Raw genomic sequence first — 41,984 nt, 5'->3', positions numbered from 1 at the left:
ACGGGAATTAAAGTTACAGACCAAGAGCTTGATACTATTGCAATCGAACGAAATTCTTTTCATGGCGAGTGGAACTATATTATAAAACCCAAAGTCGCCACTTAATTGTTCAAGTTATTTTTACATAACTCCTTAGTCTAAACTTCAGTACTTAACTTAGATGGAACGCAGATATGCTATAAAAAAATTGGGCGTTGCATAATTGAAGTATGAATTTAAGCGTTCAGGAGATAAAGTCGCTTTTTTAGTTAACATAATTTTTGTTTGATTAAAATTTCTGATAGAAATTGTTTTAAATTGTTAATACTGCTGCACTACTACCACGCTGTACTAGAAAAGGAGATAAAACGCGGTTTTCCACAGTTTTTTCTTCTAATAAATCGAGTAACATTTGCATGGCTATGCCACCAATTTCTAACATTGGCTGGCTAACTGTAGTTAATGCCGGCGTAACGTAACAACCCAGAGCAATACCATCAAATCCAACAAGGCTTAGATTTCGCGGTACTAAAATACCTAATTCTTGACAGGCTAATAAAGCGCCGATTGCTACCATATCGTTGTAACAAAAGATGCCTGTAACTTCCGCAGCCAGTAGTTTAGATAGCATATTTTGTCCGGTGCTAACATCGCTAGTTCTGGTATTATATTCTTCACTAATTGAAACCCAATCAGTATTTGGTGGAATCCCAGCCTCGGCAAGGGCGATTTGATATCCTTCTAGGCGCTGCTGGTTCGATCTGCTGCGATCGCCCACACCCAGATAACCAATAGCTGTGTGTCCCAAGCTGATTAGATGCTCTGTGGCTAATTTAGCGCCTAAGCGATCGTCTATTGCTACTGAGTGAAATATTTCGGATTGATTTTCAGTCTGGCTATTAATCAGAACTGTTGGTACAGCAATTTGTGTGAGTTGTTTAGTATGCTGTTTACTAATTCGCGAGTCGGCTATTAAGATCCCGTCCACTCTCCGGCGATGAAAGGTATCAATAGCTGCCATTTCTTGCTCAAAATCTCGGTGTGAAGCACTCAACAAAACACTCAAACCTGCTGGTTTAGCTATCTTCTCGATTCCCTCTACCACCTCGGCAAAAAAGGGATCAGAAATTGAAGTTACTACTACACCAATGGTATTAGTACGTTTATTTTGCAAGCTTTGAGCAATAGCATTCGGCACATAACTCATCTCCTGCGCTAGTCGCTTAATTTCTTCTCGCACTTTCGGGCTAATAAGAGTATTATCTCGCAAAGCACGTGAAACTGTAGAATGAGAAACACCTGCTTTGCGGGCAATATCTTCAATTGAAATTCTTCGTTTATTCATTATTTTATCTTAGCGTTAAAATATTGCACACGTGTGCAATCGTATGTATTATAGAAAATAATCCTTATTTATCAAGAGATAATACAACTCACATTTTGCATGGAAAATAGTTTGTCTATGAGATTACAACTACAAGTTACCAATTACAAATTCCCAATTAGTTGAACTTTTATTAAGAAAAAATGATTATCCTTGTAATGGGTGTCTCTGGTTCTGGGAAAACCACCATCGGAAAATTGCTAGCAGACTCTTTAGAATGGGAATTTAGCGACGCTGATACTTTCCACTCGCCAGAGAATATTGAGAAAATGCGGCGTGGTATCCCTCTGAGTGAAGATGATCGGATACCTTGGTTACAAGATTTGCAAACAGCCATAAAACATTGGCTACAAGAAAATAAAAATGTGGTACTGGCGTGTTCGGCTCTAAAAGATAGCTATCGGCAATTTTTGGTATTAGATAAAGAACGCATTAAACTAGTTTACCTCAAAGGGTCTTATGAGTTGATTAAAATGCGCTTGCAAGAACGTAGCAATCATTACATGAGCGAAAAACTACTCGATAGCCAGTTTTATACACTTGAAGAACCAGTAGATACTCTATGTATGGATATTGCACAGCCATCTCAGATAATCGTCCAAAACATTAGAACAGCTTTGGAAATTTAGCTTATTGCTGACAACCGTAATATTAAGATTAATCACGTATCTATAAAAACACGAACTTTTGGCAACTAAATCACATCAGATGTAAGTCTGAAGAAATATCAAAGCAAGCAGATAACTGTAATGGTAGGAGAAAACTAGTGTTTATAAGATTAGCGCAACAACATCAGCAATTCGTCCAAGACTTGGTAATGAACCTGCAAGCCTTGACAATTATACTTGAGCGGCGTGGTTATACTGCGTCTTGTTATACATGCGGCGACCAAATGAAAAGTGCTTCATTTATGGTTAGCCTGAAAGAAAAGCACCTGATTCGGTTTTTAGTATCTGATTATGGGATTACTTGGATGGAATTGTGGGACGATCGCGAATTAATGAAGTTGGAAGGTGCAGAAGCGATAAATCAGCTACAAGAGTTGGCTAATCTTGTTAAGTATTCCACAACTGTACAAGTAAAGAATTGATACTAAATTAGTTGAGTTAGACAGAAAAATTAATAATTATAGCTTTTGTATACTTGTGTTACCTAAAAGATTATCTTACATTTAGGCAATTAATGCACGGATGTGCAAAAAACATCTGAATCAAACAGATTGAATAAGACATTTAAGAAAGTGAATTGTATATAGATATGCAAAGACGCAATGAAACTTAATAATTATATTTGCACACGTGTGCAAATATAATTATTAAGACAGTTTTTGCACACCTGTGCATATAGTCCGAAAGTACCATTTAATAAATACAATATCGACAAGTAGGAAGATATGTCTCAAACTTTAAATAATGCCATTCTTCAGGTGCAAAACAATCCCCTACATTCACTAAAAGAATGGGAAGAAGACTTACTTAATCGCTATCCTGATCCAGATAGCATAGTTAAAGAAGGTAAAACTACCGAAGAATATAGGAATTACGAAACGACTATTAGAGATACAGTAAAAAAGTTTTATCGGTTAAATCATATTAATCAAACATATAATTTTGTACTTCAAAAAGAAAAAGAATATTTGAAGTTTGATAAAAAAGAAATGTCTGTTTGGGATGCAGTCGAGTTTTTGAATCAATTGGTTGATGATTCCGATCCTGATACAGACATGAATCAGTTACAACATCTATTACAAACATCAGAAGCTATTCGCGCCGATGGTCATCCTGACTGGATGGTACTTACTGGCTTCTTTCACGATCTGGGGAAAGTGCTTTGTCTATTTGGTGAACCTCAATGGGCTACTGTAGGCGATACTTATCCTGTAGGTTGTGCATTTTCTAATAAAATTGTTTTCTCAGAATTCTTTAAAGAAAATCCTGATTATAATAACCTCGATTACAACACTAAATATGGTATTTATGAACCGAAATGTGGATTGAGCAATGTACACATGTCATGGGGACATGATGAGTATTTTTATCAGATGATAAAAAACTATTTGCCTGAACCTGCATTATATATGCTTCGCTATCACTCGTTTTATCCTCAACATCGTGATAATGCCTATGAATATTTGATGGATAAACATGATAAAGAAATGTTTAAATGGGTAAGTTTATTCAATCCCTACGATTTGTATTCAAAAAACCCTATTCCTCCTGATTGGCAACAGTTAAAACCATACTATGAAGATTTGGTAGCTAAATATTTACCTGCAACATTAAAATTTTAAACTGCTTGAAAAAAATTCAAAAGTCAGAATTTAGAATAGTCTATCTTTGAATAAATATAGTAATAACAAGATATGATCTCTGTAAAAAATAAAATAGGTACACAGATTTTTTCTCCTCATTCAGGCTTAAAAGTATTATTATTTACTCATTCATTGCTTTCAAGTGATGGAAGATAAATAACAAATAAATATGATTAACAAGCAGATTTTATCTAACTTAAAAAATCTAACCAAAGGATGTTTACATTTATCAAAATTTAACTTTTGTAATCAAATAGTTCCCTACTATGACAGGATCTTTTCTGAAAGAAGTTGATTGAGAAATGTTAACATTTTTAACATTGACTTTAATATTGAATAGACCAATTTATACAGATGCTTTCAAATAAAGACTTTGGGTTTGATTGGAGAGATTTAAAATTTTTTACATTTGTAAACTTCAATAAACAAAATTAATTTTTGCGCAGGAGCGGGATAAAATGAAATAAAGTTAAAACAAATAAAAATTGACAAGTTGAATAAAACTAACTAATTTTTGAAAGTTTTACTTAAAAGCTATTTTTAGGCTATGCACTATGAAATAATTCCACCAAAAAACAATGCAATTATTTGAAGTAGTTTAATATTCATGATTTTGCTTTAACAATAAACTATTTAGTTTAGGAAGCTAATAGCAATTACTCCAATTAAGTCAAATCACAAAACCTTTAGAGTTTAAATTCCAAAATCTAGTGGGATCGCTAGGTTAGGTCTAAGTTTTTCAGACCTAGTTTAGATTGTGATGACATCGATCAAATTTAAATCCGTTGTTATAAATATGAAGATAATTTCATTGATAGTTGGCATATTATGTTTTACAGTTGTTGGTTGCACAAATAGCGCTCAAAATAACAACACTGCTACTAATACTACTAATAAGGCTACTAATATAAGTGCAGAGAATCTTAGTACTCCAAATAGAAAATTGCAAACAATCGGTATAGCTTTGGGTGACTTAGGCAATCCCTTCTATAATGCAGTGCAGAAAGGGGCTGAGACAGAAGCCGAGAAAATTGGGGGTAATATCAGAGTTAATGCGGTTTCCAGTGCCTTTGACCTAAACCAACAAAGCAACCAAATCGAAAATTTTACGGCTGCAAATACCGATTTAATTATCCTCAGCGCTGTTGACAAAAAAGGAGTTAAACCAGTTATCGATCAAGCAAGGCTTGCAGGTAGGGTTGTGATTGCAGTAGATTCAGCTGTTGATGCAGATGTAGATGCGATGATTAGTTCCAACAATACCCAAGCTGGTGAGGTTGCTTGTCAATATATTGGCGATCGCCTCAAAGGTCAAGGTAATGTAGTCATCCTCAACGGTACTCCGATGGACTCAATCAATCAGCGAGTGAGTGGTTGTAAGAATTCATTATCCAAATATCCTGACATAAAAATCATCTCAGACCAAAACGCTGAAGGGACTAGGGATGGAGGACTTAGAGTCATGAGCGATTTGCTGACAACTTTCCCTAAAATTGATGCCGTTTTTGCTACGAACGATCAAAGCGGTGTAGGCGCAGATTTAGCAGCTAGACAAGCAAAACGTAAAGAATTCTTTATTGTTGGGGTTGACGGCTCACCGGATGCAACCAAAGCAATGGAAGACAAAGATGGTGTATTTGCGGCAACTGCTGCTCAAAATCCCGCACAGATGGCGCAAAAAGCAGTTGAGATTGGCAACAATTTAATCCAGGGCAAAAAACCTAGTGATTCCGAGATTTTAATTCCAGTCAAGTTAGTCACCAAAGACAACCTCAGCACTTACGAAGGCTGGTAAGTATTTAATCACCTTGAGGAGATATATGAATGTGAAAAAAATTGCGATCGCAGCTAGCATATTAGGTCTACTCAGTAGTACTGTTATTGGTTGCACAAATAACTCTCAAAATGGCAACACTGCTAATACTAGTGCAGCGAGTAAGGGTGTCACTGGGGATGTAAAATTACGAGCAGTTGGCTTCACAGTTGGCGATTTAAGTAACCCCTTCTTCGTCGTTATGGGGCAGGCAGTTGAGGCAGCAGCGAAGAAATTTGGGGGTAATGATGTCAAAGTTATTGTCGCTTCCAGTGCCTATGACCTCAACCAACAAACCAATCAAATAGAAAATTTCATTGCGGCAAATACTGACATCATTGTTCTGAATGCTGCTGATAAAAGTGGCATTCAGCCAGCAGTTGAAAGAGCGAAACAAGCAGGCAAAATTGTAATCGCTGTAGATACAGGTGCTGATGGAGGTGTGGATGCCACCATTACAACTAACAATGTCAAAGCTGGAGAACTGGGTTGCCAATATATTGCCGATCGCCTCAAAGGCAAAGGCAATGTAGTCATAGTTAACGGCCCTCCAGTGGAATCGGTGCTTCAACGAGTTAGCGGTTGCGAAAAGGTATTGTCCAAATATCCCGACCTAAAAATACTTTCTAAGAACCAGAATGCAGAGGGAAGTAGGGATGGAGGACTTAGAGTCATGACTGATTTGCTGACAACCTTTCCGAAAATTGATGCTGTTTTTGCAATCAACGATCCGAGTGGGGTGGGAGCAGAACTAGCAGCTAACCAAGCACAACGTAAAGATTTCTTTATTGTTGGGGTTGATGGTGCGCCAGAAGCAATCAAAGCGATCGCTGACAAAAATGGTATATATGCTGCGACTGCTACTCAAAATCCGAGAGGTATGGCTACAGAAGCAGTCAGGGTTGGTAACGACATCTTGAATGGTAAAAAACCTAGTAATTCTACCATTCTGCTGACACCCAAGCTGATTACAAAAGACAACGTCAGCACAGAGAAAGGTTGGTAAGTAATCACAATTGTGAAAGTCACCGATCATCAGTGGTAAGTTTTCTAAAGATGATTTTGTAACGGCTTTCATTTCATATCAAACTATGATTTTCGGGAATTTTTAACTTAAAAAACGCAAATTTTCAATTGTTTTTAGAGGCACAGCTGATGACAACAAGTATTGAAACCTCTTTTCCTCATCTACCAACAGCTACCCCTGTATTAGAAATGCAAGGGATTGCTAAACGATTTAATGGTGTAGCTGCCCTGCAAAATGTCAATCTCACGATTTACCCAGGAGAGGTTCACGCCCTCATGGGTGAAAACGGAGCAGGCAAAAGCACATTGATGAAGATCCTGGCTGGGGCTTACATTGCTGATGAAGGCGAGATTCGCATCAACGGTAGCCCTGTAAAAATTACCGATCCAGCTTCAGCACGCAAGGCTGGTATCAATCTCATTTATCAAGAACTGAACGTTGCCCCTAATTTAACCGTTGCCGAAAATATTTTTATGGGTAGCGAGTTGCGCCGAGGTCAGTTTTTAGACCGCAAAGGTATGGAACTGGAAGCCCAGAAAGTGCTTCAAAGCCTGGGAGCGAGTTTTACACCACAAACAGTGGTTGGTAGCTTGGTAGTCGCCGAACAACAGCAGGTGGAAATTGCGCGGGCGCTGAAGGACAATAGCCGTGTTTTGGTAATGGACGAGCCAACAGCAGCACTATCTGACCGCGAAACAGAGCGCTTGTTTGAGGTAATTCGCAGATTAAAAAGCGACGGCATTGCCATTATCTACATCAGTCATCGCATGGAAGAAATATATGCATTGGCTGACCGGATTAGCGTGCTGCGTGATGGTCAATACATTGGCAGTCTGACACGGGATGAAATTTCTGCACAGCGATTAGTACAAATGATGGTCGGTCGCTCGATGCAAGACTTTTATGAACATCAACGGCAAACCAACCCAGGCCCAGTGAGATTGGAAGTCACAAATATCAGTGATGGACGCAAGGTTGAGCCAACTAGTTTTCAACTTCGCGCTGGCGAAATTGTCGGTCTGGCGGGGCTAGTTGGTGCAGGACGAACGGAAGTATGCAGGCTGATTTTTGGTGCCGATCGCAAAATAAGCGGTGAAGTCTTCCTGAATGGGATGAAACTTAATATTAATAACCCCGGTGATGCCATTGCTGCTGGAATTGGTTACGTCCCAGAAGACCGCAAAGACCAGGGTTTATTTCTGGAGATGAGTTCGCGTAAGAATATTGCCATTAACACACTCAAGCAGGATGCAAAGGCTGGTGTCGTCAATTGGGGTTCAGTCAATCTATTAGCGACGCAAGCGGTGGAAAACTTCAATATCCGGCTGGCGAATTTGGAAATCAGAGCGGTGGATCTTTCTGGTGGTAATCAGCAGAAGCTTCTATTGGCGCGTTGGTTAGCGATTAAGCCGAGAGTACTGATGTTGGATGAGCCGACACGCGGCGTAGATATCGGTGCTAAAAGCGAAATTTACCGAATTATCAGCGAGTTAGCAGCCCAAGGTGTTGCAATTCTAATGGTTTCCAGCGAACTACCGGAGGTTGTGGGCTTGAGCGATCGCGTTTTAGTAATGCGAGAAGGGCAGCTAGTAGGCGAACTCGACGGCAGTCTTGGTAAAGAAATTACCCAAGAAAATATTATGCACTATGCAACTGGAGCATCGGAGGTACCAGCATCATGAGTCAGACAGTAAGACCAGCCAATAATAGAACAGACAAGAATTCAACGCAGCGCAACCGCAAATCAATCAGCACTCTGCTTGAGGTTGCAGGTATTCTGCCGATTCTAATAATTATCTGCATCTTATTTACATTCCTTTCTCCCAGCTTCCTCACAGGCGCTAATATCATTAATATATTGCGTCAGGCATCAATCAATATTGTCCTAGCAACGGGAATGACGTTTGTAATTCTGACTGGAGGTATTGACCTTTCAGTTGGATCAATATTAGCTGTTTCTGCCGTAGTTACGGTGCTGGTATCGCTACTTCCGGCTATAGGTTGGGCGGCTATACCTGCGGGTTTGCTTGCAGGATTGCTTTTAGGTTTAATTAACGGCGCTCTGATCACTTTTTTGGATGTGCCACCTTTTATCGTCACGCTGGGTTCACTGACTGCCTTGCGGGGTGTTGCCTTTTTGGTTGCCAATGGTACAACGGTTATTAACCGTGAGATAAATTTTGCTTGGATAGGTAATAGCTATGTCGGCCCCTTGCCTTGGCTAGTAATCATTGCGCTACTGAGTATAGTAGTGAGTTGGTTTGTCCTGCGACAAACTGTTTTAGGGGTGCAAATATATGCAGTGGGTGGTAACGAGCGAGCCGCACGATTAACTGGGATTAAAGTTGATCGGGTATTGCTATTTGTGTATGGCGTCAGTGGATTACTGGCAGGTTTGGCAGGAATAATGAGTGCCAGCCGTCTTTATAGTGCTAGTGGCATCGTCGGTACTGGTTACGAATTGGATGCGATCGCAGCTGTTATTCTAGGTGGAACCAGCTTTACAGGTGGTATTGGTACTATTGGCGGTACTCTTCTAGGTGCATTAATTATTGCTATTCTCAACAACGGTTTAACTTTGTTGAACCTATCTTACTTCTGGCAACTAGTTGTTAAAGGACTAGTAATTATTTTGGCAGTAATGATTGATCGGTTACGCAGACGTTCTAGACGGTAGAGAATCAAAGTCTTTGGAAATTAATTGGGCATTGAGAATAGAGAATGAGCCTTTGAACTTCATTAATGAATCTTTGTAACTCCATTAATGAGCCTTTGAACTCCGTTAATGAGCCTTTGAACTCCGTTAATGAGCCTTTGAACTCCGTTAATGAGCCTTTGAACTCCATTAATGAGCCTTTGGTTTCTACTCTCCTGCTCCCCAATCCCCAATTCCCAATCCCCAATCCCCAACATATAAACTATGTCTTCCACTACTGTTCGTCGTAAAGCCAACACGTTTTATGTAATTTTGATTGCTGGTGCTGCGGCACTCGGCGGGTTTTTATTCGGTTTTGATACTGCTGTAATCAACGGTGCGGTTTTATCTCTAGAAAAAGCTTTTAACACCAGTAGTTGGCTGACTGGGCTAGCAGTGTCCCTAGCATTGCTGGGTTCTGCGGTAGGAGCCTTCTTTGCCGGACAGATTGCAGACCGTTATGGTCGAGTCAAGGCAATGGTGGTCGCTTCGGCGTTATTTACTATCAGTGCCATTGGCTCTGGGCTTGCCTTCACTATCTTGGATTTTATCTTTTGGCGAGTATTGGGTGGGATTGGAATCGGCGTTGCTAGCGTTATCGCGCCGGCTTATATTGCCGAATGTTCTCCCACGGATTTGCGAGGAAGGTTAGGATCTCTGCAACAATTAGCGATCGTAGTGGGAATTTTCGCCGCCTTATTGATCGACTACTTTATCGTCGCTCTGTCGCCAGGAGGTTCAGCAGATTCGCTGTTGTTGGGGATTGCAGCTTGGCGCTGGATGTTTTGGACAGCAGTCCCACCAGCAGTATTCTACGGGATGATCGCTTTAACAATTCCTGAATCTCCCCGTTACTTGGTTGCCAAAGGACGAGAAAAAGAAGCTGCTAACGTTCTGACCAAGATTTTGGGGGGTGACGTACTGCCAAAAATCGAAGAAATTCGGCAGACAGTGCTTCAAGAACGCCAGCCTAAATTTTCTGATCTTTTAAGCAGAAGTGGCGGACTCCTGCCAATTGTTTGGATAGGAATCGGCTTATCTGTACTCCAGCAATTTGTTGGTATTAATGTAATTTTCTATTACAGCAGCGTTTTGTGGCGTGCAGTCGGGTTTTCAGAACAAAGTTCCCTAAGCATCACGGTGATTACAGGAGCTGTCAACATTATTACAACATTGATTGCGATCGCCTTCGTGGATAAATTTGGTCGCAAGCCCTTACTCATAATCGGGTCAATCGGCATGACCATAACCTTGGGGACGATGGCTTATCTGTTTGGTAATGCTCCCCTCGATGCTGCCGGGAACCCCAATCTTACCGGAAGCGCGGGTACTGTAGCTCTCATCGCAGCCAACCTCTATGTGTTTTGCTTCGGTTTCTCCTGGGGGCCAGTGGTTTGGGTGCTGTTAGGAGAAATGTTTAATAACAAAATTCGAGCCGCCGCACTTTCGATTGCTGCTGCTATGCAATGGGTTGCCAATTTCCTCATTTCCACAACATTTCCTCCTATACTGCAATATTTCGGTCTAGGTTCTGCCTATGGACTCTATACAATTGCAGCAGCTACCTCATTCTTTTTTATTCTCTTTTTTATTAAAGAAACCAAAGGAATTGAGTTGGAAGATATGTAATTGGCATCCATCTATAGGAATCCGGTTTGATTCCTAAATTTACTTGCGTAGAGAGGGAACAGAGAACAGGGTACAGGGTACAGAAAAAAAGGGATAGATACGTACTGAGTCTTGTTTAAAAATCAAACATAAATCCTATAACACTGCTGTGCGTAAATTGTAATTTGTATCTCTGTATCCTCTGCGCCTGTGTGATTACATGATTAAGGGAGTTTGTAGTAAGCAATTTAGCAAATTTGTAGAGTGAATTAACTTTTAAACTTCTCTTCTTTTTTCTCTTTCTTATCCTATCAAAGACGCTACGCGAACGTGTACTTCGTGTACTTCGCGGTTCGTTCTTTTACCCCTCAGAATCAATTTGATAGACCACTAGAGAAAACATTCACAACTAATAACGACAACGTAATTGAACAATATGTAGTAGTGTGTTTATAAATGTATTTAGTGGCAGGTATGAAGCCTAACACACTTGATTGGTATACATAACCGGAAAGTGAATATAGCTAGCTGCATACAGAAAAAGACACATCGCTTCTCTATGAGATGCTGCGCGATCGCTCCGAATTCAAAATTAATGATCCCTATAAATAAATTCAGGGGCAAGTAAGCTTTACTTTGCGTTTTTCTCTCAAGAGACGCTGCGCGAATGCGTCTATGCAGTTTGTAATTTCATTTTCTGCCTAAGTTCAAATACCGTATAAAAATAAACTTGCATATTTGGGATGTTTCCATTTAATTTAAATGATCTAAAACCAGAGTTCCAAATATGTAGATTAAGTCATAAGCTGTAAGCTTTGGTTTAAGTGTAATCTCTTTCGTTACAAAGTCAAAATTCAACTATCTTCAACTAACAAATCAATGATTAAAACTCTTTTTTATAGTTTTTTTCTCCTATTTTTGGCAATTCCAGCAGTTTGGGCAGCACCTCCAGAAAATGATTCTAATGCAGCAGATACTAATCGGAATTTGCAAGGACAAGTAAATTCTGTTTCCCAGTTTTCTGATATACAACCAACTGATTGGGCGTTTGGTGCATTGCAATCGCTGGTAGAACGCTATGGCTGTATTGCAGGTTATCCCAATTCTACCTATCGCGGTAATCGTGCCTTAACCCGTTATGAGTTTGCCGCAGGTTTAAATGCTTGTTTAGATCGGATTAATGAGTTAATTGCCAAAGGTACTAGCGATTTAGTTAATAAGCAAGATTTGGCAGTGCTGCAAAAGTTACAGTCAGATTTTGGCGCAGAATTGACAACTCTGCGCGGACGAGTAGATACCCTAGAGGCACATACAGCAACATTAGAGACACAGCAGTTTTCCACTACTACTAGGTTGAATGCTCAAATTATTACCGCCATTAGCGATACCTTTGGTGATAGAGTCGGTGGCGAAGATGATCAATCCAATCTCTACTTTGCAAATCGGGGTCGTCTCAACTTTGAGAGCAGTTTCACTGGCAAAGATTTATTGCGAATCCGGCTAGAATTTGGTAACTTTGCGTCCAATGTTGGCAGCCAAATTGCCGCAGCCACAGGCACAGGGATGACACGCCTGAACTTCGATTATGACAGCAACGAGATACTTTATGTCCCCCACATCCGTTATTACTTTCCAGTCAGTGATTCCCTTAACTTCGTTGTTGGGCCTACAGGCATTGGTTACACCGACATTTCAACCACCGTCACTCCCCCCACAATTGCTGATGACGGCAATGGAGTTCCCTCACTATTTGGGTCATATAGTCCCTTATTCCGGCGAGGTGGTGCCGGTGCAGCCGCTAACTGGAACATTACCAAAGACTTGGTTCTCACTTTGGGCTATTTAGCAGGCAGTTCTAATGTGCCATCGCCTAGCAACGGATTATTTAATGGCGGCTACAACGCCCTAGCGCACTTAGCTTATTACGGTAAGCAAGGAGCAATTGGTGTTGCCTACTCTCATGGCTATAGCCCTGCTGGAGTAATTGAACTCTCAGCTGGGACGGGTAGCGTTCTGTCAAACGCTCCCTTTGGCAATAACATTGCTACTTCCAACGATATTGTCGGCACACAGGGATACTATCGCTTCTCCCCAAATTTCCAAGTCCACGCTTGGGGTGGATATATTTGGGCAAATGCCGAAAATTCTGGTTTGAGTGATATTTCCAATGGTAGGGGTGGAACAGATTCTCTGTTTGTGAACAATGGTGACAATGCCAATGCCTGGTTTGGGGCGATTGGTATGTCGTTTCCTGATGTGGGGGGTAGAGGCAATCTGCCAGGAATTCTCTTTGGTATACCACCCCATGTCTCTAACAGTGATGTCCGTCAAGACCGAGACAACGCTTACCATATCGAAGCATTTTATCGTTACCGCCTCAATGACAACATCTCAGTGACTCCTGGTTTTTGGGTGATTCTCAACCCGGAAAACGACAACAGAAATGATACGCAGTATGTGGGTGTACTTCGCACAACCTTCGATTTTTAACTGAATTAGAACTTACACACACTCTATAAGGGGAGGGTTAGGGTGGGGTAAAACTATTAAAAAATCAAGACTCCATCTCAGCCAATTCTAACCAGCGTTCAGTCGCCACATCGATCGCTTGCTTAAGATTTTCCACTTTTTCATACAATTTCTGCACTTGGCTATAATTCCCCGGTGAGACATTCGATAGTGTTTTCTCCGTTTCTGCCTTTTCAGCTTCTAAGTCGGCAATTTTACCTTCCAACTGCTCAAATTCTTTTTTCTCCCAATTAGATAACCTCCGCCGCTTGGTATTTTCTCCATCCTTGGGTGAAGCCGCACCATTTTGGACTTCGGCATTTTTAGGCTTCTCTTTAGTAGTAGCAGCTTGTTGCTGTGCTTCTTCAGCCTTTTTATAATCCAGATAAATCGAGTAATTACCTGGATATTGCCGGAGATTACCGCCTTCCTCAAAGGAAAATACTGTGTCGATGGTGCGATCAAGAAAGTAGCGATCGTGAGAAACTACAATTACACACCCAGCAAAATCTTCTAAATAATCCTCTAATACTGCCAATGTCTGGACATCTAAATCATTTGTCGGTTCATCTAAAATTAAGACATTGGGCGCACTCATCAAAACCCGCAACAGAAATAAACGGCGTTTTTCACCACCTGAAAGTTTATGAATTGGGGCATACTGCTGATTACCAGGAAACAAAAACCGCTCTAACATTTGCGAAGCAGTAATTTGAGTACCATCGGTAATTTTGACAAATTCTCCTTCTTCTTTGATGTAGTCAATCACGCGCTGATTTTCGTTCAATGCTGTGAGCAATTCTTCTGAATGTTGGTCAAAATAACCGATGTGAATCGTAGTACCAATTTCTGCAATGCCGGAATCTGGCTTAACCCGTCCAGTGATTATATCCATTAAAGTGGATTTACCAGCACCGTTAGCACCAATAATGCCGATGCGGTCTTCTGGACTAAATTCGTAGGTGAAATTATTAATCAGAGTGCGTCCATTGTATGCCTTAGAAATGTTATCTAATTCAATAACTTTTTTACCAATACGACGACCAACTGTGGAAATATCAACTTTACCCTGAACTTGTTTAAATTCAGTATCCCGCAGAGCGTGAGCGCGGTCAATTCTAGCTTTTTGCTTGGTACTTCTGGCTTTTGGCCCTTTTTTGAGCCATTCCAACTCGCGGCGCAACAAGCCTTGGTGTTTACGTTGACTACTTACAGCAGATTCTTCAGCTAAAGCTTTCTTTTCAAGGTAATATGAATAGTTACCTGTATAGGTGTAAATGTCGCCTCGGTCGATTTCAATAATCCGATTGGTAACGCGATCTAAAAAGTAGCGATCGTGAGTGATCAGAAAAAGTGCGCCACGATAGCGATTTAAATAACTTTGTAACCATTCTACAGAAAGAGCATCAAGATGGTTTGTCGGTTCATCCATGAGCAAAACATCTGGTTCTGATAGCAAGGCTGATGCTAAAGCAATGCGCTTGCGATAGCCTCCAGATAAAGTACTTATCTTGGCATCAAAGTCAGAAATTCCTAATTTTGTGAGGATGATTTTGGCATTAGTTTCTAGTTCCCAAGCACCAGTCGTATCCATCCGTTGCATCACCACAGAAAGGCGAGACATCAGTTGACTATCATCTGGATAGTGAACCAATTTATCAGAAAGTTCTTCATACTCACGCACCAAGGATGTATGTTCGCCACTATCAGCGAAAACTTGCTCTAAAACTGTGTGATTTTCATCTAAATCTGGCTGCTGAGGTAAGTAGATAATTTTAGAACCAGAGTTGATTAAAATTTGACCGCTATCAATGGATTCTAACCCGGCAATCATTTTTAATAGGGTTGATTTACCAGAGCCATTAGTACCAATTAATCCAACTTTATCAGTAGCATCAAGGCTAAAGCTAGCATCTTTTAAAATTTCTTTGATGCCAAAGTCCTTTTTTGCTGATTGTAGTGTAATAATACCCATAAGATTGAAGTCATTAATTATTTTTCATTAGTGAGTAGGCAAGGCTTATACCTTACCTACATTCGCCGAATTTATACAAATAAGTCCAAGGGAAGGTGTCCATACATTTCGTTGATTCCATCTTCGTCATAAGACTGGCAAGATACTAATACACCACGATGATGCCCATCATAAGAATCAAGATAACACAAGCCATTTTTACCATTTAGTTTGATATAAACTGGGCCTTCGGGTGTAAGTAAATTATTTGGTGGTTCATAACCCAAAGCCAGAGAATAGGTTTTCATGGCCAATATTCCTTCTTCTGCTGTATCACCACAAATTCCTAAAATTTGGTAATCAGTAAGCTTGGCGAGCAAAATTAAGGCATTACGAATTACTACTTTTTCTGATGATTTGAGGATAGGGGCAATGTCTAGACAGTTGAATTTATTCAATAATTTCTTCGCTTCTTCAACAGTAATATTTTGAGGATTGGGGATTGACATAAACTTTGACTATTATTTAGTTGGTTTTTTTCTGGTGTTTGAGTTGGTACTAGTACCGCCAGGCGGAAGTCAAAAGTCACTCATGCTTTAATTGTGAGCTTCCTGATTATAATCAAATGGTAAGTTTCCACCGACCTGTACTAGCCCAACTTATACCATTTTGGATTTTGGATTTTAAATTGGGAATAGTCCAATGTGTTGTAAAATTTGTCTGGAGCCAGAGCAAATTCCATAACTTTAGACTTTGTTATCTTATGCCCGCTTCCCTTCTACGGTTGATTTTGGACATTCCCAAGGTTGAATATGAAGGGTACGCCATTTTTGGAGTCACTACCCATAACGAGGACTTTGGGCATCTGAGCGCCGCCAGTCTTCCAAGCTTCAATTGCTTCTTTTTGCAGAACTAACTGCCCTCCTTGGGCTTTGAGTGTCTCTGCTAAGAGTCTTTGAGCTTCTGCCCTACCTTTGGCACGATTTACATCTGCTTGGGCTTCTTGTTCAGCTTCACGTGCTACATAAACGGCTCTTTGCGCCCGTTGTTCGGCAATTTGTTTTTCTTCGACTGCTCTGGCAAATTCTGGTGAGAATGCTAAATCAACTACGCTAGTATCTAACACAATTATCCCATATTTATCTAAGCGATCGCCTAAGGCATTATCAAAGTCTTCTTTCAATTCACTTCTTTTGGTAATCGCTTCTTCTACTGTTCTTCTGGCTGCGGCAATTTTAAATGCTTCTTGTGTTTGGGGTGCAATGATTTTTGATACAATATTTGCTAATGTTCCTTGTCTCCTTCTAACTTCAACAACCTTTATCGGATCGAGGCGAAAGTTAATTGCAAATCTTGCAGATAAATTTTGCAAATCTTTAGTGGAACTCTCTGCTGGTACTTCAAATTTTTGCACCGTCAAATCATACACATCTATCACAGTGATAAAAGGCGGTTTTAAGTGAATACCTTCCAATAAAGCACCATCTTTTGCTTTACCCAAGATGCTGATTACTCCTGCTTGTCCTGGGTTGATAATAATAAAGGAATTTAGCCCGATAATCACTAGTATTGCTAACACAATTCCCAAAACTGTGGTTTGCCAATTACCCAATTGCTGAATTTTCAAATTAATCTCTCCAATATGAGTTAGTCATTTGTCATTGGTCATTTGTCATTGGGCATTAGGAGTGCTGAGTGCTGTTAGCGGTAGCGGGGCGTTTAGCCCGTGCTGAGTGCTGAGTTAGGAGTTAAGAGTTAAGAGTTAAGAGTTAGGAGTTAAGAGTTAAGAGTTAGGAGTTTTGTTTATCTCCTTGTCCCCTTGTCCCCTTGTCACCTTGTCACCTTGTCCCCTTGTCACCTTGTCACCTTGTCCCCTTGTCCCTTTGTCTCCCAGTGCCCAACGATGCACCAAGCTTGTCGTTGGCGCAGTCTTTCCAAGAGTTGTGTTCTCAGTTATTGAATAAACTCAGTTACCAGTACAGCTTGGCGTAAATAAACATACCATTTCAGATGGCGCAAGAGCTTGGAATACAATTATGCGTGACTTTTGACTTGCGGTACTATTTTAAGTTTCAGGGTAACTGAAAGTTTGAGAGATTTCAAAACCCTTTATTTGGATAAAGGGTTAATAGCATTAGGTCAGAGGAATTATTTTACACAATTCTTGGAACAGTAAGTTTACTAGTTTTCTCATCAGTTTCCCTGGATATGCTTATCACCTAGCAATTCACCCTTGCTTGGATTTAGCTAAAAAAGTTTTTGGAATTCAATATCATTAAGTAGTCAATGAAAAGCGATCGCGCCAATAGGATTAAGTGCGATCGCGAATAGTTTTGAAGTTTTAGATTTTCAGCTTATTCTCTGGAGATTCTATTCAACATCTTTAATGCTGGTTTTCCGTTCTAAAATCTCCTTCAGCACCAAGGTTACTACTGCTAGCAACGCTAATAGTACAGCCGCAGAGAAAGCCGCTTCAGTTTCGTATTGTTTATAAGCGTCTTCTACAAACAGTGGTAGGCTTTGGGTTTGGTCAGCAATGTTGCCAGATACGACTGAAACTGCTCCGAATTCACCCATTGCTCTGGCATTGGTCAAAATTAAACCGTAGAGTAAGCCCCAACGGATACTGGGTAGGGTAATGCGCCAAAATATCTGCCAATCTTTCGCACCCAGAGTTCTAGCAGCTTCTTCTTGATCCTTACCAAACTCTTCTAAAACCGGAATCACTTCTCGCGCTACAAAGGGCATACTCACGAAGGCTGTAGCCAGCACCATACCTGGAAAGGCAAAGACAATCTTGATATCATGAGCTTGAAGCCAAGGGCCAAACCAGCCATTGCGTCCGTAAAGTAGTACAATCATTAATCCTGCAACTACGGGCGAAATCGAAAAGGGCAGATCAATAATACTCAAAACTACGGCGCGTCCAGGAAATTTATGACGAGCGATCGCCCAAGCTGCACATAGCCCAAACACTGTATTCACAGGCAAAGCAATCAAAGCCAACAACAGTGTTAGCCAAGCTGCATGTAGAAAAGCCGGTCGCGTCAGGTTAGATAGAAATGGCCCAACACCCTTACTAAAAGCTTGGACAAAAACGTTAATTGCCGGGATGTATTGAACTAAGGCTAAATAGGCGATCGCTATCCCAATTAAAACTATTGGCACCCAACTCTTCTGCTCTTTCGGCTTGGCTGTATCTGTATCAGATCCAGATGATGAGTGAAAACTTGGCTTATCTACTGTCATATCGCCTTGCCCATGCTTGTAAGAAATTAATCGCCAATAGCAGTACCAAGGAAATTGATAGTAAAACTATGCCAATTACTGTTGCACCAGAATAGTCATACTGCTCTAATCGCTGGAAAATCAGCACAGGTGCAATCAAATCTTTGAATGGTGTATTGGAAGAGATAATCACAGTTGACCCATATTCGCCAACTGCACGAGAAAAACCCAAGGCAACACCAGTTAAAATTGTGGGAAATAAAGGTGGCAAAATCACTTTCCAGAAGGTCTGCCATTGAGAAGCACCCAGACACCAGGCGGCTTCTTCAATTTCATGTTCCATTTCTTGAAGCACGGGCTGCACAGTTCTCACAATAAAAGGTAGTGAGATAAATATCATTGCTACCGCTACTCCCGTGCGGGTAAAAGACACCTTGATTCCCAGTGGTGCTAGTAGCGAACCTATCCAGCCATTATCGCTGTAAACTGTTGCTAAGGTTAACCCTGCTACGGCAGTTGGTAGTGCAAATGGTAAATCTACTGTGGCGTCAATCAAGCGCTTTAAGGGAAAGTCGTAGCGAACCAGAACCCAAGCAATCAAAGTTCCAAATACGCCATTGAGTAAGGCAGCAAATATTGCCGTCCCAAAAGTGACATTATATGTTGCTAATGCGATATCACTGGTTGCGATCGCCCAAAATCTTGCCGGAGGTTCCGTACTTGCTTTCAAGAACATGGCAGCAATCGGGATAAACAACATCACTGTCAGGTAGGCAATGGTGATTCGCCAAGTCCACGGAATCCGCCCCAATCTTTTCCAGAATGGCGTTTCCCGTTCAACTTCCACAGAAGGAGATACAGATGTCATAGTCAAAAATTCAAAATTTTAATTTTAAAAAAGTTTTTTGCCAGTGGTCGGTTGTTTTTTTTACTGACCACTGACGATTGACTAATGACTAATTACCGTTTAGCTTGGGCTTCAATCTTATCAAACAAGCCCCCATCTGCGAAGAACTTCTTATCAATTGCTCCCCAACCGCCTAAGTCTGCAACTGTACCCAGAGTTTTCAGCTTGGGAAATTTGTCTGTGACTTCTTTAGTTTGAGCTAAAGTCTCATCCACAGGACGGAATCCCAATTTAACAAACTCTTGCTGTGCTTCTGGGCTATAGAGGTATTTCACAAAACCTTCAGCAACTTCGCGGGTTCCGTGCTTATCGACGTTTTTATCTACTACAGCGATCGGATTGTCGATGGATATATTCACATCGGGAACGACATAATCAACCTTCTCGCCCTTTTGCTGTGCCAAAATAACTTCGTTTTCGTAGTTGATTAAGACATCACCTTGCCCTTGCTTGGCAAATGTATCAGTAGCTTCCCGCGCATCTTTAGGCAAGATTGGCACATTTTTGTAAACTTTAGTTACAAATTCAGTAGCTTTAGCCTCATCCCCACCAGTTTTAATTACAGAATCCCATAGTGCTAAGAAATTCCATTTAGCACCGCCAGAAGTTTTGGGGTTAGCAGTAATCAATTTCACACCGTCTTTGGCTAAATCTTGCCAGTTTTTGATGCCTTTAGGATTGCCGGAACGAGTGACTATTGCGGCAACAGATTTGGAAACAATACCATCGTTGGGAACTTCCTTCTCCCATCCTGGCTGAATCAATCCAGCCTTCTCAATCTTTGTGGTGTCTCCAGCTAGTGCCAAGTGAACAACATCTGCTTCCAAACCATCGATAACAGCACGAGTTTGAGAACCAGATCCACCATAGCTTTGCTTGAAGGTAACAGTTTGATTATGATCTTTCTTCCACTGTTCTACAAACTTAGGAATAATTGCTTCGTGAGCTGCTTTGGTGACAGCAAAGGAAACTAGAGTTAATTCAACATTATCTTTGCTTGCAGCCACAGGAGTAGCACTAGCATTAGGAGTTTCAGAGGCAGAATTATTCCCAGTTTCTCCACCAGAGCAGGCGGCAAGGGCTACACTCAATACAGTACCTACTAAAAAGAGTGATACAAAGCCTTTGAGCGAATTTAGTCTGAACCGATACGTTCGATTGAACGCGATCGCTTGTAATCTTTTCAGTAGGCGTTGCCACAAACTCATTCTACTTCCTCCACGAATTCTACAAATAATTGATGGGAATACAGTTATATACTGTTTATAATACTGGATGATTGCATCTATCTAGTTATAAACACCAAAAAACCTCACATTCTTTACCAAGAATATGGTGATTTTACCAGTTTTGTGAAAAATTAAAAATGCTTTTACTTTCAACTATTTAAGTTGTCATCACAATTGGCTACCTAATGTATCAAGCAAATTGCTAGAGAATAGCTAATTTTACAGAAAAGTCTATTCTAGCGATCGGCTATGTTCAATGCAGTACAGCAAAATCAAGCAACGTCTTGAGTGCAAGGGCAATTACTGTAGTGAGAAATATGCGCCGCAACCAGATGTTGCTTAGTCTGAGGGCAACCCGCGATCCGACAATTCCACCAATGAACATAGTAATACTCAGAATAATACCTAGCTTGTAATCAACTATTCCCTGCGTAAAGAAAATAATGGTGGCAATCAGCGAAGAAAAAATGTTGATAAACTTTGTGTTTGCTACCGCCTGAACAAACGTCATCCGAAATAGGCTGACATAAGCTGCTGTGAGCATAGTGATATAGCCACCACTAAAGAAACCACCATAAATACCAAGCAGAAAAGTTGCCACATATCCACCAATTTCTGCTATTGGTGATGGACTTTTTATTCTTGAAACGATTCCTGCATTCCGATTGGTGATCGAAAAGGCGGCAACCGCAATCATCAAAATCGAGATAATCAGAGGCATCGATTTTGATGGTACAACTAAAATAAATAATGCACCGATGATTGAGCCTAAAAGCGTTAGGAAAATCATTATTGGCAAGCGGCTGCGATCAATTGCTTTTTTACCTACAAAAGGCAATGTACCACCAACACTCATAAAAGTTAATGCCAGCATATTGGTGGCAAGAGCGGTACGCGGCTCAATATTCAATTGCAACATTGCAGGGACGGTAATTAAAGAAGTACTACCTGTAATGACACTTATGACACTTGTTATAAAGAAAATTGCAATTAGGAAGAGTAATTGAGTAGCAGTCATTAGAGATTTTATTTTTATGTTGTTAGCAATACATTTTTTTAAAGGATGCTTACAGGAGCTTAAATATATCTAAAGCTCTTCTTTTAAAAAGGTTACAGCCTTTTGAAACTATAGTAATATAGATATAATTTAATGTAAAGCTATAAATTTTATACCAATAAAAGCAGTATTTTTTAGATAAATTGGTAACAACTAAGTTGGGGTAAAGTTGTATAAATTGGTAAATTACAACAGTGAACCACATTTGTTGTAGAAAACATTGCTCATCCGTATCAACTGAAGGTGAACCCCTTTGAAAACCTCGTTTCCAGGTCTAAGAAGGAAATACTTGTCCTTGCGGTTCTGCCTTGAGGAAGTAAGGCAGAGGCTTACAGAGAGCATTCCTAATCAGAGACTAAGAACGAGGCAATATATTAAAGCTTTTTTGCTTACTAGCTTTTAACTTAAATTGACATGCATGAGTATTGCTTGCTATGCCCCTAAATAGCGAGTCTATTTACCTGAAAATAGCTGTAAATTACTCAATATGAAAAGTATCAAAAATAAAACCCATCTAGAAAGTATCTAAATGGGAAAAATCGAACAATTATTTATTATTAACTCAATACATATTTCAGGGGTAGCCCGTCCTGAAAAACTAGTAATTCTCCTGGTTGGATTTGTGTCCAAACTTCGTTGTCAGTCAGGGGTGTAGTAGCAATGACAGCGACGCGATCGCGTTCAGTAGTCACTTCCCGAAAATCTACAGTCATATCTTGGTCAATTAAATGAGCAGCGGCAAAGGGCGCTTGGCGAACAATATAGCTGAGTTTAGTTGAACAATAAGCAAACAAGTGTTCTCCGTCTGATAATAAGTAATTAAATATACCTATACTTGCAATTACAGCAGTAATTTCTTGCAGCACAGAGTACAGTTCCTTTGTATGAGGCTTACCTTTAGGAAAACGCGATCGCAATGTTTCTAGGATCATACAGAATGCTTTTTCGCTATCAGTATTACCTACGGCTTGATAAAAGCCCAAATTTTCTGGATCAAAATCTGGCAAATTACCGTTGTGGGCAAATACCCAATAGTGACCCCACAATTCTCTGCGGAAAGGATGGCAGTTGTGTAGGGCAATTTCACCCTGAGTAGCTTTGCGGATATGGGCTATGACATGGGTTGAGTGGATAGGGTAACTCCGCACAAACTCCGCTACCGGAGAAGCAACAGAAGGTTGAGCGTCTAAAAACATTCGACATCCCTTTGCTTCAAAGAAAGCAATACCCCAACCATCGCGATGGTCATCTGTTTTTCCTCCCCGTGCAGAAAACCCTTCAAAAGAAAAGCAAATATCCGTTGGAACATTGCAATTCATTCCGAGCAATTGGCACATTAGCTCTCAATTTTTGACTAAGGTTTTAGGATCAAGATACTTCAGAATGCTGCATTGATTCTGGAGCGATCGCTTCAATCTTAGAATTTAAAGCTGAGATATTCCAAACAATCCTCAAAAATAAATGTTTGTCATTGGTCATTAAGTCAAGAGTCAGGTACTTCTTTCGCTGCTTCTGCTGCTGCTCTGGTATTAATATTTATTAAAACATCTGCTGTAAATATTGCTCATAGCCTAGTTGTTCTAGTTTTGCTTGCTTGGCAATTACAGATTCACATAAGGTTTGGCGATATTGTTGCACTTTTTCTAGCAATTCTGGTTGATGAGTTGCAAGGATTTGTACTGCTAAAAGTCCGGCATTTTTGGCATTACCAATTGCTACTGTTGCCACAGGAATACCACCAGGCATCTGTAAAATAGAATACAAAGAATCTACACCTTGTAAGTTCCGAGTAGGTACAGGAACACCGATTACAGGAAGGGGAGTTAAAGACGCTACCATTCCAGGTAGATGGGCAGCACCACCTGCACCTGCAATAATTACCTTAATACCGCGTTGGTGTGCAAGTTGAGCATATTGCACCATCCGTTCTGGGGTACGGTGAGCCGAAACGATCGCTACTTCGCTCTCAACACCAAATTCATCACAAACTGCGATCGCATCTTTCATAGTGGGCAAATCGGAATCGCTGCCCATGATAATACCAACTAGGGGAGTCATAATAATTCAAAATTATTTGAGCTAGCTTATGGAAGCTAGGTGATGCGGATCATCATCTCATCTATATGGTGTTGTTGGAATTGATTCATTAATGTTGGTTGCATCTAAAATCAGATTTAGCTCTCTTCTCGTCAGTGTGATGACCCAAGCAACACAAAATCCTGTAGATATTATCAATGCTAGAGTGCCTGGTTACAAAGATTTGCAGATGCTCTTGGTTAATCAAGAGGGCATAATTGAGCAAATCTTGCCAATGGGTACAGTAGAGAAGGACATCTGTGCATCCGTGATCGATGTTGCAGGTGACTGGATTTCATTAGGTGGCGTTGATTTGCAAATTAACGGTGCGTTGGGTTTGGCATTTCCTGATTTAACGGCTGAAAATGCTCATGTACTCCAGAAAATAACCCAATTTTTGTGGGATGTCGGGGTAGATGGATTTTTACCAACACTTGTGACAACTTCAGTAGAAAAGATTCAGCGATCGCTTGCAGTCATTGCTAATTTTACTCCTCTTTCAGTTGACACAGAGGAGTTAGGGGTAAGGTCATCTGCCAAAATTCTCGGAGTACATCTAGAAGGCCCATTTTTGAATTACCAAAAGCGCGGCGCACACCCAGCAGAGTACTTGTTACCTTTAACAATTGACAAGGTAAAGCGGGTTTTGGGTGATTATGCCCATGTTATAAAAATTATTACCCTAGCGCCGGAGTTAGATCCCACTGGTGAAGTAATTCCATATTTGCGTTCTTTGGGAATTACCGTTAGTTTAGGACATTCTCAAGCAACATCAGCCCTAGCGCAACTTGCTTTTGAACTCGGTGCAACGATGGTAACTCATGCTTTCAACACCATGCCACCGTTACATCACCGCGAACCAGGTTTATTAGGGGCAGCAATTACCCATCCTAATGTCATGTGTGGTTTTATTGCTGATGGTGAGCACGTTTCGCCCACGATGCTACAAATTTTACTCCGTGCTAGCTATCAAGAAAAAGGGCTGTTCCTCGTTAGCGATGCCCTTTCACCTCTGGGGCTACCCGATGGCATCTATCCTTGGGACAGTCGGCAAATCAAAGTTCAAAACGGTACAGCACGACTAGCTGATGGCACTTTATCGGGGACGACTTTACCCTTATTAGTAGGAGTGCAGAATTTGGTAAAGTGGGGCATTTGTGATGTGGATACTGCTATTTTACTAGCTACAGATGCACCTAGACAAGCGATTGGTTTGCCTGCTGGAATTGCCAAGAGTCAACCCGCTAATTTATTGCGCTGGCATTGGGATGAAGCAACAAAAGAACTAGCTTGGCAGCGATTATTGGGCAAATTTCGCATCCAGGTAAAAGAATCAAGCTGATAGGGGAAAAAGCGTTAACATAATCCGTAAAAATATACATTTCAGAGATACACATTATAAACCAATGGATATAGCTCTACTCATTAAAGTTCTCGCTCCCTGTCTGCCGTTTTGATTGGTCAGCAAATAAATTAAGAAACCGAAAATTAGAAAAAATCAAGAGAGTAGGTACTCTTTTGATTTATCTTTGATAAAACTGTGTTGGTCGAAACTGAAGCAATTTCTCCGTAGCTGTGAGAAACGTACACTCGACTCACTCGACCTAGCAATGGCTCTTGCTGTCAACTATATTACTTAAGATGATGCCTTCGGTTAATTCAACCACTGTAGTTTATTTACCTGAAAATTGCTGTAAGATACAGACAGAAAAGTTTATTTTCGATTTATTATGAACCTTGCAAAAGGTCATTAATTGAACTGATACTCTGTTTGATTTCTTCTGTCAGAGAAGTTCTTAATAAATCCAGGTTTACTGTTGAAAAATTGAATAGCCCTAAAGCATATAATAGACTTGAAATACCAATAATTAAAGCCAAAATTCTTCCAAAAAAACCAGGATTTATTTCAATAAAAGCTAATTTAGATTGCCCGATAACAGCAATCGTTATAAAAACAATTCCAACTATTAAAAAGTTGCTGTTTGAAGTTAAATCTGTCATTTTTCGATTAAGATACCTCAGTACTTTTATTGTAGCTATTATTAGTTCAAATTTCTGCTCATGCTATATGCAAAAACCTAAAAATTTTGCAACTCAACTTCACCCTAAGCTAATAAAGCTTTGGCTATTGTAGTATCGGTGTTAAAACTCATCATGTGTTATTCTTTAGAAAGATATTTATTTTGAAACTTATTGAGCAATAAATAACGTTGATTGTCTCAATTGTGTATAAATTGTTTTATCTAAATCAAATATTCAAGGAAAAATCTAGATTCTGCAAGAAGCAAACTAACTGATGTGTCTCTAGCAGAAATTCAGATATCGTGAAGTTATAGTTGATTTAAACTCAATTTTGCTTTTTACAATTTTGCTGAGACTATCCAGTGGTAAAACTTTCAGCATTAAAAAGCCAAAATATCATCACTTGTGTACTAGACGTTAATTTAGTTTATATATTAAACTACACTAAGACGATAGGAATAGTGATTATTTTATGGAAAGCGTCCAAAACGTTAGTCAAGAGTTAAATGTAACAAGAGACACAGCATTAGAGCAATTACCACAGTCTACTCCAGTACAGTTCAAAAAAGACATTTTCAAAAAACTCAGAGGTGGATTTTTTTTAGTACTAGGATATTTATTATCACCATTGTGTTGGTGGAATGATTTACTATTCAATTTGCCAATAGCTTATGGTTTTGGGTATGTATGTAGTTTACTTTCTCCAAAATTGCTTCTACCTTGTTCAATTATCGGATACTGGCTCTCTAATATTGTGGGAATTCTCTTAATGCAGTTCGGTTCTAAAGACATTTTTCAAAAAGAACCTCAAGAGCATAGCCTCAAAAAAGAATTGTTCACAGGTTTAATTTCTTCGACAGTTTATACCCTGCTGATTATACTGTTGATCCAGTTGAAAATTATTGATTCTCCTATTTTATTCTCCAACAGTTAATTTAGTTTATCACCTTCCTAAAAGGAATCGATAGTATAGGTGCATATCTATACACCCATACTATATATATAGCAGATATAGCAATAAGTGGAGGAGTTACGAACAAAAAAACTGACTTATTCAATAAATCTGGCTTCTAATGCCAATTCATTATAAGCTTGCACTAAATGATTATCTCTCTTCCTTGGCGTTCTTCTCTAATGAGACGCTAATGCGTTGGTGGAAGCCTCTTGCAGAGAAGGCGGTTCGTTTTTTAAAACTAAGATATTCATAGAGAATTGGTATAAGTCTCTGGATGGAGAGCAAATCAGCTAGCGAGAAGATCAATTTTCGTCAAATTTTAAAAATTCACTCAAATTTAACAATTTTGGAGGCTCCTTACTTACAATTAATGGCAACTTACCATTCCATTTTTCTATTGCTTGCCTTTGCAGAATTTCTGGAGTTAAACCATCACGTAATAATCTGTGTGCCTCAGCCTCTCCTTTGGCTAAATTAACTTTTGCTTCAGCCTCTTTTGTTGCTTTGAGTGCGATAAACTCTGCTCGTTTTGCTTCTTGTTCAGCAATCTGCTTTGCCTCCACCGCCTCATCAAATTGTTCTGAAAAATGCACATGAACTAGAGAAATATCATCAATAGCAACGTGATAGCTACCTAATCGTGTCGACAATGCATCATCTACTCCACTTTTTACCTCTCCTCGTTTAGTAATAATTTCTTCAGCAGTATACTTTGCTATTACTGCTTTTAGCACTTCATTAACCGCTGGGTTAATAATCCGAACAACTACATTTTGTTCATCTCCAATTTCCTGAAAAATGGCATTTGCTTCTTGAGGAATAACATGCCAATTGAGAGCTACATCAGCAAAAACATTTTGTAAATCTTTGGAAGAAGCCTCAGCAGAGATTTCTTGTTTCTGGACTCGGATACTTAACTTTTTTACAGTATTGACTACAGGAATAATTAAGTGAAGTCCTTCTCCTAATATCTGGTTTTGTACTTCGCCAAATTTCATTAAGACACCACGTTCTCCTGCATTTACAATCACACAAGGTGTGAGAAAGAGAGTTATCAGGAACAAAAGAGCGGTCAGTTTACCAGCACTGTTGAAATTTGTAATTTTTCTCATTTGTGTGAACGGGAAAAGAGCATCAGTAATATTTGCAACTAAAGAAGGTAGTGATAATGTGGATGCGATCGCCAAGTAGAGGTGTATCGGCAAGACCAAGAGGTTGAGGTGTTGGAATCGCCTGTTACTTTGTCAGGAGAAGATGTTTTACACAGTTTATTTAAGCTTTGAGGCGATTTGGTAACTGAATAACCAATGTATTACAAACCAATAAAAGTAATTAATAAAACAGTATAAGTATTACATCCAAAGTGATAAGTATAATGCATAAGGACTTTAAATACAAAAAGACCAGCCTCCCACAGCCGGTCTAAAAAATGTTTTTGCGTTGTCTTCTCAAGAGAGTTAAAACCCAGTTGCACGTTCCCAAAATGCAACAGGCAACTTTTCTTAACAATATTGTAACAGCCAACACAGATTTTTCCAGAATATTCATCAAAAAAGGACATGGGCAAAGCTTAAAAGCCTCTATCTATCAGGAGAATTCAGCAGATTGCAAGGTATAGATAACAGAGATAAAGGCAGACAAGGGAGAAGATTTTATAGCCGTAGTCACACTCTTTAGGACATAAGGATGGGGTGAAAGAAGAGAGTTAGCAATAAATAGTTTTACCTCTTGCCTCCTGCCCTCTGCCTCCTGCCTCCTGCCTCCTGCTATACCTTGTCTCCCTTGTTCTTCTTATCCCAGCATCAGTCTCAACCGCTCAATTTCAACTTGACAGGCTACCGATGCTAGAAGCGATTTCTGCATCTGTTGATGTTTCTCCCACGCGGAGGATTTTAGCCCCTAATTGCTGCAACTTCATATCAAGTCGATCGTAGCCGCGATCGAGGTGCTGTAAACCTTGAATTGTAGTTTGTCCTTCTGCTGCAAGTCCGGCGATGACTAATGCTGCCGATGCTCGTAAGTCTGTACCTAATACTGGTGCACCAGATAATTTTGGTACTCCCCGAACGAAAGCAGCATTGCCTTTGACACGAATATCTGCCCCCAAACGATTCAACTCTGAGGCATGACGCAAGCGATTTTCAAAGACAGATTCGTTAATTACGCTGTCGCCTTCTGCTAGTGCCAGTAAAGCCATGAATGGCGCTTGCATATCTGTGGGAAAACCTGGATGGTATTGAGTTTCAATATCCGTTGCCTTAAGGGTTTCTGCTGGCAGAATGCGTAATTGATTGGGCTTTTCATCAATTATTGTTACTCCAATATCCCGCAGCTTGGCAATTACTGGGATGAGATGTTCTGGAGCAACCGGCGAGAGAATAAGTTCTGAGCGGGTAATTGCTGCTGCCAGCAAAAATGTCCCGGCCTCAATGCGATCGGGAATAATGCTGTAGTCAACAGAATGCAACTTGGGGACTCCTTCGATAATAATCCTGCTAGTCCCCGCGCCCTGAATCTTCGCTCCCATCGCGTTACAGAAGTTAGCTAGATCGACTACTTCCGGTTCTCTGGCAGCATTTTCGATGATTGTTTCACCCTCAGCCAGGGTAGCCGCCATCATCAAGTTTTCTGTCGCTCCAACACTGGCAATGTCTAAGTAAATCTTCGCACCTTTTAATCTCCGGCTGCTGCCAGGGATGTAGGCATTACAAATGCCATGCTCAATTTGTACTTCCGCTCCCATTGCTTGCAGTCCTCGAACATGCAAGTCAACTGGTCTTGCCCCAATCGCACAACCGCCTGGTAAAGGCATCTGTGCTACTCCCAGTCTTGCCAGAATGGCTCCAATGGCGAAAAAACTCGCTCTCAACTGGGTAACTAATTCGTAGGGAGCTTTTGATGTTTTAATCTCGCTGGCGTTGATGTCTAAAATGTCGCCTTGTCGGGTTAATTGCACACCCAAAGCTGATAACACCTGACCCATCCGCTCTACGTCCGCTAACAAAGGGACATTGCGGATACGACAATCGCCCGGACACAGCAAGGCTCCAGCCATGATTACCAGTGCTGAATTTTTTGCCCCGCTAATTTGTACATGACCCCGCAAAGGATGCCCACCCCAAATTTGCAAGACTGAGGAGTCTGCTTCTGGAGCAATTTTGGCATCTGGTAAGCTGGTAGAAGGATTAATAAGCCTACCTCCAAAAGTAATACGTATTTTATATGTTTGAAGTTGGTTTTGATTCTACAGTAAAGATTCAAAATGTCCACGTTTTAAAGCACTGTTTTGTATAAAAAATTGTTTTTTAAGTGAAAAATCCGGGCTGATAACAAGCAATGGCAAGCTTTTTAAGCTTTTTAAAAAATTTCAAGAAAGAATGAATTAGTAGTAGTTTTAAGCAAAAATAAATACTCAGTAAAAGAACTTAAGTGTTTTGTAAAAATCAGTGCTATATTTTTCAGTTAATATTTTGATTCCACCTCGTGCTTAAAAAACTCGTTTCCAGTTAGAGACTTTTAACGAGGCGTTATGCTTTTACTTGACAAAGGTAAAACATAACGCAATAATAAGAAATTGTCGATAAGCAAAAATGCCAGCGGAACTGGCGGAATTGGCAGACGCGCTAGATTCAGGTTCTAGTGCCGCAAGGCTTCCGGGTTCAAGTCCCGGGTTCCGCATACTATCTTAAGTTAGGAGTTACAAGTTAAGAGTTATGAGTTGAAAGATAACTAAATTAACTCCTAACTATTAATTTTTAACTCCTAAGTTTTTAATGTTGACCAGTTTACAAAATTCTCTAGTCAAACAAATTCGTAAGCTACACTCCACCAAGGAGCGGCACAAGCAGCAGTTATTTTTACTAGAAGGAACACACCTGTTAGAAGAAGCTTGTGCGGTCAATTACCCACTAGAAACAGTGTGTTGTACCCCAGATTGGCAAGTAACCCACCCTTTGTTGTGGGAAGAAGCTTGTAACCGATGCGATCGCGCCGAAATTGTCAGTCCAGAAGTATTGGATGCGATCGCCACCACAGTCCAACCGGATGGTGTGGTGGCAACGGCAAAACGAAGCAAAAGCCAAACTCAACTACCATTGACTGGTTTAGTGCTAGCTTTAGAAACAGTACAAGATCCCGGCAACCTGGGTACGATGATTCGCACCGCCGCCGCCGCCGGAGCATCAGGTTTGTGGGTCAGTGGAGATAGTGTAGATTTAGATAGCCCTAAAGTTCTACGTGCTTCCGCAGGGCAATGGTTTCGCCTAGCAACAGCCGTAACCAAAGATTTAAAAGCAACAGTCCAACAAAGTCAGCAAGCAGGAATGCAGGTAGTAGCAACCTTACCGAGTGCGACTTTAACTTATTGGGAAGTGGACTGGCGAAAACCCAGTATGATTTTACTGGGAAATGAAGGTGCTGGATTGTCGGCAGATTTAGCAGCGATCGCAGATCGGCAAGTCAGAATTCCTTTGAGTCCTGGGGTGGAATCTTTGAATGTGGCGATCGCAGCCGCTTTAATGTTGTACGAAGCTCAACGGCAATCGATTTGTCAGTAATGAATTTTAACTTTTTACCCCTTATTTGGTTTTTGTTATTTCTTCGAGATATTGTTCAATATCAGCAACTGCGTCCTCAAGAGCGGCTAAATCAATATCTATCAAGTCTTGATCGTCGAGTTCGACTTCAGTGAAATTACTAGTATGCAGTTGCGGGATCTTTTCTTCCTCAGTCGAACTTTCTTGTAAGATATCCTCCAACTGCTCGAGAGACTTTTGAAACACTCGGTCGGCCGCGTGCTGCTGTTCTGGCTGATTTTGCTCCATAATATTAGCTTGAAAATCCTGATTTACTGACTTAATTTTGATTCTAGTTCCTACAGATTTAAATTTTGCACTAATAACATCATAGTTGTGTGCTGTATCAACTTTAGCAGTGCTTATCAAGAATATCGATAGCTGTCTGCAATTGCTAAGATTGGAGATTTATTGCGATCGCTACGGGTAGACTAAATCAAGTTTGGCTAGCGTTTAGGTAAGTTTTATAAAACAGGTCTAATACTTAATTTGATAGACTATCCTAAATTTGAAATTATAAAAACTGGTAGCTCAGGGCTGATAACTAACTATGAGTAAAGCCTTATTCTGTATCGAAAATCTGCGAGTTGCCTATCCTGGGCGGAGTGGAGAAGAAGCAAATTGGGCGGTTGATGATGTATCTTTCACGTTGCAACCAGGTGAAAGAATGGGATTGGTAGGAGAGTCAGGTTGTGGGAAATCAACTCTCGGACGGGCAGTAATGCGTTTACTACCAGCCTCTAGCCGTATTGAGGGACGGGTAACATTTCAAGGACAGTCAGTGTTTGACTTGACACCTAACCACCTGCGGAAATTTCGGGGAGAGGCGATCGCCTTAATTTTTCAAGATCCCATGACACGCCTCGATCCATTGATGACGATTGGTAAGCATTGTATCGAAACCCTCCAGGCGCACTCACCACAATTATCAGCGCGCCAAGCTAAAGAAAAAGCACTTGCTACCTTGGCAAAGGTGAATATTCCCCCTAGTCGCTGGAATCAGTATCCTCATGAGTTTAGCGGTGGAATGCGCCAACGGGTAGCGATCGCTTTAGCTTTACTCCTCAACCCCAAGTTTATTGTTGCTGACGAACCCACTACTAGTTTGGATGTCACTGTCTCCGCGCAGATATTGCAAGAATTAACTCGCCTGTGCAGTGAAGAAAACATGGGATTGTTGCTGATTTCTCACGATTTAGCAATGGTAGCTGAGTATTGCGATCGCATTGGCGTGATGTACAACGGTAAGATCGTCGAAATGGGTTCTACAGAAACCGTATTTAGGCAACCTCAACATGAATACACGCGATCGCTCCTAAAAGCAGCTTTACACATTCAAGCAGTAACTGACAGTGGAGAATTGATAATTGCCAATGACGAAGAAAAGCAATTACCGATTATAAAGCAGCGATCTCCAATTTTGAGCGTTACAGAACTTAAGCAACACTACACCATAGAGCCTAACTTTATTGAACGATTGCTTAACACCCAAGCGCAGACAATTAAAGCAGTAGATGGAATCAACCTGGATCTTTATTCAGGAGAAATTCTCGGCTTAGTCGGAGAATCAGGTTGTGGCAAAAGTACATTATCACGAACAATATTGCAACTAATTCCTCCTACTAGCGGCAAAGTAGAGTTTTTAGGACAGGATTTAACTAAACTATCGCGTCAAAAAATTCGTTCATCGCGGCGACAAATACAAATGGTCTTTCAAGATCCTCATGCTTGTCTCAATCCAGCGATGACAGTGGGACAAAGTATTGCAGATCCTTTATTTATCCACAATATAGCCAATTCTGCCAAGGCAAAAGAACAGGTTTTGTGGATGCTAAATAAAGTTGGCTTAACACCGCCAGAAGTGTATTATGAGCGTTACCCGTCGGATTTGTCTGGTGGACAACAACAACGAGTAGCGATCGCTCGTGCTTTGATTACTCATCCGAAACTTTTAATTTGCGATGAACCCGTGAGTATGTTAGATGCTAGCGTGCAGTCGCAAGTTCTGGATTTGATGTTGCAATTAAAGCAAGAGTTTGAGTTAACTTATCTATTCATTACTCATGACCTTTGGTTAGCTAGATTTTTGTGCGATCGTATTGCCGTAATGAATGGCGGTAAAATTGTCGAACTTGGTCTTACAAAAAATATTTTTGCCAATCCTCAGCACCCGTATACCAAAACCTTACTAGCTGCTGCTCCCTTACTAGCACGCACTTAACTAAATAAAATTAGAAGTTAGAAGTTTTAAACTTCTAACTTCTGTACAGACATGATTAATCGCGTTTCCTAACTATCTTCTCTTTCCTCAAGTAATCTAGTTGGTTCTCCACTCGAACCATAAAGCTCAACGAATCTTTTAAACAGCAATGCAGTCTCGTGATTTGAAGTTTTATTTAAGTTGAATAAACGCCCGATGTTTTTCTCAGTTAAAGCTCTTAAATACGGCAAATCTTCAAATAGGGTCAAGCAAGAAGCAAAATGCAATATTATTTGCAATAATGGCTTTGGCCACTCTAAATCACTATAAATATCTATAAAAAAATGATGTTCTGAGTCATTTAATGGAAAAGCATAAAATATAACAATTATCCTTTTGTTATTATAGACTGGAATACTCAGTTCAATAGTGTAAGGGCTATGTAATATTAAATCCACCTCTACAATAGGTTGCCGCCAAATTCTCAAGGGATTAGCTGGTGAGTCTAATATTGTTTGAAATTTGATTATTCCACCAGTATTTGTGGGCTGAAAGTGACTAATTTGAAAAATCTTCAGGTTATTAAGGCTAAACTTATGAACTGTTTCCAAATGCTTTAAGCTCAATAGATGATAAATTTGGCAAATATAAGGAAACGGTAAAATATATTCTTGACTTATCATGTGGAGCTTTTTTATTTGAAGTTTGTTAGCTTGAGTGCGATCCAAATATTCTTGATATTGGCTGGGGTCTAAATCATTACTATTAAAGCTTTCTTCCGGCTTGAGATATAGCCAACTGACAAAAAAGAAAGAAGCTGTAAATAGCTGAAATATTTCTAGAGGAGAAAAATAACCATCGGCAAATGCAGCTATGCTTCTATCAGTTATCCCAAAAAGCCAAGAGGGAATACCAAAAAGCCAAATATTACTTTTGATTTGATCTATAAAAAGTGCTACGTCAACAACTTTTGAAATATTACTATTTTTATTGGTACTAAATTTATCATTAATCTTCAAACAATGAATGGACATAGTACTTTTACTTAATGTTAATTTATCTTTGCATTAATTTTAAAGACTAATATATGGTATAAACCTCTGTCTTTAGCTATATATAACTTGTCTTTATTAAAGCTAAGTTAAAACAATATATTGCCATGTATAAATTTGAAATAAAATATCTATGTGTTCATTCATAAGAGAATTCTTTCTAATCTATTCTGTTAAAGGAATTAAGGTTTTATTCTTTGATGTAAAACTTGTCAAAAGCGGTATATAAATATTTAGAGGAAAAATCAAACTTTTCCTGTGATGATAAGCTTATCTATTTATATAGGATGAATATTAAAACTTTCAGTTACCCAGAATACTGAATGATGCTTTACGAATAAAAAGTTAAAATTAAAAAACTTAGAAATAATACTAATTATCCGTGAAGATGCACTTTATTTTTAAAACGAACCGCCTTCTCTACGAGAGGCTCCGCCAACGCGCAGCGTTTCGTAGAGAAGAACGCCAAGAAAAGAGCAAGAAGAGAGATCAAATTATTTAGTGCAAGTTTATAGAGAATCGGTATAAGAAGTTATAAAGTTTTTCTGTACAAGAAAATACATTAGGTAGGGTGTTATAATTTTGCTCTGGTTATAACAGCTGTGGTGGCTTTGATAGTGGCACATTGCATACTTACTAGTAGGATTAGCCATTACCTTATTTAAGGTAGACTATCCTTACCTGGCAAAGTATTTGTGACAATTACGATAGAAACCGTAGAATTGACTACTGTTAACACTGTATTATTTTTGAATATTTTCTGAAGATTTTTTCCAAGACGGTAGCAATGACCATTCGCCATGCGACTGAAGCTGATTTGCCTGCAATTGTGGCAATTTATAATACTGCAATTCCGTCTAGAATGGCAACTGCTGACTTAGAAGCAGTATCTGTGGAAAGCCGTCTTGCTTGGTTTAAAGGGCGATCGCCTTCACAACGCCCACTTTGGGTAATCGAAGTTGAAGGAGTAATTGCTGGATGGCTTAGTTTCCAATCCTTTTATGGGCGACCCGCCTATAGTAAGACAGCTGAAATTAGTATTTATATCGCCCCTAGCTTTCATCGGTGTGGCTTGGGACGGCAACTCTTAGCACAAGCAATTAGTGAAAGTCCTAGTTTGGGTATAAAGAGCTTAGTATGCTTCATTTTTGCTCACAATCAGCCCAGTTTAAAACTCTTTGAAAGATTTGGTTTTCAACGCTGGGGACATTTGCCTAAAATTGCCGAAATTGACAGCGTTGAACGGGACTTAGTAATCATGGGACTACAAATTAGTAAACCTGTTGTTTGAGGCGATCGCTTTTTTCTGAGACTGCTACGGGTAATTTTTTAGAATTGATAACCAAATTGCCACAATTCAAGTAGATGATGAAGATAGTTGACTAGTTGGGCATATCTTTGGTAAGTTAACTGTAACTTTAGTTCCTTGCCCCACTTCACTTGACAAGGTAATACTACCATTATGTAACTCCACACAAGCTTTAGCGATCGCTAGCCCTAAGCCTGTACCAGGAATTGTGTCAACGTTGCTTCCACGGCTGAAGGATTGAAACAAATTTTCTTGATCTGCCATTGGGATACCAATTCCTTGATCTTTGATGTAAAAAACTGCTTCTGATTCTTTGCCAACAAGCTGGAATTCTACATTACCTCCATCTGGAGAGTACTTAATGGCATTAGACATTAAGTTAATAAAAATTTGCTGCAAAAGCCCGCGATCGCCCCAAAATCCATGATGATTACCAGTAACTTTAAAAATCAATTCGTGGCGATCGCCTATTGTTTCTCGCTCTTGTTCTAAAAGGTCAGAAAAAAATTGTAGTAAATCGACTGAGATTGGTTGAAGTTTAGGTTTTTCCAGTTCAAGTTGGTTAACCAGAAGCATATTATCCACGAGTTTGGACATATATCTTGCTTTCTGTTCAATGATTCCCAAGAACCTCTGCTGTTTGGACTCATCTAGTTGCTGACTATGTTTGACCAAAGTTGATGCCGCAGCCAGAATTGAAGTTAGTGGGGTTCGATACTCATGGGAAACCGTTGTAATTATTTGGGATTTAAATACATTGAGTTGCTTTTCTTTGGCAAGGGCTGCTTGAGTTTGGGCTAACAATTCTGCCTGTTGAATAGCGATCGCTAATTGCACTGATACTTCATTGAGCATTTCTGCATCATCAGTTTGCCACTGTCGTTCCCCAGAATTCTGGTGAGCAATCAATAAACCCCAAAGCTTAGGAGTTGGGTTGCCATTGTTACTTAGATTAATCGGAACTACCAGATTGGGCTTAGTATTAAATTGCTCTTTTAGGTTAATACAATTACATAAGCCAAGCTCATAGATATAAGGGATTGGGGATTGGGTAAACTCTTCTTTAGTCATCAGTCCCCTGTCTGTTTGTCTCCCTTGTCTCCTCGTCCCCTTGTCCCCAGTCCCCAGCCCCCAGTCGCCAGCCCCGACGCGATCGCACAATGCTACAGTGCAGTATGACTCAGCTGAGGAGGCAACTATCTTACCGTCAGTATCTGTGGCGAACTGATACACCATCACGCGATCGCACTTCAGAAGTTGCTGTACCTCAGCTACCGCTGTATTCAAAATTTGCTCTAGGTTAAGAGATTGACGAATTCGCAGAGCAGTTGTGGCAATTAGGCGCTGTCGCTCTTGAGTTTTGATCAGTTGGGCTTGCAAGCACGATTGTTTTATGGCGTTGCGGACTGCTAATTGTAGTACATCCTGTGTCAGGTGTTGCTTGACTAAATAATCCAAGGCACCCCGTTTCATTGCTTGCACAGCCACCTCTTCATCGCCACGCCCTGTCAACATAATCACAGGGACAGAAGTCTCAAATATCTCCTGCTGCATCCGATCAAAGAGTTCTAACCCACTCATATCAGGTAGACAAAAATCCAGCAGAATGACATCGCAATGTTCTTTTTGGCACAAAGCAAGTCCTTCTTCTGCACAGTCTGCCTCCAAAATCTTGTAGCACTGGTGCGGATCTTTCAAAAGATATCGACGATAGATTTTCCGATCTGCGGCACAATCATCGATGATAAGTAGCGTCCATGTGTCCAACATAAGGTTATGAGGATCGGGGAGCGATGTAGATCCCTTTTATCCAGATTGTGTTTTTATGGCATAATTCTAAAACTAATATAAAAGTAGTATAAATAAATAAATAAAATCTAAATTCTTTAAGTGATTTTAAAGCAATACAACCAGTCGAACAGAGTGGGAAAAATACAACGACGAGAAAACCCATCTATAAAAGATAAGCAGACACAGTGATTCAGAGAGGAAAATATGGCTGTGCCCTCTGAGCCGTCTTTCTTGTTGTCCTTTTGTCCCTACTGCTTCATCAACAGAGAATAAATAAATAAATTAATCGAAGACTGGCGGTATATTAGCTTCAAGCCAGTAGTCCACGAATGCCTGGATCGTCTTTTTTAGTTCCTGAGCATCCATCGGTTTTACCATATATCCATTTGCGCCCTTTTGGTAGCACAATTCAATATCCTTGGGGTTAGATGATGTGGTAAAAACAACGATGGGGATTCCCTTGAAACTCTTGTCTTGCTTGAGCCGATCCAAAATGTCACGGCCATCAATACCTGGCAAATTGAGATCGAGCAAGATCACAGAGGGTCGTAATGCTACTTCAGAATCGGGTCGGTCTTCGTTCTTAGGGTAGGCATCGTTTTCCTGTTGATAAAGCAACTTTAAAACCTCATCTCCATTAGTACAACGGTGTATGGGGTTCTGGACGGACATACGCTGCATCAGACGTTGTAGTATCCGAAAATCTTCATTGCTGTCCTCAACAACGAGCAGAGGTTCATGAAGTTTTTTAGTCATTTTTGGTCTTAAAAGAACTTAACAAAAATATATATTTAGTTATCATCTTAAACTATTGCAACGTAAAATAGAATATCGAGCCAACACCTACAGTAGATTTCACCCAAATTTGACCGTTGTGAAGCTCAACAATCTTCCTAACGATAGCTAGTCCTGCACCTGCTCCTCCACCGTATTTTTGCTGAGAGTGGAGCCGCTTAAATAATCTAAAGATGATTTTTAGGTGATGCTCTGGAATTCCAATACCGTTATCGCGGATATAAAAAATTGGGGAAGGTGGCGCCCCCTCTGGGGATAAGGGGTAATGATGATTAGGAATTGGGTTAAGAAAACTCTTCCTTAGTCCCCAGTCCCTAGTCTCCAGTCCTTCATCTAAGTAGCCAATCTCAACCCATTGCTCTGCCTTATCGTTGTATTTGAACGCATTGCCAAGCAGATTACTGAAAACTTCATTAACAAGAACTTGGTCGCACTGAACTGTTGGTAAAGGCCGAGGAATGCGAATATCGGCAAGTTGAGCGTCATAACGACTAGCACGAAAAACATCAATTACTTGGTTGAGTAATTCGTTGAGGTCAGTTGCTTGCAAGCGTAGTTGTGCTTGTCCTAACTGCGAGAGTCGCAATAGAGCATTAATCAGAGTTTCCATGCGTACAGACAAGGATACTACTGTTTGCAAACATTCAATCCCCTCATCATCTAATACTTGGGCATAGTCTTCTAACAGCACTGTCGAGAAATTATAAATACCCCGCAAAGGTTCCTTGAGGTCATGGGAAGCGGCGTAAGCAAAGGATGCTAGTTCTTGGTTGCTGCGCTCTAACTCGAGGTTGATTTTAGCTAATTCATCCGCTTTCGAGAGTACAATACCAACGATCGCATTACTCAGAGCGATCGCACTTTCAAGTTCACAAGGTTTCCAGGGTAGAGAAGTTAATCTAACCGTTTCTTGCCATTCTGCAAAAGATTTTCGCACAGGCACAGTAAAGCTACCATCTGCCTGTGCTTGCATAGATTCCTGTGGATTTCCTGCCCATTGTACCGTTTGGATAACTTCGGGGCGAAACCAAAGGATGTAATAGCGCCGGACTTTAGAAATCCGCAGTAACAACAAGCCACTAGCAGTATCTTTAAATATCAGCGCCTCTTGGTAAAGCTTCGGTAGAGAATCAGTAGAAAACAGGTTATCACTAACTTGACTATCCGCCCATTCAACGAGCGCCTTAACTTTATCAATATTCGGTGTTGTCCCCATAAGGGTAATTTCATTATCCAGACAAACCGCCGCTCCTGAAGCACTAACAAGTTCGAGCAAGCGCATTTCTGGTTTGATTAGGGCATCGATAAAATTGTCTGCTTGGGAAATAGATTCTAGAAACTCAGACTGTAGCGATTTGAGCTTTACCTTATAATCCAATTCTGAGTTACTAATTTTGTGTGCTAATTCTGAAGACGCAATCTGTCCCAAGAATTCGCACATCTTGCGGACTTCGTAAGAAATATACTTTGATGTTTGATGATGGCAGGATATTAATCCCCAAAGTTTCTGCTCTTGAATCAGTGAAATCACCAAAAGAGCCTTCACTCCCATATTTTGATGATATTCAGTACAACACCAATCAAAACTTCGGAGAACAGAGTAGCTTAAGTCAAGATGCTGATGTGTTGTTGGATTTTCCGTGGGAACTAGTTTGACAGGTTCGGTAGTCAAATCGGGGAGAAATCGCAGAAAGCAACGCGTGTATAACTCCCTAGCCTGCGCTGGAATATCTGTAGCGGGATAGTGGAGTCCTAAATAAGGTGATAAATCTTCCCGTTTAACTTCTGCAACAACAGAACCCGCTTCTGACTCGTCAAATTGATAGACCATCACCCGGTCGAAACCGATGATTTTTTGGATTTCTTCGGCAACCAGATGCAAAAATTCTCCCAGATTGGATGTCTTTTGCATTTTAGCGATCGCTTCACTCGCCAAACTATGAAAGTTTAAGAAACTCACCTCAAATTCCGAGTCAGTTGGTTCTAGCTCCAGAATTACAGCTTCTTCTATACGATGAGCGATCGCATTAAAAAATCTTTTCCCACTTAAGGTATTTATTAATACTTTAAAAGCATTAGCGCTGCCAATCTTTTTTACCAAGCACTGCTTGACAATTTCCACTGACTTAGGGTCAAGTAAATAGCTCAAAGGTTGACTGAGCAAATCTTCTGGAGCTTTACCCAAATACACTTGGGTATTGTTGCTAACTTGCAGTATCTCTAGCTGAGTACTGAGTGCCAGGAGAACGCCATGAGGTTGAATCGAGCCAGGTATATGAATCGGTAGGCGATCGTGATTAGTCAGGGCAGTAGCTTGGGCTGTAGTATATTCAGACTGGCTCATAACTGAACTTATGTAAACCTGACTTTTACAATAGCGCAATTAAAAGTCACATTTCTTTAAAGTTATATGCCGATAAGTACGAATGCGATCGTATATATCTGTGCCAATTATAGTTTTTACAGTAAGTAGGTAAGTGCAAACAATGAGAAGATGGTTTTCGGTGTATTACAGCTTTCGTAACGCACCGAAAAGAGAAATTATGGTATAGTTCTAATCTGTCCAATTACTAATCAAAAAAAAGGTCTTAACTTTGAGGTTCCGCTTCCTGATGGAATGATAACCAGTGGCGTAGTGCTAGCGGATCAGATCAAATCGCTGGACTGGAAAGCTAAGAAAATTTTGTTTGTAGAGAAAGTTGAACCTGAGCTAATTGAAGAAGTGCAAGCAAAAATTGAGCCTCTAATTTTATAAACCAATACGCTTGGGTTAAGGCTTAACTATTTGTGAGAGTCGATTTTTTCAATGAACTGCAAAAGAAGCAAAGGAAAAGAAGGAAGAAATGCTTAAGTGAACTTTAGTGAACTGTATTGTTCTATAAACACAAAAGAGAGCGTCCCAATTTTGTAAAAATACGAATAAATTGAGATAATTTTGCATATTTGGGATGTTCTCATTGTTTTAAAGTGCTAAAACTGGGTTTCAAAGCCTCTCTCCGCTCCGGGGAAAAGTTTGAAGAGGGGTAAAAAGCTATGCTGCGAAAGGAGAAATCAAGACTTATGTATTTCTCTTTTTTCGTATGAAACCACCGTGCCCTTCCCTTGAAGGGAAGGGGTTGGGGGTTAGGTCTGTATTGGACTCAATTTAATACAGCATTTCATAAATCCGTGACGAATCGACCGATGCTCCAGTAAGGCTTTGCGAGATTTAATAACGCTACGAACGAACTTGTGAAATACTGTACTTAGAACCGCTATAGACATCAAATGGGCAATTGAACAATTCGGCTAAAATCTAAACAAACTGAATATCCTGAAAATTTCAAAAGTCGGCTAATATATTCTCCATAGTTGCAAATTGAATACCGTGAAATAACAACTCACCTTCAGTGATGGCTCTATTATTAAATGAATGAACCTTGACCATTATTAATCCAACTTGTGGAAGAGTATACTCCTCCATCTTGCCAAACTTCAATTAAATCAGCATAACCATCTCGATTAACATCT

General features: G+C 40.2%; 34 protein-coding genes and 1 tRNA gene. 17 read left to right on the top strand and 18 right to left on the bottom strand.

Annotated features, from left to right (window positions below; genetic code table 11):
• Positions 1–105 (top strand): ISAzo13-like element transposase-related protein (locus tag V7K79_RS24185; RefSeq protein WP_335051175.1); only part of this gene is annotated, 105 nt, incomplete at its 5' end.
• 187 nt (positions 106–292) lie between these two features.
• Here V7K79_RS24185 and V7K79_RS24180 read toward each other — a convergent pair.
• Entirely contained in the window at positions 293–1,324 is a 1,032-nt protein-coding gene (locus V7K79_RS24180) for a LacI family DNA-binding transcriptional regulator (RefSeq protein WP_335051167.1), read from the bottom strand.
• Between the two features lie 182 nt (positions 1,325–1,506).
• Between V7K79_RS24180 and V7K79_RS24175 the strand changes: the two genes are divergently transcribed.
• From V7K79_RS24175 to V7K79_RS24135, 9 genes are all read left to right on the top strand, one after another.
• Entirely contained in the window at positions 1,507–1,992 is a 486-nt protein-coding gene (locus V7K79_RS24175) for a gluconokinase (protein ID WP_335051165.1), read from the top strand.
• Positions 1,993–2,129: 137 nt separating this feature from the next.
• The gene (locus tag V7K79_RS24170; RefSeq protein ID WP_335051164.1) at positions 2,130–2,453 is read left to right on the top strand and encodes a DUF1815 family protein; all 324 of its coding nucleotides are present in this window, start codon (positions 2,130–2,132) and stop codon (positions 2,451–2,453) included.
• A gap of 303 nt (positions 2,454–2,756) precedes the next feature.
• Positions 2,757–3,653, top strand: coding sequence for an inositol oxygenase family protein (locus tag V7K79_RS24165; protein WP_335051162.1), 897 nt, complete (start codon positions 2,757–2,759; stop codon positions 3,651–3,653).
• 817 nt (positions 3,654–4,470) lie between these two features.
• Complete coding sequence (locus V7K79_RS24160) at positions 4,471–5,469, top strand: ABC transporter substrate-binding protein (protein WP_335051160.1); 999 nt, start codon at positions 4,471–4,473, stop codon at positions 5,467–5,469.
• A gap of 25 nt (positions 5,470–5,494) precedes the next feature.
• Positions 5,495–6,493 carry an ABC transporter substrate-binding protein gene (locus V7K79_RS24155; RefSeq protein ID WP_335051158.1) on the top strand — a complete coding sequence of 333 codons (999 nt, stop codon included), beginning with the start codon at positions 5,495–5,497 and terminating at the stop codon, positions 6,491–6,493.
• Between the two features lie 149 nt (positions 6,494–6,642).
• Positions 6,643–8,196 (top strand): sugar ABC transporter ATP-binding protein, encoded by a 1,554-nt coding sequence (locus V7K79_RS24150; RefSeq protein WP_335051156.1) that lies wholly within the window; start codon positions 6,643–6,645, stop codon positions 8,194–8,196.
• Positions 8,193–9,191, top strand: a complete 999-nt coding sequence (locus V7K79_RS24145) for an ABC transporter permease subunit (RefSeq protein WP_335051154.1) — start codon at positions 8,193–8,195, stop codon at positions 9,189–9,191. Before V7K79_RS24150 ends, V7K79_RS24145 begins: the two co-directional genes overlap by 4 nt.
• A gap of 243 nt (positions 9,192–9,434) precedes the next feature.
• Positions 9,435–10,838 carry a sugar porter family MFS transporter gene (locus V7K79_RS24140; RefSeq protein WP_335051152.1) on the top strand — a complete coding sequence of 468 codons (1,404 nt, stop codon included), beginning with the start codon at positions 9,435–9,437 and terminating at the stop codon, positions 10,836–10,838.
• Between the two features lie 858 nt (positions 10,839–11,696).
• Complete coding sequence (locus tag V7K79_RS24135; RefSeq protein WP_335051150.1) at positions 11,697–13,307, top strand: iron uptake porin; 1,611 nt, start codon at positions 11,697–11,699, stop codon at positions 13,305–13,307.
• A gap of 64 nt (positions 13,308–13,371) precedes the next feature.
• Here the strand turns inward: V7K79_RS24135 and V7K79_RS24130 are convergent, their stop codons facing one another.
• From V7K79_RS24130 to purE, 9 genes are all read right to left on the bottom strand, one after another.
• Positions 13,372–15,300: an ABC-F family ATP-binding cassette domain-containing protein gene (locus V7K79_RS24130; RefSeq protein ID WP_335051148.1), complete on the bottom strand. Its 1,929-nt coding sequence runs from the start codon at positions 15,298–15,300 to the stop codon at positions 13,372–13,374.
• A gap of 71 nt (positions 15,301–15,371) precedes the next feature.
• A complete protein-coding gene (locus tag V7K79_RS24125) occupies positions 15,372–15,788 on the bottom strand; it encodes a DUF1824 family protein (RefSeq protein ID WP_335051146.1) in 417 nt (138 codons plus the stop codon).
• Between the two features lie 269 nt (positions 15,789–16,057).
• On the bottom strand, positions 16,058–16,906 hold the full coding sequence (locus tag V7K79_RS24120; RefSeq protein WP_335051144.1) for a prohibitin family protein: 849 nt from the start codon (positions 16,904–16,906) through the stop codon (positions 16,058–16,060).
• Between the two features lie 743 nt (positions 16,907–17,649).
• Positions 17,650–18,528 (bottom strand): sulfate ABC transporter permease subunit CysW, encoded by an 879-nt coding sequence (gene cysW, locus V7K79_RS24115; RefSeq protein WP_335051142.1) that lies wholly within the window; start codon positions 18,526–18,528, stop codon positions 17,650–17,652.
• Complete coding sequence (cysT, locus tag V7K79_RS24110) at positions 18,515–19,375, bottom strand: sulfate ABC transporter permease subunit CysT (protein ID WP_335051141.1); 861 nt, start codon at positions 19,373–19,375, stop codon at positions 18,515–18,517. The genes cysW and cysT overlap by 14 nt, the downstream gene beginning before the upstream one ends.
• 92 nt (positions 19,376–19,467) lie before the next feature.
• A complete protein-coding gene (locus tag V7K79_RS24105; RefSeq protein WP_335051139.1) occupies positions 19,468–20,622 on the bottom strand; it encodes a sulfate ABC transporter substrate-binding protein in 1,155 nt (384 codons plus the stop codon).
• Between the two features lie 274 nt (positions 20,623–20,896).
• Positions 20,897–21,661 (bottom strand): sulfite exporter TauE/SafE family protein, encoded by a 765-nt coding sequence (locus tag V7K79_RS24100; protein ID WP_335051137.1) that lies wholly within the window; start codon positions 21,659–21,661, stop codon positions 20,897–20,899.
• A 596-nt stretch (positions 21,662–22,257) separates the two neighbouring features.
• Positions 22,258–23,037 carry a class II glutamine amidotransferase gene (locus V7K79_RS24095; RefSeq protein ID WP_335051135.1) on the bottom strand — a complete coding sequence of 260 codons (780 nt, stop codon included), beginning with the start codon at positions 23,035–23,037 and terminating at the stop codon, positions 22,258–22,260.
• A 202-nt stretch (positions 23,038–23,239) separates the two neighbouring features.
• Positions 23,240–23,758 carry a 5-(carboxyamino)imidazole ribonucleotide mutase gene (gene purE / locus V7K79_RS24090; protein ID WP_335051133.1) on the bottom strand — a complete coding sequence of 173 codons (519 nt, stop codon included), beginning with the start codon at positions 23,756–23,758 and terminating at the stop codon, positions 23,240–23,242.
• Positions 23,759–23,897: 139 nt separating this feature from the next.
• Between purE and nagA the strand changes: the two genes are divergently transcribed.
• Positions 23,898–25,118: an N-acetylglucosamine-6-phosphate deacetylase gene (gene nagA / locus V7K79_RS24085; RefSeq protein WP_335051131.1), complete on the top strand. Its 1,221-nt coding sequence runs from the start codon at positions 23,898–23,900 to the stop codon at positions 25,116–25,118.
• A 386-nt stretch (positions 25,119–25,504) separates the two neighbouring features.
• Here the strand turns inward: nagA and V7K79_RS24080 are convergent, their stop codons facing one another.
• Entirely contained in the window at positions 25,505–25,777 is a 273-nt protein-coding gene (locus V7K79_RS24080) for a hypothetical protein (RefSeq protein WP_335051129.1), read from the bottom strand.
• A 493-nt stretch (positions 25,778–26,270) separates the two neighbouring features.
• Here V7K79_RS24080 and V7K79_RS24075 point away from each other — a divergent pair, with 493 nt between their 5' ends.
• A complete protein-coding gene (locus tag V7K79_RS24075) occupies positions 26,271–26,732 on the top strand; it encodes a hypothetical protein (RefSeq protein WP_335051128.1) in 462 nt (153 codons plus the stop codon).
• Positions 26,733–27,055: 323 nt separating this feature from the next.
• On the opposite strand, the gene V7K79_RS24070 is transcribed toward V7K79_RS24075, so the two are convergent.
• The gene (locus V7K79_RS24070) at positions 27,056–27,865 is read right to left on the bottom strand and encodes a prohibitin family protein (RefSeq protein ID WP_335051172.1); all 810 of its coding nucleotides are present in this window, start codon (positions 27,863–27,865) and stop codon (positions 27,056–27,058) included.
• Between the two features lie 710 nt (positions 27,866–28,575).
• Positions 28,576–29,943: a UDP-N-acetylglucosamine 1-carboxyvinyltransferase gene (gene murA / locus V7K79_RS24065; protein ID WP_335051170.1), complete on the bottom strand. Its 1,368-nt coding sequence runs from the start codon at positions 29,941–29,943 to the stop codon at positions 28,576–28,578.
• 406 nt (positions 29,944–30,349) lie between these two features.
• Here murA and V7K79_RS24060 point away from each other — a divergent pair.
• Positions 30,350–30,431, top strand: a tRNA-Leu gene (locus V7K79_RS24060).
• A gap of 95 nt (positions 30,432–30,526) precedes the next feature.
• The gene (locus V7K79_RS24055; RefSeq protein WP_335051126.1) at positions 30,527–31,309 is read left to right on the top strand and encodes a TrmH family RNA methyltransferase; all 783 of its coding nucleotides are present in this window, start codon (positions 30,527–30,529) and stop codon (positions 31,307–31,309) included.
• A gap of 21 nt (positions 31,310–31,330) precedes the next feature.
• On the opposite strand, the gene V7K79_RS24050 is transcribed toward V7K79_RS24055, so the two are convergent.
• A complete protein-coding gene (locus V7K79_RS24050) occupies positions 31,331–31,696 on the bottom strand; it encodes a hypothetical protein (RefSeq protein WP_335051124.1) in 366 nt (121 codons plus the stop codon).
• Between the two features lie 181 nt (positions 31,697–31,877).
• On the opposite strand from V7K79_RS24050, the gene V7K79_RS24045 reads away from it, so the two are divergent.
• The gene (locus V7K79_RS24045) at positions 31,878–33,548 is read left to right on the top strand and encodes an ABC transporter ATP-binding protein (RefSeq protein ID WP_335051122.1); all 1,671 of its coding nucleotides are present in this window, start codon (positions 31,878–31,880) and stop codon (positions 33,546–33,548) included.
• A 68-nt stretch (positions 33,549–33,616) separates the two neighbouring features.
• On the opposite strand, the gene V7K79_RS24040 is transcribed toward V7K79_RS24045, so the two are convergent.
• A complete protein-coding gene (locus tag V7K79_RS24040) occupies positions 33,617–34,561 on the bottom strand; it encodes a hypothetical protein (protein ID WP_335051120.1) in 945 nt (314 codons plus the stop codon).
• A gap of 805 nt (positions 34,562–35,366) precedes the next feature.
• On the opposite strand from V7K79_RS24040, the gene V7K79_RS24035 reads away from it, so the two are divergent.
• Complete coding sequence (locus V7K79_RS24035; protein WP_335051118.1) at positions 35,367–35,870, top strand: GNAT family N-acetyltransferase; 504 nt, start codon at positions 35,367–35,369, stop codon at positions 35,868–35,870.
• A 66-nt stretch (positions 35,871–35,936) separates the two neighbouring features.
• Here the strand turns inward: V7K79_RS24035 and V7K79_RS24030 are convergent, their stop codons facing one another.
• From V7K79_RS24030 to V7K79_RS24020, 3 genes are all read right to left on the bottom strand, one after another.
• Positions 35,937–37,658, bottom strand: coding sequence for an ATP-binding protein (locus tag V7K79_RS24030; protein WP_335051117.1), 1,722 nt, complete (start codon positions 37,656–37,658; stop codon positions 35,937–35,939).
• A 303-nt stretch (positions 37,659–37,961) separates the two neighbouring features.
• Positions 37,962–38,435: a response regulator gene (locus V7K79_RS24025; protein ID WP_335051116.1), complete on the bottom strand. Its 474-nt coding sequence runs from the start codon at positions 38,433–38,435 to the stop codon at positions 37,962–37,964.
• A gap of 52 nt (positions 38,436–38,487) precedes the next feature.
• Positions 38,488–40,818: an ATP-binding protein gene (locus tag V7K79_RS24020; RefSeq protein WP_335051114.1), complete on the bottom strand. Its 2,331-nt coding sequence runs from the start codon at positions 40,816–40,818 to the stop codon at positions 38,488–38,490.
• 204 nt (positions 40,819–41,022) lie between these two features.
• Between V7K79_RS24020 and V7K79_RS24015 the strand changes: the two genes are divergently transcribed.
• Complete coding sequence (locus V7K79_RS24015) at positions 41,023–41,229, top strand: type II toxin-antitoxin system PemK/MazF family toxin (protein ID WP_335051168.1); 207 nt, start codon at positions 41,023–41,025, stop codon at positions 41,227–41,229.
• Positions 41,230–41,984 lie beyond the last annotated feature (755 nt).

Source organism: Nostoc sp., from assembly GCF_036917575.1.
Classification (GTDB): Bacteria; Cyanobacteriota; Cyanobacteriia; order Cyanobacteriales; family Nostocaceae; genus Nostoc.
This window is presented reverse-complemented; position numbering and strand designations above follow the sequence as displayed.

Excerpts from the sequence above, each read along its gene's own strand:
- V7K79_RS24180 (WP_335051167.1), bottom strand. The coding sequence starts at position 1,324 with ATGAATAAACGAAGAATTTCAATTGAAGATATTGCCCGCAAAGCAGGT.
- V7K79_RS24175 (WP_335051165.1), top strand. The coding sequence starts at position 1,507 with ATGATTATCCTTGTAATGGGTGTCTCTGGTTCTGGGAAAACCACCATC.
- V7K79_RS24165 (WP_335051162.1), top strand. The coding sequence starts at position 2,757 with ATGTCTCAAACTTTAAATAATGCCATTCTTCAGGTGCAAAACAATCCC.
- V7K79_RS24160 (WP_335051160.1), top strand. The coding sequence starts at position 4,471 with ATGAAGATAATTTCATTGATAGTTGGCATATTATGTTTTACAGTTGTT.
- V7K79_RS24155 (WP_335051158.1), top strand. The coding sequence starts at position 5,495 with ATGAATGTGAAAAAAATTGCGATCGCAGCTAGCATATTAGGTCTACTC.
- V7K79_RS24150 (WP_335051156.1), top strand. The coding sequence starts at position 6,643 with ATGACAACAAGTATTGAAACCTCTTTTCCTCATCTACCAACAGCTACC.
- V7K79_RS24145 (WP_335051154.1), top strand. The coding sequence starts at position 8,193 with ATGAGTCAGACAGTAAGACCAGCCAATAATAGAACAGACAAGAATTCA.
- V7K79_RS24140 (WP_335051152.1), top strand. The coding sequence starts at position 9,435 with ATGTCTTCCACTACTGTTCGTCGTAAAGCCAACACGTTTTATGTAATT.
- V7K79_RS24135 (WP_335051150.1), top strand. The coding sequence starts at position 11,697 with ATGATTAAAACTCTTTTTTATAGTTTTTTTCTCCTATTTTTGGCAATT.
- V7K79_RS24130 (WP_335051148.1), bottom strand. The coding sequence starts at position 15,300 with ATGGGTATTATTACACTACAATCAGCAAAAAAGGACTTTGGCATCAAA.
- V7K79_RS24125 (WP_335051146.1), bottom strand. The coding sequence starts at position 15,788 with ATGTCAATCCCCAATCCTCAAAATATTACTGTTGAAGAAGCGAAGAAA.
- cysW (WP_335051142.1), bottom strand. The coding sequence starts at position 18,528 with ATGACAGTAGATAAGCCAAGTTTTCACTCATCATCTGGATCTGATACA.
- cysT (WP_335051141.1), bottom strand. The coding sequence starts at position 19,375 with ATGACATCTGTATCTCCTTCTGTGGAAGTTGAACGGGAAACGCCATTC.
- V7K79_RS24105 (WP_335051139.1), bottom strand. The coding sequence starts at position 20,622 with ATGAGTTTGTGGCAACGCCTACTGAAAAGATTACAAGCGATCGCGTTC.
- V7K79_RS24100 (WP_335051137.1), bottom strand. The coding sequence starts at position 21,661 with ATGACTGCTACTCAATTACTCTTCCTAATTGCAATTTTCTTTATAACA.
- V7K79_RS24095 (WP_335051135.1), bottom strand. The coding sequence starts at position 23,037 with ATGTGCCAATTGCTCGGAATGAATTGCAATGTTCCAACGGATATTTGC.
- purE (WP_335051133.1), bottom strand. The coding sequence starts at position 23,758 with ATGACTCCCCTAGTTGGTATTATCATGGGCAGCGATTCCGATTTGCCC.
- nagA (WP_335051131.1), top strand. The coding sequence starts at position 23,898 with ATGACCCAAGCAACACAAAATCCTGTAGATATTATCAATGCTAGAGTG.
- V7K79_RS24080 (WP_335051129.1), bottom strand. The coding sequence starts at position 25,777 with ATGACAGATTTAACTTCAAACAGCAACTTTTTAATAGTTGGAATTGTT.
- V7K79_RS24075 (WP_335051128.1), top strand. The coding sequence starts at position 26,271 with ATGGAAAGCGTCCAAAACGTTAGTCAAGAGTTAAATGTAACAAGAGAC.
- V7K79_RS24070 (WP_335051172.1), bottom strand. The coding sequence starts at position 27,865 with ATGAGAAAAATTACAAATTTCAACAGTGCTGGTAAACTGACCGCTCTT.
- V7K79_RS24055 (WP_335051126.1), top strand. The coding sequence starts at position 30,527 with ATGTTGACCAGTTTACAAAATTCTCTAGTCAAACAAATTCGTAAGCTA.
- V7K79_RS24045 (WP_335051122.1), top strand. The coding sequence starts at position 31,878 with ATGAGTAAAGCCTTATTCTGTATCGAAAATCTGCGAGTTGCCTATCCT.
- V7K79_RS24040 (WP_335051120.1), bottom strand. The coding sequence starts at position 34,561 with ATGTCCATTCATTGTTTGAAGATTAATGATAAATTTAGTACCAATAAA.
- V7K79_RS24035 (WP_335051118.1), top strand. The coding sequence starts at position 35,367 with ATGACCATTCGCCATGCGACTGAAGCTGATTTGCCTGCAATTGTGGCA.
- V7K79_RS24030 (WP_335051117.1), bottom strand. The coding sequence starts at position 37,658 with ATGTTGGACACATGGACGCTACTTATCATCGATGATTGTGCCGCAGAT.
- V7K79_RS24025 (WP_335051116.1), bottom strand. The coding sequence starts at position 38,435 with ATGACTAAAAAACTTCATGAACCTCTGCTCGTTGTTGAGGACAGCAAT.
- V7K79_RS24020 (WP_335051114.1), bottom strand. The coding sequence starts at position 40,818 with ATGAGCCAGTCTGAATATACTACAGCCCAAGCTACTGCCCTGACTAAT.